Origin of the sequence: Pedobacter sp. Leaf170 (genome assembly GCF_920984665.1) — a bacterium.
In the GTDB taxonomy this organism is placed as follows: Bacteria; Bacteroidota; Bacteroidia; order Sphingobacteriales; family Sphingobacteriaceae; genus Pedobacter.
The window spans coordinates 1-57,671 of the sequence record NZ_CAKLBP010000009.1 but is presented as its reverse complement, the minus strand read 5'-3'; the positions used below and the strand labels follow the sequence as shown (position 1 = coordinate 57,671).

54 protein-coding genes and 3 tRNA genes (1 of these 57 running past the window's edge) are annotated in these 57,671 nt (G+C 34.2%); 29 read left to right on the top strand and 28 right to left on the bottom strand.

All coding sequences use genetic code 11. The annotated features are described in order from the left end of the window. From LUA90_RS18130 to LUA90_RS18120, 3 genes are all read left to right on the top strand, one after another. Positions 1 to 15, top strand: the end of a protein-coding gene (locus LUA90_RS18130) for a MaoC family dehydratase (protein WP_231491991.1). Its footprint begins 444 nt before the window's first position; 15 of the gene's 459 nt are visible here — the last part of the coding sequence; the start codon falls outside the window, past its left edge; the stop codon is at positions 13 to 15. Between the two features lie 117 nt (positions 16 to 132). Beyond that, a complete protein-coding gene (lysS, locus tag LUA90_RS18125) occupies positions 133 to 1,842 on the top strand; it encodes a lysine--tRNA ligase (RefSeq protein ID WP_231491989.1) in 1,710 nt (569 codons plus the stop codon). Between the two features lie 107 nt (positions 1,843 to 1,949). Continuing rightward, positions 1,950 to 2,162: a hypothetical protein gene (locus LUA90_RS18120; protein WP_231491987.1), complete on the top strand. Its 213-nt coding sequence runs from the start codon at positions 1,950 to 1,952 to the stop codon at positions 2,160 to 2,162. Between the two features lie 56 nt (positions 2,163 to 2,218). Here the strand turns inward: LUA90_RS18120 and LUA90_RS18115 are convergent, their stop codons facing one another. Next, complete coding sequence (locus LUA90_RS18115) at positions 2,219 to 2,773, bottom strand: pyridoxamine 5'-phosphate oxidase family protein (RefSeq protein ID WP_231491986.1); 555 nt, start codon at positions 2,771 to 2,773, stop codon at positions 2,219 to 2,221. 287 nt (positions 2,774 to 3,060) lie between these two features. Next, complete coding sequence (locus LUA90_RS18110; RefSeq protein ID WP_231459871.1) at positions 3,061 to 3,600, bottom strand: DUF2892 domain-containing protein; 540 nt, start codon at positions 3,598 to 3,600, stop codon at positions 3,061 to 3,063. A gap of 112 nt (positions 3,601 to 3,712) precedes the next feature. Between LUA90_RS18110 and LUA90_RS18105 the strand changes: the two genes are divergently transcribed. Genes LUA90_RS18105 through LUA90_RS18095 form a run of 3 tightly spaced genes read left to right on the top strand, consistent with a single transcriptional unit; the run spans position 3,713 to position 5,583 of the window. Continuing rightward, positions 3,713 to 4,231: a thioredoxin family protein gene (locus tag LUA90_RS18105; RefSeq protein WP_231491985.1), complete on the top strand. Its 519-nt coding sequence runs from the start codon at positions 3,713 to 3,715 to the stop codon at positions 4,229 to 4,231. A gap of 21 nt (positions 4,232 to 4,252) precedes the next feature. Next, a complete protein-coding gene (ung, locus tag LUA90_RS18100) occupies positions 4,253 to 4,933 on the top strand; it encodes a uracil-DNA glycosylase (RefSeq protein WP_231491984.1) in 681 nt (226 codons plus the stop codon). Further along, positions 4,915 to 5,583: an alpha/beta fold hydrolase gene (locus tag LUA90_RS18095; RefSeq protein WP_231491983.1), complete on the top strand. Its 669-nt coding sequence runs from the start codon at positions 4,915 to 4,917 to the stop codon at positions 5,581 to 5,583. Before ung ends, LUA90_RS18095 begins: the two co-directional genes overlap by 19 nt. Positions 5,584 to 5,649: 66 nt before the next feature. On the opposite strand, the gene LUA90_RS18090 is transcribed toward LUA90_RS18095, so the two are convergent. Further along, positions 5,650 to 6,120, bottom strand: coding sequence for an Lrp/AsnC family transcriptional regulator (locus LUA90_RS18090; RefSeq protein WP_231459874.1), 471 nt, complete (start codon positions 6,118 to 6,120; stop codon positions 5,650 to 5,652). 125 nt (positions 6,121 to 6,245) lie between these two features. Between LUA90_RS18090 and LUA90_RS18085 the strand changes: the two genes are divergently transcribed. Both LUA90_RS18085 and LUA90_RS18080 read left to right on the top strand, forming a co-directional pair. Continuing rightward, the gene (locus LUA90_RS18085; RefSeq protein WP_231491982.1) at positions 6,246 to 6,908 is read left to right on the top strand and encodes a metal-dependent transcriptional regulator; all 663 of its coding nucleotides are present in this window, start codon (positions 6,246 to 6,248) and stop codon (positions 6,906 to 6,908) included. After that, the gene (locus LUA90_RS18080; RefSeq protein WP_231491981.1) at positions 6,895 to 8,757 is read left to right on the top strand and encodes an Nramp family divalent metal transporter; all 1,863 of its coding nucleotides are present in this window, start codon (positions 6,895 to 6,897) and stop codon (positions 8,755 to 8,757) included. The genes LUA90_RS18085 and LUA90_RS18080 overlap by 14 nt, the downstream gene beginning before the upstream one ends. On the opposite strand, the gene LUA90_RS18075 is transcribed toward LUA90_RS18080, so the two are convergent. Next, positions 8,747 to 9,223, bottom strand: coding sequence for a redoxin domain-containing protein (locus tag LUA90_RS18075; protein WP_231491980.1), 477 nt, complete (start codon positions 9,221 to 9,223; stop codon positions 8,747 to 8,749). The two genes, LUA90_RS18080 and LUA90_RS18075, sit on opposite strands and share 11 nt — an antisense overlap. Before the next feature lie 179 nt (positions 9,224 to 9,402). Here LUA90_RS18075 and smpB point away from each other — a divergent pair, with 179 nt between their 5' ends. Next, positions 9,403 to 9,852 (top strand): SsrA-binding protein SmpB, encoded by a 450-nt coding sequence (gene smpB, locus LUA90_RS18070; protein ID WP_231459878.1) that lies wholly within the window; start codon positions 9,403 to 9,405, stop codon positions 9,850 to 9,852. Positions 9,853 to 9,981: 129 nt separating this feature from the next. Here the strand turns inward: smpB and LUA90_RS18065 are convergent, their stop codons facing one another. Then, entirely contained in the window at positions 9,982 to 10,638 is a 657-nt protein-coding gene (locus LUA90_RS18065; protein WP_231491978.1) for a protein-L-isoaspartate(D-aspartate) O-methyltransferase, read from the bottom strand. A gap of 213 nt (positions 10,639 to 10,851) precedes the next feature. Between LUA90_RS18065 and LUA90_RS18060 the strand changes: the two genes are divergently transcribed. Continuing rightward, a complete protein-coding gene (locus LUA90_RS18060; RefSeq protein WP_231459880.1) occupies positions 10,852 to 11,532 on the top strand; it encodes a hypothetical protein in 681 nt (226 codons plus the stop codon). Here LUA90_RS18060 and priA read toward each other — a convergent pair. Both priA and LUA90_RS18050 read right to left on the bottom strand, forming a co-directional pair. Further along, the gene (gene priA, locus LUA90_RS18055) at positions 11,529 to 14,009 is read right to left on the bottom strand and encodes a primosomal protein N' (protein WP_231491976.1); all 2,481 of its coding nucleotides are present in this window, start codon (positions 14,007 to 14,009) and stop codon (positions 11,529 to 11,531) included. The two genes, LUA90_RS18060 and priA, sit on opposite strands and share 4 nt — an antisense overlap. Continuing rightward, complete coding sequence (locus tag LUA90_RS18050; RefSeq protein ID WP_231459882.1) at positions 14,009 to 14,395, bottom strand: DUF423 domain-containing protein; 387 nt, start codon at positions 14,393 to 14,395, stop codon at positions 14,009 to 14,011. The genes priA and LUA90_RS18050 overlap by 1 nt, the downstream gene beginning before the upstream one ends. Before the next feature lie 91 nt (positions 14,396 to 14,486). Between LUA90_RS18050 and LUA90_RS18045 the strand changes: the two genes are divergently transcribed. Together LUA90_RS18045 and LUA90_RS18040 are read left to right on the top strand one after the other, a co-directional pair. Then, positions 14,487 to 16,055 carry a hypothetical protein gene (locus LUA90_RS18045; protein WP_231491974.1) on the top strand — a complete coding sequence of 523 codons (1,569 nt, stop codon included), beginning with the start codon at positions 14,487 to 14,489 and terminating at the stop codon, positions 16,053 to 16,055. 26 nt (positions 16,056 to 16,081) lie between these two features. Then, positions 16,082 to 17,488, top strand: coding sequence for a DUF5723 family protein (locus LUA90_RS18040; RefSeq protein ID WP_231491972.1), 1,407 nt, complete (start codon positions 16,082 to 16,084; stop codon positions 17,486 to 17,488). 1 nt (position 17,489) lies between these two features. Here LUA90_RS18040 and tsaB read toward each other — a convergent pair whose 3' ends face one another. The 7 genes from tsaB to LUA90_RS18005 all read right to left on the bottom strand — a co-directional run bounded on the left by tsaB (position 17,490) and on the right by LUA90_RS18005 (position 21,915). Further along, entirely contained in the window at positions 17,490 to 18,176 is a 687-nt protein-coding gene (gene tsaB / locus LUA90_RS18035; RefSeq protein WP_231491971.1) for a tRNA (adenosine(37)-N6)-threonylcarbamoyltransferase complex dimerization subunit type 1 TsaB, read from the bottom strand. Between the two features lie 60 nt (positions 18,177 to 18,236). Then, positions 18,237 to 18,467, bottom strand: a complete 231-nt coding sequence (gene yidD / locus LUA90_RS18030; RefSeq protein WP_231459886.1) for a membrane protein insertion efficiency factor YidD — start codon at positions 18,465 to 18,467, stop codon at positions 18,237 to 18,239. Further along, positions 18,451 to 18,849: a ribonuclease P protein component gene (locus tag LUA90_RS18025; RefSeq protein ID WP_231491970.1), complete on the bottom strand. Its 399-nt coding sequence runs from the start codon at positions 18,847 to 18,849 to the stop codon at positions 18,451 to 18,453. The genes yidD and LUA90_RS18025 overlap by 17 nt, the downstream gene beginning before the upstream one ends. A 66-nt stretch (positions 18,850 to 18,915) precedes the next feature. Beyond that, positions 18,916 to 19,074: a 50S ribosomal protein L34 gene (rpmH, locus tag LUA90_RS18020; protein ID WP_010601723.1), complete on the bottom strand. Its 159-nt coding sequence runs from the start codon at positions 19,072 to 19,074 to the stop codon at positions 18,916 to 18,918. 229 nt (positions 19,075 to 19,303) lie between these two features. Beyond that, positions 19,304 to 20,038 carry a LytTR family DNA-binding domain-containing protein gene (locus LUA90_RS18015; protein WP_231491969.1) on the bottom strand — a complete coding sequence of 245 codons (735 nt, stop codon included), beginning with the start codon at positions 20,036 to 20,038 and terminating at the stop codon, positions 19,304 to 19,306. Next, positions 20,016 to 21,077 (bottom strand): sensor histidine kinase, encoded by a 1,062-nt coding sequence (locus LUA90_RS18010; protein WP_231459889.1) that lies wholly within the window; start codon positions 21,075 to 21,077, stop codon positions 20,016 to 20,018. Before LUA90_RS18010 ends, LUA90_RS18015 begins: the two co-directional genes overlap by 23 nt. A gap of 85 nt (positions 21,078 to 21,162) precedes the next feature. Further along, complete coding sequence (locus tag LUA90_RS18005; protein ID WP_231459890.1) at positions 21,163 to 21,915, bottom strand: LiaF domain-containing protein; 753 nt, start codon at positions 21,913 to 21,915, stop codon at positions 21,163 to 21,165. Positions 21,916 to 22,045: 130 nt separating this feature from the next. On the opposite strand from LUA90_RS18005, the gene LUA90_RS18000 reads away from it, so the two are divergent. Further along, positions 22,046 to 22,918 carry a ChaN family lipoprotein gene (locus tag LUA90_RS18000; RefSeq protein ID WP_231459891.1) on the top strand — a complete coding sequence of 291 codons (873 nt, stop codon included), beginning with the start codon at positions 22,046 to 22,048 and terminating at the stop codon, positions 22,916 to 22,918. Between the two features lie 40 nt (positions 22,919 to 22,958). Here the strand turns inward: LUA90_RS18000 and mscL are convergent, their stop codons facing one another. Then, a complete protein-coding gene (gene mscL, locus LUA90_RS17995; RefSeq protein ID WP_231459892.1) occupies positions 22,959 to 23,348 on the bottom strand; it encodes a large-conductance mechanosensitive channel protein MscL in 390 nt (129 codons plus the stop codon). A gap of 170 nt (positions 23,349 to 23,518) precedes the next feature. Between mscL and rpoN the strand changes: the two genes are divergently transcribed. Then, entirely contained in the window at positions 23,519 to 24,991 is a 1,473-nt protein-coding gene (gene rpoN / locus LUA90_RS17990; protein ID WP_231459893.1) for an RNA polymerase factor sigma-54, read from the top strand. A gap of 70 nt (positions 24,992 to 25,061) precedes the next feature. Here the strand turns inward: rpoN and LUA90_RS17985 are convergent, their stop codons facing one another. Continuing rightward, the gene (locus LUA90_RS17985; RefSeq protein ID WP_231491968.1) at positions 25,062 to 26,075 is read right to left on the bottom strand and encodes a type IX secretion system membrane protein PorP/SprF; all 1,014 of its coding nucleotides are present in this window, start codon (positions 26,073 to 26,075) and stop codon (positions 25,062 to 25,064) included. Positions 26,076 to 26,077: 2 nt separating this feature from the next. Then, on the bottom strand, positions 26,078 to 29,590 hold the full coding sequence (locus LUA90_RS17980; protein WP_231491967.1) for a PKD domain-containing protein: 3,513 nt from the start codon (positions 29,588 to 29,590) through the stop codon (positions 26,078 to 26,080). Positions 29,591 to 29,882: 292 nt separating this feature from the next. On the opposite strand from LUA90_RS17980, the gene LUA90_RS17975 reads away from it, so the two are divergent. After that, positions 29,883 to 30,299 carry a hypothetical protein gene (locus tag LUA90_RS17975; protein ID WP_231491966.1) on the top strand — a complete coding sequence of 139 codons (417 nt, stop codon included), beginning with the start codon at positions 29,883 to 29,885 and terminating at the stop codon, positions 30,297 to 30,299. A gap of 6 nt (positions 30,300 to 30,305) precedes the next feature. Here LUA90_RS17975 and LUA90_RS17970 read toward each other — a convergent pair whose 3' ends face one another. Genes LUA90_RS17970 through LUA90_RS17960 form a run of 3 tightly spaced genes read right to left on the bottom strand, consistent with a single transcriptional unit; the run spans position 30,306 to position 31,580 of the window. Next, complete coding sequence (locus tag LUA90_RS17970) at positions 30,306 to 30,488, bottom strand: hypothetical protein (RefSeq protein ID WP_231491964.1); 183 nt, start codon at positions 30,486 to 30,488, stop codon at positions 30,306 to 30,308. A gap of 45 nt (positions 30,489 to 30,533) precedes the next feature. Next, positions 30,534 to 30,674, bottom strand: coding sequence for a twin-arginine translocase TatA/TatE family subunit (gene tatA, locus LUA90_RS17965; RefSeq protein ID WP_231459898.1), 141 nt, complete (start codon positions 30,672 to 30,674; stop codon positions 30,534 to 30,536). Positions 30,675 to 30,725: 51 nt separating this feature from the next. Further along, positions 30,726 to 31,580: an HD domain-containing protein gene (locus tag LUA90_RS17960; RefSeq protein WP_231491963.1), complete on the bottom strand. Its 855-nt coding sequence runs from the start codon at positions 31,578 to 31,580 to the stop codon at positions 30,726 to 30,728. A gap of 204 nt (positions 31,581 to 31,784) precedes the next feature. On the opposite strand from LUA90_RS17960, the gene LUA90_RS17955 reads away from it, so the two are divergent. Then, on the top strand, positions 31,785 to 32,438 hold the full coding sequence (locus LUA90_RS17955) for a TetR family transcriptional regulator C-terminal domain-containing protein (protein ID WP_231459900.1): 654 nt from the start codon (positions 31,785 to 31,787) through the stop codon (positions 32,436 to 32,438). 6 nt (positions 32,439 to 32,444) lie between these two features. Next, complete coding sequence (locus LUA90_RS17950) at positions 32,445 to 33,743, top strand: AarF/ABC1/UbiB kinase family protein (RefSeq protein WP_231459901.1); 1,299 nt, start codon at positions 32,445 to 32,447, stop codon at positions 33,741 to 33,743. Here LUA90_RS17950 and LUA90_RS17945 read toward each other — a convergent pair whose 3' ends face one another. Then, positions 33,744 to 34,100 (bottom strand): two-component system response regulator, encoded by a 357-nt coding sequence (locus LUA90_RS17945; RefSeq protein WP_231491961.1) that lies wholly within the window; start codon positions 34,098 to 34,100, stop codon positions 33,744 to 33,746. A 250-nt stretch (positions 34,101 to 34,350) separates the two neighbouring features. Here LUA90_RS17945 and LUA90_RS17940 point away from each other — a divergent pair, with 250 nt between their 5' ends. Beyond that, positions 34,351 to 34,959: a GIN domain-containing protein gene (locus tag LUA90_RS17940; protein ID WP_231491959.1), complete on the top strand. Its 609-nt coding sequence runs from the start codon at positions 34,351 to 34,353 to the stop codon at positions 34,957 to 34,959. A 55-nt stretch (positions 34,960 to 35,014) separates the two neighbouring features. Here the strand turns inward: LUA90_RS17940 and LUA90_RS17935 are convergent, their stop codons facing one another. From LUA90_RS17935 to LUA90_RS17915, 5 genes are all read right to left on the bottom strand, one after another. Next, positions 35,015 to 37,411, bottom strand: a complete 2,397-nt coding sequence (locus LUA90_RS17935; protein ID WP_231491958.1) for a GAF domain-containing protein — start codon at positions 37,409 to 37,411, stop codon at positions 35,015 to 35,017. Between the two features lie 303 nt (positions 37,412 to 37,714). Continuing rightward, entirely contained in the window at positions 37,715 to 41,320 is a 3,606-nt protein-coding gene (locus tag LUA90_RS17930) for a BamA/TamA family outer membrane protein (protein WP_231491956.1), read from the bottom strand. Between the two features lie 69 nt (positions 41,321 to 41,389). Further along, positions 41,390 to 42,289, bottom strand: coding sequence for an SdiA-regulated domain-containing protein (locus tag LUA90_RS17925; RefSeq protein WP_231491954.1), 900 nt, complete (start codon positions 42,287 to 42,289; stop codon positions 41,390 to 41,392). 10 nt (positions 42,290 to 42,299) lie between these two features. Then, positions 42,300 to 44,342 (bottom strand): polyphosphate kinase 1, encoded by a 2,043-nt coding sequence (gene ppk1 / locus LUA90_RS17920; protein ID WP_231491953.1) that lies wholly within the window; start codon positions 44,340 to 44,342, stop codon positions 42,300 to 42,302. Next, positions 44,342 to 45,565, bottom strand: a complete 1,224-nt coding sequence (locus LUA90_RS17915) for a Pycsar system effector family protein (RefSeq protein ID WP_231459908.1) — start codon at positions 45,563 to 45,565, stop codon at positions 44,342 to 44,344. Before LUA90_RS17915 ends, ppk1 begins: the two co-directional genes overlap by 1 nt. Before the next feature lie 306 nt (positions 45,566 to 45,871). Between LUA90_RS17915 and LUA90_RS17910 the strand changes: the two genes are divergently transcribed. Further along, positions 45,872 to 45,945, top strand: a tRNA-Ile gene (locus LUA90_RS17910). Between the two features lie 381 nt (positions 45,946 to 46,326). Here the strand turns inward: LUA90_RS17910 and LUA90_RS17905 are convergent. Next, positions 46,327 to 46,899, bottom strand: coding sequence for a UPF0758 domain-containing protein (locus LUA90_RS17905; RefSeq protein WP_231491951.1), 573 nt, complete (start codon positions 46,897 to 46,899; stop codon positions 46,327 to 46,329). A 118-nt stretch (positions 46,900 to 47,017) separates the two neighbouring features. Between LUA90_RS17905 and LUA90_RS17900 the strand changes: the two genes are divergently transcribed. Continuing rightward, entirely contained in the window at positions 47,018 to 47,419 is a 402-nt protein-coding gene (locus LUA90_RS17900) for a hypothetical protein (RefSeq protein ID WP_231459910.1), read from the top strand. 370 nt (positions 47,420 to 47,789) lie between these two features. Next, positions 47,790 to 48,197: a response regulator gene (locus LUA90_RS17895; RefSeq protein WP_231459911.1), complete on the top strand. Its 408-nt coding sequence runs from the start codon at positions 47,790 to 47,792 to the stop codon at positions 48,195 to 48,197. Positions 48,198 to 48,921: 724 nt separating this feature from the next. Here LUA90_RS17895 and LUA90_RS17890 read toward each other — a convergent pair. Then, positions 48,922 to 49,266: a hypothetical protein gene (locus LUA90_RS17890; protein WP_231491949.1), complete on the bottom strand. Its 345-nt coding sequence runs from the start codon at positions 49,264 to 49,266 to the stop codon at positions 48,922 to 48,924. Positions 49,267 to 49,625: 359 nt separating this feature from the next. Between LUA90_RS17890 and LUA90_RS17885 the strand changes: the two genes are divergently transcribed. The 8 genes from LUA90_RS17885 to LUA90_RS17850 all read left to right on the top strand — a co-directional run bounded on the left by LUA90_RS17885 (position 49,626) and on the right by LUA90_RS17850 (position 57,383). Then, positions 49,626 to 50,531 (top strand): site-specific integrase, encoded by a 906-nt coding sequence (locus tag LUA90_RS17885; protein WP_231491947.1) that lies wholly within the window; start codon positions 49,626 to 49,628, stop codon positions 50,529 to 50,531. A gap of 245 nt (positions 50,532 to 50,776) precedes the next feature. Then, positions 50,777 to 50,849: transfer RNA gene (locus tag LUA90_RS17880), tRNA-Met, on the top strand. Between the two features lie 33 nt (positions 50,850 to 50,882). Continuing rightward, positions 50,883 to 50,954: transfer RNA gene (locus tag LUA90_RS17875), tRNA-Glu, on the top strand. A gap of 154 nt (positions 50,955 to 51,108) precedes the next feature. Continuing rightward, positions 51,109 to 51,354, top strand: a complete 246-nt coding sequence (locus tag LUA90_RS17870) for a DUF6364 family protein (RefSeq protein WP_231459914.1) — start codon at positions 51,109 to 51,111, stop codon at positions 51,352 to 51,354. Positions 51,355 to 51,356: 2 nt separating this feature from the next. Beyond that, positions 51,357 to 51,779 (top strand): PIN domain-containing protein, encoded by a 423-nt coding sequence (locus LUA90_RS17865; RefSeq protein WP_231459915.1) that lies wholly within the window; start codon positions 51,357 to 51,359, stop codon positions 51,777 to 51,779. Between the two features lie 962 nt (positions 51,780 to 52,741). Then, positions 52,742 to 53,296: a hypothetical protein gene (locus LUA90_RS17860; RefSeq protein ID WP_231459916.1), complete on the top strand. Its 555-nt coding sequence runs from the start codon at positions 52,742 to 52,744 to the stop codon at positions 53,294 to 53,296. Between the two features lie 369 nt (positions 53,297 to 53,665). Next, on the top strand, positions 53,666 to 55,888 hold the full coding sequence (locus LUA90_RS17855) for a S41 family peptidase (RefSeq protein WP_231491945.1): 2,223 nt from the start codon (positions 53,666 to 53,668) through the stop codon (positions 55,886 to 55,888). A gap of 142 nt (positions 55,889 to 56,030) precedes the next feature. Continuing rightward, positions 56,031 to 57,383: an alpha/beta fold hydrolase gene (locus LUA90_RS17850; RefSeq protein WP_231459918.1), complete on the top strand. Its 1,353-nt coding sequence runs from the start codon at positions 56,031 to 56,033 to the stop codon at positions 57,381 to 57,383. The last annotated feature ends 288 nt before the right edge of the window (positions 57,384 to 57,671 follow it).

The following is a 57,671-nucleotide window of genomic DNA, read 5'->3' as shown; positions in this document are numbered from 1 at the left end:
TATCATTTTAATTAATCAAAAATTATTAGTAGAACTCGTTTAAGGCTTAGCTAAATCATAATAATCTCCCAAGAGGATAATACAATTATTAAACATCTTGCAAAATTGTTACTTTTGCAAAAAATACCCGAAATGAGTATAGGATTATCAGAACAAGAAATATTACGACGCGAGTCGCTAAAACAATTACGCGAACTAGGTATTGAGCCTTATCCTGCAGAATCTTATGATATTAATGTAACTGCTGCAGATATTTTAAAGAATTACGAACTAGATAAAACTGCATACAAAACGGTAAGTTTAGCGGGCAGGATAATGGGCAGAAACATTATGGGCGCTGCTTCTTTCGCTGAAATTCAAGATTCAACAGGTCGTATCCAGGTTTATCTAAAAAGAGATGAACTATGCCCCGGAGAAGACAAAACTTTATACAATACAGTTTTTAAAAAACTTTTAGATATTGGCGATTTCATCGGTGTAAAAGGTTATGTTTTTACAACACAAACCGGAGAAATTTCAATCCACGTTACGGAGTTTAAGGTTCTATCAAAATCTTTGCGTCCTTTACCAATAGTTAAACGTGATGATGAAGGAAATGTATATGATGGATTTACCAATCCGGAGTTGCGCTACCGTATGCGTTATGTAGATTTAACAGTTAATCCAGATTACAAGCAAATTTTTATCAAACGCAGTAAAGTAATTAACAGTATGCGGAATTACTTTGACAACCAGGGTTGGATGGAAGTTGAAACTCCAATTCTTCAACCCATTCACGGCGGTGCTGCTGCTCGTCCTTTTGCTACGCATCACAATACTTTAGATATGCCACTTTATTTGCGTATTGCAAATGAGCTTTATTTAAAACGTTTAATTGTAGCAGGCTTTGATGGTGTATATGAATTCGGTAAAATGTTCCGTAATGAAGGAATGGATCGAACCCATAACCCGGAATATACATCGATGGAGATTTATGTAGCCTACAAAGATTATATCTGGATGATGGCGATGGTTGAAGAGTGTTTAGAAAAAGTAGCTATCGCGACAAATGGTTCTGCAAAAGTTAAAGTTGGCGATAACGAAATCAACTTCGAAGGCCCATACGAAAAATTAACCATGTACGAATCAATCCATAAGTTTACAGGCATTGATGTTTCGGCAATGAATGAAGAACAATTACTTCAAACCTGTAAAGATTTAGGTATTGAAACTGATTCTACAATGGGAAGAGGTAAATTAGTTGATGAAATTTTTAGTGATAAAGTTGAAGCAAACTTAATTCAACCAACATTTATTACCGATTACCCAATTGAAATGACGCCGCTTGCTAAAAAACACCGTTCTGCAGAGGGTTTGGTTGAGCGTTTCGAGATATTTGTTAATGGTAAAGAAATTGGTAATGCGTATTCAGAGCTTAACGATCCGATTGACCAAAAAGAGCGTTTTGAAGATCAATTAACGCTAGCTGATCGTGGTGATGCTGAAGCTATGGCAATGGATGATGATTTTGTTCGGGCGCTCGAATATGGAATGCCACCAACATCGGGTTTGGGCTTCGGTATTGATCGTATTGTTATGTTAATGACAAACCAAAGCACTATTCAGGAAGTTTTATTTTTCCCGCAAATGCGACCTGAAAAAAAGAAAATAGAATTAAGTGCTGAAGAAACTGAATTATTTTCATTAGTAAAAGAGGGTGAAAATGCTCTTTTAACTGATGTAAAATCAAAACTTACAGATTGGAGCAACAAAAAATGGGATACAACTTTAAAATCACTTACGGCTAAAAATATCCTTAAAGTAACCAAAACTGATGATGGCTTGTTTTTATCTCATAGGTAATCAAACATTAAGGTTAACATAAAAATAACATAAACTTAAAAGGCTTGCTAACAATTGTTTAGCAAGCCTTTTCTATATTTACAGCAATCGAAAAAAAATATTGCCGTATGAATACCTCAAGTTTAGAAATTACAGAAAGAGAATATTGTATTAAATTGAGCAAAGAAGCTTTTGATTTATCTCTTGTTCATCAACTTATAAAAAGAATTCAGGCTGAAGCATTTTTCTTCAAAAGAGCAGAAGCCGAAGAAGATGATATTTTAAGTAAAAGAAATCAAAGAGAAGAGTTAGAAGGATTTGATTATTTAGGTGATAAATAATCAAACTCTAAACTTTTCACTTTGAACTTTTCACTTTAGACTTTACACTCTAAACTTTAATCAATATCCAAGGTTCCTTCAACCGAATCGTCCATCGTTTTACCAATAACTACAGATGCTGCCATTTTCAAAAATGCCACAGCAGATCCATGTTTGGTATCCCAATAATATCCCTCAGATGGAATTACTTTAATCAATGTAATATTCGGGTCTTCTTTTCCACCTTGAAACCAGGCTTTAATAAAAGGACTCCATAATTCATCAATTTTTGCCTGGTCTCTGCTAATTTCAGAAATCCCGTAAATGTTTACAAAGCCAGAATGTGCACCTGCCTGAAAAAGTAAATGCGTAAACGGATCAGCCGCAATTTCATCATTTTTGTGACTATCTTTCATGCTCATGAACCAAATATTACCTTCATCATCAACTTGTTGAATTGCCATTGGCCTAACAGATAATGGAACGCCGGTTTTAATATTAGTACAAAAAAAACAGCTCTCCGCCTTTTCAGCTAAATCGCGTAGTTTTTCAACCGCTTCCTTGCCGCCCAAATCCTGGATATTATTTTCTTCCTGAGTATTATTAGTACTTCCTTCTTGTGATGTTGCCATAGTTTTTATTTTTACTACATTAAAAAACGGCATTTAGTTTTATTTTTTTCTGAAAAGCAAAATCAGGGCTACGATTAATTTCAGTCCCGCTATCGCTACTATCTTATAAAACTTCTTTACTGCTATGTCCATACACACTACTGCATTTCTTAAAATACAGCTATCTTAATAATTTACTGCAATTTTTAAAAGTATAGCCGCTCTATCGGGTTTACAATTTTCGGTTAGTGCACCAAAAAAACAGAGCGAAAAAAAAGCCGCTTCATTTAAGAAACGGCTTCAGTAGTTTATCTGTATCTAACTTGTTGTTGCTTATCCATCATCCCCATCTGGTCTTTCATCTGCTTTATCTGGTCGGCAAGTAATTTATTTTTATCAGCTTTTTTAGCATCAGCTAAATACATTGTGGCTTCGCGTTTATTACGTTTTGCCATTGCAATTCCGGCTAAACTTAACTTAGCTAAAGCAACGTTATGGTCCATCTGCATGCCTAAACTTAGCGCTGCTTTAAAATACTTTTCCGATTTCATTGGAGCTGTTCTGCTTTCTATCAAACCAACAAGTAAATTATAATAACCGTGTTGAACTTTAATCAACTGACTTTCGTAATCGGTAATGCGATTTAAAAACTGTTGTGCTTTTGGCATATTATCTTTACGTAAAAACCATTGTGCTAAAAGCATATTTTCATTAAAGAAATAGGTTACTAAAACAATTATACCAAGCAATATTGCAATTATTCCCCAAGGCCAGTGGCCGAAAATAAATAAAGCAACTGCACCGCCTAGTAATGCAAACCCAACTATCAATCTAATAAAATTTGGCATAAAAGTTTATTCTTAATATTTTTCTGCAAATATCGTGTTTAAATAGCAGAATTTAGATTTTAAAATAATAATTTCAGTAAAAATTTACAAATACCTAAAACTATAATTATAAATGAAAATTTTCTTATCAATAACCCTTATTATCATCGCCATGAATGTTGCTGCACAAGAAGTAAATAAAAAAGTACACGATAAAATTCACAATAAAGATATTCTGTTAAATGCATGTAGCCGGCAAGGCTTAATTACTTTTCCTGAATTTAAAGAAATGTACGATCCTTTGTATGAAGCTTACATTCCTGATGCTGCTACAATGATTGAGTTAAAAAAACTTATCAAAAAAGAACATATAAAAATAATATTAGGAACTTGGTGCGGAGATAGTAAAGTTAACGTTCCAAACTTTTTTAAAGTGTTAGATGCGCTACAATTTAAAGAAAAGAACACCGAAATAATTGCTGTAGATGGCAGTAAGAAAGCTGAGAACGGTATTATTGATGGCTTGAACATAATTAATGTACCAACATTTATTGTTTTTGATAAGAAGGGAAATGAGTTGGGCAGAATAGTTGAACATCCTAAAACAACTTTAGAAGCGGATTTGTTAGCTATTTTTAAGAAGAAGAAATAATTAAACCCTCAACTTATATATATGTCTGCTGCTTTAGAACCTGGTTGGTTAGCTGTTTTAAATGATGAATTCGAAAAAGATTACATGATAAACCTGAAGGCTTTTTTACTAGAGGAAAAGCAAAATGGAAACAATGTATATCCTAAAGGATCAGATATTTTTAACGCCTTAAATACAACTCCTTTTGATAAAGTGAAGGTTGTAATCCTTGGTCAAGATCCATATCATGGAGTCGGACAAGCACATGGATTATCATTTTCTGTTCAGAAAGGTGTGGCCATTCCTCCTTCTTTAAAAAATATTTATAAGGAGCTCGAGACAGATATAGAAGGATTTAAAACGCCAATTCATGGCCATTTAACCAATTGGGCAGAGCAAGGGGTATTATTATTAAACGCTACACTTACCGTTAGAGCTTCTGAAGCAGGCTCTCACCAAAACCGGGGATGGGAAATTTTCACTGATGAAATTATAAAATCCTTATCCGACAGAAAAGAGCATATTGTATTTTTGCTGTGGGGAAAATATGCGCAACAAAAAGCAGCATTAATCGATCAAAAAAAGCATTATGTTTTAACAGCCGCTCACCCCTCGCCTTTCTCGGCTTACAATGGTTTTTTCGGCTCGAAACATTTCTCAAAAACAAATCAATTATTAGTACAGAATAATTTAACCCCAATAGATTGGAAGTTGCAAGCTTAATAAATGCATATTTTATCAGTGGATTAGGTGCAGATAGAAGAATATTTGATAAAATTAAGCTAGATAAAAGCATTAATATTATTCATTTAAACTGGATTGAGCCATTAAGTAAAGAATCCTTAACTGATTATGCAAAACGCTTAAGTAAGGTTATTGATCAAACGTCACCGTTTGTATTGATTGGCGTTTCTTTTGGAGGAATGCTTTCGACTGAAATAGCTAAAATATTTTCACCAAAAGCAACAATAGTTATATCTACAACAATATTAAGTAATCAATTACCAAGATTATATCGCTTCGTAGGTAAATTGAATGTTCTAAAATTTATTCCGGCGGGTATATTAAAATCTTCAAATAAACTAACGCAAAATTATTTCTTTGGAGTAAGCAATAAAGAAGAAAAATTACTTTTAACTAAAATTGTTAATGATACTGAATCTAAATTTTTAAAATGGGCTATTGGTAGTATCATTACTTGGAAAAATAATATAAAACCAAAAAACCTCTACCATATCCATGGCACTAATGATAGAATTTTATATTCAAAAAATGCTAAACCCGATTTCTTAATTAATGCCGGAACTCACTTTATGGTTTATCAGAAAGCCGATGAAATTTCAGCGATAATAAATCAAATTATTTTGAAGTAACTGACATGTTGGTATTCATCCCAAAAACATCTGGTTAAATTTAACTCAGGCATAAAATGTTAAAAATTAATATTCCAAGGGCACAATTGGTTCTTTTTTGGTTGTAGACATAATCATCATCGTTTGGAAAGTTTTTACAACCGAAATTTTACTGATCTTATCCATAATTAAGCGTTCATAAGCCTTAATATCTTTTACATATACCTTTAGTAAAAAATCTGCTTGCCCGGTAACGTGATGACATTCAGTGATTTCTTTAATTTGATTTACCTCATCCAAAAATATTTGAATGGTGTTATTTTTATGAAAATCTAACTGAATTTGAATGAAAGTTTTAATCCCTAAACCAAGCTTTTCTTCATCAACCAAAGCATGATAGCTTTTGATGAAGCCAGCCATTTCCAATTTACGTACCCTTTCTAATGTTGGTGCAGGAGAAAGTCCAATTTCTTGAGATAACAATAGATTTGTGATTCTACCATTCTCTTGTAAAATCTTTAGAATCCTAAAATCAATTTTGTCTAATTCTGATGCCATAAATGTTTAAGGTAATAACATCACAAACATAACCAAATTATATTCTAAATTTTAACATAATTAATCATATATATTTTAAATATTTTTTTTTAGATTTACCTAAAAATATAATTAGACAAACATAAATGCAAAGTTTTACTGAAGAAAATTACTTAAAAGTAATATATCATTTAGCTCAAAAAACAACAAATGTTCAAACGAATGCAATTGCAGAGCAAATTCAAACTAAACCAGCTTCGGTTACAGATATGCTCAAAAAGCTTGCAGAAAAAGAACTTGTAGATTATGTAAAATATCAAGGTGTAACTTTAACCGAAAAAGGCAAACAAGCTGCTGTAAATATTGTTAGGAAACACAGATTATGGGAAGTGTTTTTAGTAGATAAATTAAATTTCAAGTGGGACGAAGTTCATGATGTTGCCGAGGAACTGGAGCATATAAAATCTGTAGATTTAATTGAGCGCTTAGATGAATTTTTAGGTTTTCCAAAATCAGACCCACATGGCGATCCAATCCCCGATAAAAACGGAACTTTTGCTAAAACTCAATTTATAAAATTGATAGAGCTAAAAATTGGCGAATCTGGAACCATAACCGGTGTTAGTCAACATAGCTCTCCGTTTTTAAAATATTTAGAGAAATTGGGACTAACACTAGGGAAGCAAATACAAATTACTGATATAACAGATTTTGATGGTTCTGTCGAGATTTCGGTAAACGATAAACAAATTAATATTAGTAGAGAAGTAGCAAAACATATTCTAATTAGCAACAATGGCAAAATCTGAATCGCTTAGCGAGGTACATCAAAGTGTAGATACCAGTAAACGAAAGGGTTGGCGTCGGATATTGTCTTTTATCGGCCCGGCTTATTTAATTAGTGTAGGTTACATGGACCCCGGAAACTGGGCTACCGATTTAGCAGGTGGAAGTAAGTTCGGCTATCAGTTAATTTGGGTTTTATTAATGTCCAATTTAATTGCGCTATTACTCCAATCGCTTAGCGCAAGGTTAGGAATTGTTAGAGGTTTGGATTTAGCCCAGGCATCAAAACATGCTTATCCACGTTGGGCAAATATTCCACTTTTTATGCTTGCGCAAACGGCAATAGTTGCTTGTGATTTGGCAGAAATTATCGGAATGGCAATAGGTTTACAGCTACTTTTTGATTTGCCCTTAATTTGGGGAATTTCTATCACTATATTCGATACATTGTTATTACTTTTTTTGCTTAATAAGGGCATGCGAGCAATGGAAGGCTTTATCGTTTCGATGGTATTTATAGTTGGTATTTCTTTTTTAGTAGAAATGTTTATTGTTGAACCATCACTAAAAGAAGTTGCCAGAGGTTTTGAGCCGTCAGTTTTAGGAGGTGATGCACTTTACATCGCTATCGGAATAATTGGCGCTACAGTTATGCCACACAATCTTTATCTCCATTCATCACTTGTTCAAACCAGAAAAATTGAACGCACCAATAAAGGGATAAAAGAAGCGTTAAAATTTAATTTTATTGATACAACCGTTGCACTAAACCTTGCATTTTTTGTTAACGCGGCCATATTAATTCTAGCTGCAGCTGCATTTTATAAAAATGGTTTGCATGAAGTTGCCGAAATTCAGGACGCCCATAAATTATTATCCAACATTTTTGGCAATATAGCACCAACCTTATTTGCAATTGCTTTAATAGCTGCCGGCCAAAGTTCTACAGTAACCGGTACCTTAGCTGGGCAAATTGTAATGGAAGGGCACATAAATTTACGTATTCAGCCATGGTTAAGGAGATTGATAACAAGACTTTTAGCAATTGCACCAGCCTTTTTCACCATATTACATTACGGGGATGATGCTTTAGGAGGATTATTAGTATTGAGTCAGGTTGTGTTAAGCTTGCAATTGGGTTTTGCCATTATTCCTTTAATCCATTTTACATCAGATAAGAAGCTGATGAAAGATTTTGCCATTAAAACCTGGGTAAAAATTTTAGCATGGACCAGTGCTGCAGTAATTATAGCGTTAAACGTTAAGCTTGTTATCGAAGAAATAAGTGGATGGACAAAGGTTAATAACGAATGGTGGGTTTATGCAATAATTATACCTGCTGTAACCTTAACAGTTTTGCTGTTGTTGTATGTTTTCTTCCACCCTTTACTTGATAAGAAAAATCATGAAAAACAGATGGTTCCCCATGGCGAAGCCTTAGATATTGGTAAAATTGACAAAATAAGTTATCAAAGAATTGGTATTGCTGTAGATTTCTCTGCAAATGATAGAAACACGATTCGCCATGCATTAATTCAAGGCGGCAAAGATGCACAATACTACTTAATTCATGTTGTAGAAACTGCTGCAGCACGTTACCATGGAGATAAAGTAATGGATCATGAAACTAAAAGCGATGCAGAAAACCTGGAAAAGTATAAAATTAACCTTACAGATTTAGGCTACGATTCTACCACGTTTATAGGTTTTGGAGGCACAGCTAAGGCAATTGCTGATATCAGTAATAAAAATGATATTGATTTATTGGTTATGGGTGCTCACGGACATAAAGGCTTAAAAGATTTAATCTTTGGAACCACCGTAGATGCCGTAAGACACCGTGTAAATATACCGGTTTTGATTATCCGATAGATTTCATAATCTTTTTGATGCCACCATCACCGTCGCCAAAAACTAATAACTTGCCATTTGGTGCGTAGAGATACATTGCAGGGTATTTTGTAGGTAAAAATGTTGGTATAAAAATTCGATTTTTATCTTGTAATACCACAACGTTGGGCTTTAAATTTAAGCCTGGTGCATAGGTACCAAAAAATTTCTGAATAGAAATCGATTCATCTAAAGTTACCATGTAAATGTTAACATCTTTAAATTTATTATAGGCTTTGTTCAATTCAGTAGCTTCACGTTGGCAATGCTCGCAAGTACAATCAAACAGAATAAATAAAGATTTTTTCTTTTGATTTACATTTACGTTTGAGAAAGGTTTACCATCCAGCTTAAAAAATTTAAACTGTGGTAAATATGCTGGCTGCTGTGCATTTGCTCCAAATCCAAGCAAAATAAGTGCTACAAAAAGAATGTTTTTAAACTTCATACCTAATAAATATACTCAAACTTAATTTTTTATTTGCGAACAAAGCAATTATATTTTGAGTTTTACATTTGCAGAACATTACAATAATATAAAAGAAAATAATAGCACAAATTTTAAGATATTTGCATCCCGAGCATTATTCAGCTTATGCTTAATGATGATTTTAATAAAATACAATTTTGAAAAACGATATAAACATAAAAAATAAAAGAGCATATTTTGATTACAACATTATTGATAAATATGTTGCCGGCATTGCCCTTTTAGGTACAGAAATAAAAGCGATAAGACAAGGTAAAGCTAATATGACAGATGCTTTCTGCATGTTTATTGGCGGCAATTTATATGTTCGAAATTTGCATGTTTCGGAGTATAGCCACAGTTCATTTTATCATCATGATATAAAGAGAGATAGAGCCCTACTTCTGCAGAAAAAAGAAATAAGAAAATTAAAAGCCAAGGGCGAAGAAAAAGGTTACACCATTGTTCCTTTAAGGATTTTTGTAAATGAGAGGGGTTTTGCTAAAATCGAGATCGCTTTAGCTCAGGGTAAAAAAGAATTCGACAAAAGAGATAGTATTAAAGACCGCGATTCAAAGAGGGAAATGGACAGAGCAATGAAGGTATAGTTAGTTCACGTGTTCATTCATAATAGTTTAAGCTCAATATTTCAAAGAATTTAACCTTTATTTCTAAAACTTATGTCACCATTAAACTATTGAACCAATTACTAATGAACCAATGACTAATGAACTAATTTACCAAGCCTGGTCGCAAACCAACGGAACAAATCTAAAAGTATCGAGTACAATTTTTTCATAATCCGTTTCGCTCATTCTTAAAACTGTAACCATTTTTTGGCTATGCTCATCTCCTACTGGGATAACCAATATACCGCCAACTTTTAATTGCTTAAGCAGAATTTCTGGCACCAAAGGCGCTCCTGCTGTCACAATTATCTTATCATAAGGTGCTTCTTCGGCAATTCCTTTAGACCCATCGCCACAATAAAATTTCGGGCGATAGCCCATTCCTGGTAAAATTTGAATGGTTCGGTTGTAAATATTTTCCTGGCGTTCTATGGTAACCAAATTTGCACCAAGCTCTAATAAAATACAAGATTGATAACCAGAACCCGTACCAATTTCAAGCACTTTATCACCCTTTTTTATATGAAGTAATTCACTTTGGTAAGCTACGGTATAAGGTTGCGAAATGGTTTGTCCGTCGCCAATTGGGAAGGCGATATCTTTATATGCCTGATTCCAGAATGTTTCATCGAAGAAAAAATGACGTGGGACTTTACCAATTGCTTTAAGTACGTTTTCATCTTCAATTCCACGAGATTTTAGTAACTCAACTAACTTCTTTCTCGCACCCCTTTCTCGGTAATTATCAACAAATTTATAGGCCATGAAGTTTCAAAAGTAGCGTTTTTATGTTGGGATACGTTTTAATATTTCTAAACATTTTATAACTAACAGTAAATCAAAAGTTAATTTTTTAATGCGCTTAAATTATGTTAAATTACAATATAAAAGGGGTTAAATAATATTATTAGCGTGTTAATTGATAATTATTTTTACTTTTGAACTTACAATACGTACTAAGGAATCTATCTCTCTTCGATGAAAAAAAGACTATTAAGCATATTAATTTTATGCGCATCTTTTACTACTTACGCACAGACAAGTGCCGATTTTAATTATTCTCTTGCTGTAAGGGGCTATAGCTTAATGCAGTTACCTAAAATATTAAACCAAACCAATGCTCAGGATTATACAAAAATGGTTGGCAACGGTTTAATGTTAAAATTTAATGATAATCAAATCAGCTACAGAATTAGCGCTAATTATTTTAGAGATAAAGACGTAAGTTTTCAAAATACTTGTGAAACATGCGAAATCGCTAAAGGAAAAGTAACTGATTATTCATTTAAAATAGGTTTTGAAAAGAATTTCAATTACTCCAGAATTCAACCCTATTTTGCTTTTGATGTGGGGTACCGTTCAAATCGTTTTACAGGAATGTTAAGCCCGGCAAATTCAAATGTTGCTACGAGCAATCAATCAGCAGATGCAACGAAAAATGGACTAGTGATGAGCCCATCGCTGGGTATAAAAATTAACATTATACCTAACCTTGCCATTTTTGCAGAAAGCAGCTTGGATTTTAATTATTCTTACGAAAAGCAGGATATTACTCAAGCGAACCTAGCTGGCAGAACTATCAATACCTACAATAAATGGGAATTTCTATTAAATCCTGTTTCAGCTGGTATTCAATTTAACTTCAACAGCAAAAACTAATAAGGGTCTACATCTATTTGAGTGATTACACTCTTATAGTCTTTTGTAGCATTAAACTGGGTAAGAGTTTCTCTTAAAACCGCTTTGACTTTATTTATTGCAGTATTACGATCTGCTTTGATAATGATTTGCTTAATGTAGAGATTTCTTACCCGGCTTACCAAAGGTTGCTCCGGACCTAAAACACGTGGGCCGAATTTAGCTTTCAGCGTTTGTGCAAGCACAAAAGAAGCTTTATCTAAAACCATAGAATCTTTGTGCTTCACATAAAGGAAAATCATTCTTGAAAAAGGAGGATATAAGAATTTTTCACGTTCTACAATCTCATCATTATACATGCCTAAATAATCGTTTTCAACAACTTGCTTAATGATTCTGTTTTCCGCATCATAAGTTTGAATGCATACATTGCCCTGCTCTGCCCTTCTACCTGCTCTGCCGGCTACTTGTGCTAACAATTGAAAACTTCTTTCATAAGCCCTAAAATCAGGATAGCCAAGTAATGTATCAGCATTGATAACGCCTATTAAACTCAGATTATCAAAATCCAATCCTTTGGCAACCATTTGAGTACCAATTAAAATATCAGTTTTTTTATCCTGAAAATCGCTCAAAATTTGCTGCAAACCATTTTTGGTACGCGTTGTGTCCATATCCAGGCGGGCAATTGTAACTTCAGGATAGAGCAACTTTAATTCTTCTTCAATACGTTCTGTACCAAAACCTTTTTGCTCTACATGCACTGAACCGCATGCCGGACAAATATTAACGCTACTTTGCTGATAACCACAATAATGGCAATGCAACTTCCCACTACTTTTATGATAAGTTAAACTTACATCACAGTTAATACACTTTGGTGTGTAACCACAAGTTGCACAAATTAATATAGTTGCATAACCTCGTCTGTTTTGAAAAAGCACTATTTGTTCTTTCTTACTCAGTGCTAAGTCCATATCTTTTATAAGTACGCTGGAAAAATATGAAACCATTGTTTTTCTCTTCGTTTCCTCAGAAATGCTAACAACCTGTTGATTTGGAAGTTTTACACCACCAAAACGTTCATGCATTTCTACCAAACCATATTTTCCATTTAGCGCATTATAATAACTCTCTAAAGATGGTGTAGCAGAACCTAAAACCACTTTAGCACCGTGTAGATGGGCCAGATAAATTGCCGAATCTCGTGCCTGGTAACGTGGAGCTGGGTCGTATTGTTTGTAAGATGGTTCATGTTCTTCATCAACCACAATAAGTTTTAGACTTTGAAAAGGTAAAAACACGGCCGAACGAGCACCTAAAACAACTTTATATGCCCCATGCTTTACTTTATTCCAAATTTCTACTCTTTCATTATTATTAAATTTTGAGTGATAAACCCCAATTGAATTACCAAAATATTGTTTAATTCTTTCTACAATTTGTGTGGTAAGCGCAATTTCGGGCAAAAGAAATAAAACCTGATCGTTACTATTGTTAATGATATTCTCTATCAACTTTATGTAAACCTGGGTTTTACCTGATGCAGTAACGCCATGTAACAACACTACATCTTTTTCTTCAAAAGACTCAGTAATATTATTAAGAGCGGCTTGTTGACTTGCGTTTAAGTTAAAATTGATGCTAAAATCATCATCGTTGGAATTTAATCTGCTTACCGGTCTTTTTAAAACTGTAAAAATTTCTTTATCCGTAAGGGCTTTTAATGCTGCAGCACCACAATTGCTCTCCTCTATTAATTGTTCTTTAGCTATGGGTAAACCTGCTTTATTTAATTTTAGGTAGCCCAATAACGCGTCCAATTGCTTTGGCGCTCTTTCGAGCAATGCAAAAAGTTGTTTAAGGTTTTCCTCATCATTGTAAAAATCATTGAGGATAATGAATGATTTTAATAAAGGCTTGTATTTTTGAATTACCTCTTCGGCAACAAATATGAGTTCTTTTGCCAGCAGTTGATTGATTATGGGATAAACACTTTTTTGACCAAGCAATTTAGAAACATCATTAACCGTTAGTCTTTGTTGTTTTTTTAATGTTGAAATAATTATTGCTTCTTTTTCGTTTACAGATGTAGATTCATCATAATCATCCCTTAAAATTAAAATGGTTTCACTTGCCAACTTTAAACTCGCCGGCAAGGCAGCAGCCATTACATCACCTTCGTTACACATATAGTAATCTGTCATCCATTGCCAGAACTTCAATTGTAAAGGTGTTACAACCGGCTCAGCATCTACTACATCGATTATATATTTTGCTTCGTAAACTGCTGGAGGTGTATTGGTGATTTGGCTAATTAAAGCAGTGTAAATTTTATGCTTACCAAATTGAACAACCACTCTTTTACCAATTTCAATTTGTGCATTTAAATCGAATGGAATACGATAAGTATAATTTTTAGCTAAAGATAAAGGCAAAATCACTTCAACAAAAAGTGTTTCTCTTTCTGCAAAAATATCTGGTTCAAACACAGTCATTATTTATCTTTTATAGCGGCAAAGAATAACATTATCCAGCCTAATGCAAATAATAAACCCCCTATTGGTGTTATCGGACCAATAACATCAACAAAGGAGATATGCAGAATGCTTCTGGTTGCTAATAAATATAAAGATCCGGAGAAAAGGATAATACCAAAAGTAAAACAAAAATATGCAATGTTGATTAACTTGTTTCTATATCTTGCAAAAGTTGATAAATACAAAAGTGCAAAAGTGTGATAAAACTGATATTCAACACCTTTCTGCCAAATTTCTAACGAATATGCATCAACTACAGCCTTTAATCCATGGGCACCAAAAGCACCAAATAAAACAGCAATTAAGCCAAAAAAAGATGCAGTAAGAATGATACGTTTATTCATATAAATTAGCTTAAAAGGATTGCTAAATTAATAAAATGAGTAATAACTTAGTACAATTGGATGTAATAATTTAAATTTGTTGCACAAACACATGAAAAAAATCTTAGTTATTTTAATTATATTAGTTACAGGGGTTTCTTTTATGGCTTACCTGTATTTCTCTAAGTTAAATACAGAAAATAACGAAAAAGACCTTGCTCTACAATCTGCTACAAATAATGCAGCTTTAATATTCGCCTTTCAGAATGATAAAAGTTTTTATCAAATCATCGAAGGACAAAGCCTGATTCAGCAGGTGCTTGGAAATCAAAAAAGTAATTTACTTAAAGCGTTAAAATTATATTTTATTCAAGATGCCGCACTGAACAATTCAATTGCAAACCAAGAAATTTATTTAAGTATACTGCCTGATGAAGAAAAGGAACTCAATTTTTTGATAACTGTTCAATTGCAACCTGATAAAAAGGTGCAAAATATTTATACTATTTTAAAATCAAAATATTTAATTGATGACCAGGGTAATGATGTTTTTAAAATTAAACTAAACGATAGCCTTTCTATATTTTTTGGAACAAAGAATCAGGTTATTACTGCATCAACATCAAAAAAACTGGTTATTGATGCAGCAGTTCGATTAGCGGAAAACCCATTTACAGAATACATAAAGCAGAATAACACTTACAATAAAAATGTACTGGGGCAAATCTACATCAACTTTAATAAAACGCCATTGTTGCTTCAAAACATAATTGCCGGAAAATTAAATGGAGAGATTTCTATTTTTGACAAGCAGAATAGCTATGCTTCATTAAATTATAATTTTAGTAAAGAGAAAATCTTATTTAACGGTACAACCGAATTAAAATCAACGGATAACTATTTAAAATTATTCGAGAAAGTACCTAATCAAACCATTTACATCACTAACATACTTCCATCAAACACTGCTAATTACAATTTGTACGCCTTTGATAATTATGAGAATTGGAGAAAAAAGTTAATTACCTGGCAAACAAATTTTGATGATGAAAAAAAAGTTTCAAAAACGATTGACGAAGTTAAAAGTGACTACAGAGTAGATTTAAATTCAATCTTTAATACTTACACAAAAAACCAATTTATTTGCTTTCAGTTAAGCACAGCTGAAAAATTAGGCGCAATTTCTTTATCAAACGGAGAAAAAGTGAAGCAACTTTTATTGGATGTTAGCGCAGATTACAACGAAGAGATTAAAATATTTAAGCAATCTGATGTTTTATATGCTTTCTTCGGAACACCATTAAAAAAATTTGCCCGACCTTATTACACAATTATCGATAACAACCTTGTCTTTGCAAACAATGCAAGTACTGTACAAGCATTTTTAAACAGCTACAAAAACAATAAATTGTTAATTAATGAGGCTTCGTATTTAGATGCAATGAATTTAGTTTCCACCACCTCAAATCTGAGCTTTTTCATCAATACAAATAACTCAAAAGATATATTTAAAGAGAATGTTTTATCACCCTATTATAAGCACTTACGTGCAGATAGTGGTTTAAAAAGTTTTGATACATTTTACTACCAAATGAGTGCCGATGGAAACAAGTTTATAACTAACTTGTTATTAAACAAATATTTACAATCTGAAATACCAGACACATTACGCAACCGTTAATAAAGCATAGCCAAGCATACATTTACATGAAGAAACTTTTACTTGCAATAGCCTTAATTACATTTTACCAAACATCTTTCAGTCAGCAATATGGGCTTTTTGGCACCAAAACTATGTTTGATGCATTTGAAAATCCTTCTCAAAAATCCTTTGTTTTGGATTCATCAAGAAAGTTTTCTTCTAACTTTTTCTTACCCTATTTTGGCATAAATAGTGCAAATGTTGGCACCTCTGAAACCGTAGTGAGGAGATTAATAAATGAACGTATTAATGATACCAGAGATTTACCCTTAGGTACCGGAGAGATAAATCATTTTTATGAAAACAGCAACATGTATGTGCTTACTTTGCGTATATTTCAATCTTATAAATATCAAAAAGAAATGGGCTTTGCCTGGCAAATCCGCTCTGATGCACATATAAACTATACAAACGAAACTTTAGCCGTTTTTGATTCTTACCGCCGTTTTCCTCAAAACCAAACATTAAAAGGTATTTTTGATACGGATGGTTACCAGCAATCTTATCATCAATTTAGTTTCACCTATCGCGAAAACTATAATAAACGATTAGCTTTTGGTATTAAGGCAAGTGTATTAAGTGGTATTGTTTACAATGATTTAGATATTTCAGATTCGTACCTTAGAATAGATGCAGACAATAACCTTTTAGATATTGGCTTAGCGGGAGCATATTCTGCAAACTTTAACGACCAAAACAAAATCAATAAGAAAACTTTTATACCAACATTTAAAAACCCTGGCGTTTCATTGGGTTTTAGCACAAATTACACAACAAAGAAGGGCTTATTTTTAATGGCAAATGTTAAAGATTTAGGTTTCATTTGGTGGCGAAGTAATACACATAGAACTGTGGTTAATGCAGTAGAAACTATCGATCTTAGCCAAGGTCAGAGTTACACAAATAAAAAGATTAGAGATATTTTTGAATTATCAGAGCAGCCAGACAAATTTACAGCTTTAACAAATGCTAAAGCAGATGTTTATCTATCAAAAACCTACAGTTTTTACAAACCGGCAATTGCAGTTTCTAAAAATTTATTTTACCGTGGTGGTGATGTGGCTTTTATAAATACATTTAATTATAATAACTTATCAGGTAGCGTTATTCCCTTATATAATTTAAACAATATTTTCATGGTTGGCCTGCAAGGGAAGTATCAAACGCCAAATTTTGAATTATTTATGGGTACAGATAACCTAATTTCTACCGCAATTACAGCTAAGGGATTAATAAAACGCGATGCGACCATTGGAACTGGCGCTAACGGGGCTTCTTTTTATATGGGCCTGGGTATTAAATTCGGGAACACCGTAAATCATCCACAATTTAGTGATGTTATGCCTGGAATAAATGATAATGAAGGCGGAAGTTTCTTCAGAAATTTATTTTCAATCTTTAGAAAGAAATAATCTAAACCTTCTTTTTTGGTTGAGTTAGAACAAAATCTTTCAAATAAAAAGGCTCGAAATAAGCAACATCCTCAAAGCTTTTAGATTTAAATTGGTTATAGGCTAATTGAGACATATTTGCAGCAGAATTAAAGTTATGATTTACAAACTTTGCATTGCTGGCCGTTAATGTTGCTGAACATTTAGAAGAACCATCACCTATAAATGTTATAATTTGATTTGATAAGTAGGTTTCAAAGCTGTTTTCATCGATAATTTTTGCTGAAGTTTCTTCTACAATATTTAACTTAATGTCGAAAACAGATGTGTAAACCTCCATCCTTCTGGCGTCTATCATCGGGCAAACTAAGCCTCTGTATTCAGGGCTTTGAGTTATAAATCCTGCGGCCATCATCTTTAAGGTTTCAATAGCAATAAGTGGTTTACCTAAAGCGTAGCATAAACCTTTTGCGGTTGAAACACCTATCCTTAAACCTGTATAAGAGCCTGGCCCTTTACTAATCGCTATTGCATCTAAATCAGCATAGCTCAAGCCGGCGGTTTTCATTACCTCATCAATAAATAAGGTAAGTTTACTAGCATGCAAATTCTGTCCAATTTCTTCTTTAATAAATTTTGTTTCACCATTGATAGAAATTGCAACAGAACAAACAGAAGTAGCCGTTTCAATTTGAAGTATTTTAGCCATTGCGCAAAGATATTAAAGAAATGGAAAATTTGAGATGGAAAATGGATACGTAGAATATATTTAAGGAACTGGATCATGACCATGAGCGCCCCATGGATGACAGCGACTGATACGCTTTAAAGCCATCCAACCGCCCTTAAATGGACCATGTTTTTTTATCGCTTCTATTCCATATTGCGAACATGTTGGCGTGAACCTGCAATTAGCACCCAACATTGGCGATATTGCATATTGATAAATTTTTATCAACCCTAAAAAAAACCAGCCAAATACCTTATTTATTAGCTTCATTAGGATTAATTAAGGTGTGAAATCTCTTAAAGGTAGAAATTAATTTTTTCTCTATAAAAGAAAATTCATATTTATCCTTACCAACAAATTGGAGTGAAAATAAAAGCAAACCTCTATCCTCTGGTAAAAAAGCATAAAACTTTTCTAATTTGTTTAATCGATAAGCTTCGCGGATGCGGCGTTTTAAAAGATTGCGGTCTACAGCTCTTTTGTACCGTTTCTTGGGTACATTAATAACCACCTGTACAGGAATTTCTGATTTTTCTTCTATAAAAATATAGGAAACCCGAAAAGGATATAATAAAAAAGAAGAACCGTTTTTAAACAGCAGTTCTAAATGTTTCCTGCTGCATAACCGTTCTTCTTTTCTGAATGTATACATATTTTTTTGATTGATGATTGCAGATTTGATCTGCCTTTTCTGATGCTACAGAAAAGCAATCAAAAATTATGCTTTATGCTTACGTTCGTCTGAAACTGTTAATCTTTTTCTTCCTTTAGCACGACGTGATGCTAATACTCGTCTGCCGTTAGCTGTTGCCATTCTTTCGCGGAAGCCGTGTTTGTTTCTTCTCTTTCTTTGCGAAGGTTGGTATGTTCTTTTCATGACTGTATATTATCTTATTAATTTAAAATTAAGAGGTGCAAATATAAAAGTATTCATTTATAAATGCAAGTCTGTTTAAGTATTATTTTTCTCTTTTAAAAGCAAATGTAGTAATTCTATCTAAAATCTGGTCCCGCCTACGCTTCAAGCCCGAGAAAATCGGGGCTTTCTCGCTAAAGTCGGGTTTATATTAAAACTGTTTGTGCTTCTATTTAAGGCTACAAAATGCCTACAAACCCAAAGCTGCCTTCAGTTTTACATAGCCAGTTTTACTCACCGGCAACCAGATATCCGATTTTAATAAAACAACATAACTATCCTTTTCTTTTAGCTCAATTTTAGTAACCTGAGCCAGATTTATGATATAGGAGCGATGAATACGAATAAAAACTTCTGCATCTAAAGTTTTCTCAAAGTATGCCATTGTTTTGTTTTTATAAAAAGAACCTTCTGATGTACTAATCTTAACGTAATCATCATCGGCCTCAAGGTAGTTAATTTCGGAAACCGGAATAATTTTAATTACACCGTCTTTTTTAACCACTACCCTATTATTTTGACTCGGACTTAGTGCGGCAGCATCTAAAACACCTTCAGTATTTTCAGGCTGATTTAATCTTGAAGGCACCTTTTTAATTGCAGCATCAAACCTTGCTTTGTCAATTGGCTTAAGCAAATAATCAACAGCATTTACTTCGAAAGCTTTAATGGCATATTCATCAAATGCCGTTGTAAAAATAACTGCAGGTTTATCTTCAACAAGCTCTAACATCTCAAAGCCGCTGATTTTTGGCATCTGAATATCTAAGAAAATTAAATCAGGCTTATGTAGTGTAATTGCCTTTAAGCCTTCAAAACCATCACAACATTCTGCAACTATCTCTATATCTTGATGTTCTGATAGGTAGAATTTTACAATGTCTCTGGCTAAAGGTTCATCATCAATTAGTATAGTCCTGATCATTTTTTTGAGGAATTTTTAAGGTCGTAATATATAAATTATTTGCCTCAATTTCGGTTCTTAAAAGCTCAGGATTTGCGAAAAGCAGATATAATCTTCGTTTAATAGCCGTTAAGCCAAAACCTGTTCCGCCGGTTGCCTTCATTTCCGGGTCGAAAGGATTTTGCACACGCAGTTGTAAAATATTATCATACATTGTTACATCAACCTTTATGGTAATTGCGGTTGATGTGTTATACAATCCGAACTTGATAGCATTCTCTACAATAGGCTGCAAAAGCGTTCCAGGCAAACATAATTTATGTGTATTTTCATCAACATTAACCTCAATATTTAACCGATGACTAAACCTAACTTTCTCAATATCAAGGTAAAGTTGAATATATTCCATCTCCTCTTCAACAGAAACCCACAATTCATCATCTCGCTTAAGTGTACCACGCAAAAAAGAAGCAAGTTTTGTAATCATTACGCCCGCTTCTTTCGGATTTACCATAGTTAATGCAAAAACAGAATTTAAGCTATTAAAGAGAAAGTGCGGTTGTAATTGATGTCTTAATTTATTCAATTCGGCTTCTTTAGCCAAATTTTGCGCAGCTAATAATCTAGATTGAGTTTCTGATTGTTCTTCCAATCTATACCACAATATATTAGCTAAAGCACACCATCCTAAACACATGAAGGAAATTAATCCTCTAAAGGCAAAAGAAAAATTGTAGAAATCTTTATAATCTTTAAAATCGGTATAAATGTAAAAAAGAGCATACTTTGCCAGGTAAACAATTACAAAGGTTAAGGCAAGCGTTATTATCAGCACATACAAAATTCTTTCGTTTTTGGGTTGATAATAACCTAGCATATTGCTAATGCCTATGCAGGCCGCTGCTAACAGGAAATTGTTTATCGCACTATCTGTAATGGCAATTATCCACGAAAAATTTACAACGTAATGTATACCAAAGGCACACAAAATAGTCCAGCACAAGGCAATACCTAATGATATTTTCTGTATTTGTGGGACTGAAAGCGGTCTTGTTGTCAAAATTTATAGGTTTAGTGTAGGTTGAATTAATGATGTTGTTTAAATAAATATGCGATGATATTTTTCATCGCATATTTATCGGAGCTTAAAAACTTTTAATCTCTATCCCGCCGAACATTGCTGTACCATCTAAAATTATAGTTTTCTGGATATCAGTTTGAGGCATTAAACTCCCTCTCTTATCCTCTACACTACCAAAAACTGCCGTAACATTTGATTTTACTGCCCAATTTTGAGGAACGATAAGCTTAATACCACCAAAAATTGCGGTAACATCGAGCTTTACAGTTTCACTAAAATCTGCCTGCGTAAAGTTGATATCTGCACCGCCAAAAACTGCCGTAACATCTCCGCCCTTAAAGTTTTTTGAAAATACTGTTTGATGACTTCCACCAAAAACTGCAACAGCTTCAACAAAATCATTATCTAATTTTTTATCATAAGATGGATTTTCTGCAGTATTTAAATTATTATTACTATTTCGATTCCAGAAACCAAAATTTGCAGCTCCATTTTTTGGCTTGAATACCAGATAAGCGCCAACGATAACAAAACCTACGCCCAAAGCATATTTTGAAATATTGAAACCTAGGTGCATGTTATCGATAGTATTGTATGCACCAAGTAAAACCAAAACCAACCAGCCAATTCCTTTAAAATTGTTTCTAAGGCCTACAAATAATCCTATTAGAATTAAAAGATTTGAACCGCTAAATATCCATCTAGGAATATCTAAATCCATGGTTCGAACTAAAAAGCCTAAACCAACCAGAATGATTATCAACCCACTAAGCATTCTGCCGGAATAGTTATTATTTATGTTATTTGAATTTTCCATTTGTGTAATTATTAATAACCAAATGTATTTATAAGATTTCAGGCCAGCTAATCGTATTCCGTAGAAAACAATTAAACAGCGGTAAATAACCTTATTTTATCGGTGAAAAATATTTTAGTATTTTGTTGCCATGAAATTTTTACTATTTACGCTTGCCATACTAAGCTCCATTTTTGGCTACGGTCAACAAATCGAGTCGAATTATAAAATTTATGATGTTAAAAATCAGAAAATAATTACTGTTGATGATATTATAAAGGATATGGAAAATGCTGATGTTTTATTCTTTGGCGAAGATCATAATGATTCGATTGGTCATTACCTTGAAGCATCAATTTTTAAAAAATTAAGTGAAAAATATCCAAAAAGGTCCGCTTTAAGTCTTGAAATGTTTCATACTGATGTACAGCCTGTAGTTGATGAGTATTTGGCAGGTGTAATTACGGAGAAAAACTTTACCAGAGAAGCAAGAGCTTGGAACAATTACAAAGATTACAAGCCATTGATTGAGTATGCAAAAGCAAATAATATCGATGTTATAGCAGGTAATGCAGCTGCAAGATACAGTAATGCGGTAACGAAAAGCGGACTGGACATCCTGAAAAATTTTCCAAAATCTTCACTAGCATTTTTACCACCATTACCGATAGATACTGCAACAGGAAGATACAACGATAAATTTACAGAAACACTTGGTGGGCACAGTATGGGTTCAATGAAGATTTATCAAACTCAGAATTTTTGGGATGCGACAATGGCCTGGTCTATTTCCAGGTACGCAAAAACACATAAAGGAATTAAAATCCTACAGCTAAACGGGCGTTTTCATAGCGATGAAAAACTTGGAACGCTAGCCAAACTATTAACTTATTCGCCAAAACTTAAAATACTGAACATTTCAGCATTCTCTGATGAAAGCTTTGAAAACCCAGTTTGGGAAAAATTTAAAAATCTTGGAGATTACATCATCATAACCAATCCAAAAGTGAAAAGAAGTTTCTAAATAAAATAGGTTCGCAAAATTTGCGAACCTATTTTATTTATTATGCTTTTGCTTTCAAAACATCTCTAATTTCAGTAAGAAGAATTTCCTCTTTAGTGGGTGCAGCAGGCGCTGCAGGAGCTGCAACTTCTTTCTTTTTAAGATTGTTAGCACCTTTAATAATCAAGAATAAAACAAAAGCAACAATTACGAATGCAATAACTTGTGATAAGAAATTACCGTATTTTATGGCTGTTCCGGGAATTACTAATTTGCTTAAATCTTCTAATCCTGCGGCTTTTAAAGCTGGCCCCAATACCGCAGGTGTAATAATATCTTCTACTAAAGAGCTTACAATTTTACCAAAAGCAGCTCCAATAATTACACCGACAGCTAAATCAAGAACATTTCCTTTAACTGCAAAATCTTTAAATTCTTTAACAATTCCCATAATTTTAGTTTTAGTTTGTTTTTATAACGAAAGTAACAATTATATCATAAAGTTAAAAACTAAGTAACCATTCTATAAAGGCTCAATAAATCAAAATCATCATTAAATAGATTTATACTAAAGATTATCTGCTAACAATTCCTTATTTTTGCCCGACATACACGAATACCATGCTAAAGCAACACCTACAACAAAAGCTACTTCAAAAGTTATCCCCTCAGCAAATTCAATTTATCAAGTTGTTGCAGGTGCCTACTGTTGCTTTAGATACAAGGGTGAAAGAAGAACTGGAAGAAAATCCGGCTTTAGAAGACCCAAGTTTAATGACAGCAGATGAGCCAAAAGGTGAATATGATGATTTAAATGATGGCCCTGAAGATTATGAAAGTTCATCAGAAGATAATAGCATGGATGAATTTAACGTGGATGATTATCTTCAAGATGATTCTGCAAACGATTACAGCACAAATTACAACAATGGCGATGATGATGAGGAGAAAAAAGAAACACCAATCGCCATTGAAAGTACATTTTTTGAGAGTTTACAGGAACAATTAGATCTGATTCCTTTATCTGACCAGGATTTTATTATTGGAAAACAAATTATTGGAAGTTTAGATGATGATGGTTATTTACGTCGTCCGCTAAGCTCTATGATTGATGATTTGGCTTTTTCTCAAAATGTAATGGTTGAGGAAGAAGATGTTTTGGAAATGCTGCGTTTAATACAGAGCTTCGATCCTCCGGGCATTGGCGCAAGAGATTTGAAAGAATGCTTGTTAATTCAATTAAAAAGAAAAGACGTTAACAACCCAATCATTGTTAAGGCAATGAACGTAGTTGAAAATTATCTTGATGAATTTACAAGAAAACACTACGATAAACTGGAAAAAAGTTTAAATCTGGATAGCGAAGAACTTAAGGAAGTTGTAAACGAAATTCTTCGTCTGAACCCGAAACCTGGCGATGCAAATCAGGTTACTACAAAGCAAATGCAGATTATTCCCGATTTTCACATCAGCAATAACGATGGCGTTTTAATTTTGACGCTAAACTCTAAAAATGCTCCTGAGCTTAAGGTAAGTCGTTCTTACCAGGAAATGTTTGAACATTATGATAAAGCTTCTTCAAAGGATAAAAAATTAAAAGAAGCTGTACAATTTGTTAAGCAAAAGTTGGATTCTGCAAAATGGTTTATCGATGCCATTAAACAAAGACAACAAACTTTGTTAAAAACCATGAATGCAATTATGCATTATCAATACGAATATTTTTTAACAGCAGATGAGCGTAAAATGCGCCCAATGATATTAAAAGATATTGCTGATAAAATCGATATGGATATTTCAACGGTTTCGAGGGTTGCCAACTCAAAATATGTGCAAACCGAATTCGGCACGTTTTTATTAAAATCTTTTTTCTCAGAAGCAATTCAAACTGAAAATGGTGAAGAAGTTTCGAATAAAGAAGTTAAAAAAATTCTGGAAGATTGCATTGGAAACGAAGATAAACGCAAGCCTTTAGCCGATGAAAAACTTACCGATATTTTAAAGGAACGCGGCTATAATATTGCCCGTAGAACCGTAGCAAAATATCGCGAACAAATGAATATTCCGGTGGCAAGACTTAGAAAAGAGCTTTAATAGTTTTTTAATAATAAGTCCTTATTATTCGTTATTATAATTACTTCAAAACAAACAAATAGATATTAATTTACCACATTTTTATGTATGATGGTACTTTATAAATATTGTTTAACATTAAGCCAAGTACAATTTCATGGCTACCGTTACTTACCGTGTTTAGGTTAGATGTAGTAAAATCGTAAGAATATGTTAAATTAACCATTTTGCCTATATTAAATCCTGCCATTGCAGAAAAAGAATCATCCTTTCTGTAACTTCCACCTAGCCAAATCTTATCTTTAAAAGCTATCTTCATATTCAAATCTACAGATACTGGTGCCGGCTGAACGTATTTAACCATAACGGATGGAATTGCAGCGATTTGGTCATCAAGGAAAAACTTATATCCGGCGGTAGCGAAAAAATGAGGCACTTCTTTGCCGGTATTGTAATTTTCTGAGTTTGTGAAACTTAATTTTTGCGATAAAACCTGCTGTGCAGAAACTCCAGCAAACATTCTGGCACCATAAAGCCATACACCAAGACTTAAATCTGGCCTCAGCTGACTAACAATAGTATTTAAAAGCGCAGGGTCGCTTTGGCTATCTGGAAAGGTAAGAGAGTTTATATCTAATCTAATATTTGATACGCCTGCTGCTGCACCAACCGATAGATTAAATGTATTGCTCAATTGTAAATGATAGGCATAAGTAACATTTGCATCAAGACGAGAAAGCGGACCAGCCTTATCTTGTACAACGGTTACGCCCATGCCGTGATGCGCCGGCGAGGAGGTATAATTTTGCATATAATTCCTATCCATCGGATTTCCGGTTTGCTCTGGAAAAGATGTTAACGCGTTACTCCAAAGCTGATTATCGCCCAAAGCCCAATGTGCAGAAACAAAAGATGTTTGCGGTGCATCGTTAATTCCTGCCCATTGTTTTCGATAACCTGCTTTAAAATCTACATAATTTTCTATTCCGGATAATGCCGGATTTAAAAGATATTGATTAAAAATATATTGCGTGTATTGTGGCTTCTGTTGAGAAAACCCCTTTAAACTAATTAAAACAGCAAGTAGTAGTATATATTTTTTCAATTTTATCTGATTATTGTAAGCGGTCCGGTAATGGTTTTTCTACCGTTTCTTGGGTTGATAAGATAGTAATAAACTCCAACAGGTAAAGGCTCATTTTGATAATTTCCATCAAATGGTGTTTTATAACCTACGCTTGAAAATACTTTGCCTCCGTTTCGGTTAAAAACATCAATTGTTGCATTAGGGTAAGTATCTAAATATTTAATAGCCCAAACATCATTTACCCCATCGCCATTAGGTGTAAATGAATTAGGTGGCACCAAAGCCTGAAGAACTTTAACTAAAACAGTTTTAACAACCTTACAACCCTCACTCGATGTTGTTTCTAATTTATATTCGGTATCCTTATCCGGAGTTGCAACCGGATTTAACACATCATCTTGTTTCAAACCTAATGATGGACTCCACTTATAGGTTAGATTTTTGCCTTCAGCTACAGCCGGAATTGTAATTTCTCCACCAGCTAGTATATAAAGTGTTGAACTTCCAATATCTGCCGTTGGCGATTCGTACACAAAAACATCCTTAGTAATTGCACTTATACAGCCGTTTGATGCTGTAAAGGTATAAGTAATTGTGTGTTTACCCGCCTGAACCCTTTTCGGATTAAAATTTCCTTCTGAATCTATTCCATCACCAGAATAAATTCCATTGCCAATAATACCCGTGGTTTCTTTTGCCTGATTGATAATTACCAAACCATCATTTTGGCATACAAAAGGAATATCTGCAAATTCTAAAATTGGTGCTGGTTTTAGTGTGATAGTTTTTTCTGTTTCCAAAAAGCAAGATTCACCAGAATATGCAATCAATTTTATCTTAAAATCTTTATTACTGTTACCACCAAATGCCGCATAAACTAAATTTATGTCTTCATTAGTTGGATATGCGTATGTCTCAAAATCGTTCGGAGCATCCTCCAAATCCTTAAAAATATCTATTTTTGTTATCTTTCCGAAAAAAGCTTTTGATAAATTATTAATTATTACTGCACTATTGCTGCAAAGATTGTCGGCATTTTGAATTGAGAAATCAGCCTTTTCTACGGCACCATTAACTGTAAAATCTTTTGATTCGGTACTTACACATCCATTTACATTAGTTATTTTTAGACTAACCTTGTACACACCAAATGAACTGTATTTATGTTTTCCATCTTTATCTGTTGATGTATTTGGATTCATAGCAGTTGAAGCTGCATCGCCAAAATTCCACTCATATTTTAATGGTCCACTGACACCTTCCGCATCAATTGTTTTATTTACGAAAAGGGCAAAAGCATCATTTAAACAAACATCTGGCACGGTAAAATCTGCAGTTGGCAAATCGGTTACTTTAACATCTTTAACAAATGCTTCGCTTACACAGCCATTTGCCGATGTAGTAATAAGCGATATTTTATAAGTACCGACAGCAGAATATTGATGTATTACAGGTCTATTATCACTGTTTTCCTCAAAATTATTATCGCCAAAATCCCAACGCCATTTAACTATTTTATTTGTCGTTTGTGTTGGACTAATTGATGAAGCATCTGTAAGTACATAATCAGTATTTATACAGGTATTATCTGAAGATGTAAATTTTGAAACCGGTAAAGGATTTATTGTGATATTTTTAGTAAAAACATCAGAGTAACAACCCGAGCCGGCTTTTACAATAAGTTTCACATCATAAGTACCCTCTTTTAAATATTGATGTTTTGGGTTTTTTTCATCTAAAACGGTTCCATCACCAAAATCCCATAGCCAATTAGTAACCTGAAAATCGGCAGAATTAGATATACTTTTATCTGTAAAAATTACATCAGTTTTAGCACAGGCAGAAATAGCTGCATCAAAATTTGAAGTTGGCAAATCGTAAATAGAAAATATATAGTTAGTTACTAAATTTCCTTCTTGGCAATTTACGGGATCGTTAGGGACATGCGCAACCACATTAAGCTTATGTTCGCCTGCAACTGTATAATTTTTAGCGTTTGGATAGCTATAAATGTAAAATGTTTGTCCATTAATTACTTTTACTTCTGGCTCATTTGTAGTTGTTATTTGCTGTTCATTATCCAATGTCCAGGTAATTTTATCTGGTTTGTAGGGTAAATTAATTTTAAAGTTTATTTCTGTATTTATACATCCATTTTGATATTCTTCTTTTTTAACACTATTAACAACTGTTAAATAATTGTTAGAAGCCAAATTTGTTCCTGCAGAGTATGCATAAGATTCTGTTGTACCATAACCATAGGCTATTACATTAAATCCTTCATCAGCTGTAAGTGTTAAGCTTTTTTCGGTAACAGGTATTTGGGCATAAGATAAATTATTAGAAAGAACAGACCATGTTACGTTTGGCACAACGCCATTTATTTTAAAACTTCCTGTTTTGTTTGTTTTAATCAGAACATTTAAATATCGTTGTCTAATATCCTGGTCGGTAGCAGAAAAGACAGTGATGTTATTTACATTAAATTCTACCGGGTTTAATAATACCATATCCGGATCGCCAAAACCAGCATTAGATCCACTTGGAGTTGCACATCCAACAGAATACATGTATTGACTTAAGATAAAGTTTTTATCACCGGTAACATAATTCGGATTTGATAACCTTGAAGAGCTATAAAACCCACCCTTATTCAAGGTGGTAACAAGCGACCCATTCTCGTAAATTTTAGTATTATCCTCAACAGCAACAGCCCGATATATATAAGATTGATTAAAGAATGGAATAATTCCATAGGTTTTACCTAAACTAGATACCGGATAAATTTGCTGATATAGCGGATCTGCACTTGAACAATTACCTATTGTGATGTTTGATGTACCAGAAAAAGCTGCAAAACGTTTGCAAGATGAATTGCTTGGATCGGTTTCAACAGATATGCCGGTTAAATCTTCTAAACCAGAAGTATATTCATAAACATCACCAGATTTGGGTAAAGTAATGGTTCTGCTGATATTATTCCGTTCTCTGATAATTACAACGGTATTATCTTCAACTGCTACAAGTGCCAAGTAATTATAACCTTGCTGCGAGGTATTATTATTATTGGTCGAGTTTATATTTTGGGTATAATTAACAGAAAAATATTTTTGCCCGAGGGTTTCAAAAGGTAAAATTAAAGATGCCGCAGAACGATTACCTGCAAACATATGCGCATAGGCAGCCACTTTTGGCTTTCCCGGCGTAACAACGATATGAATACCACGATTAGATAGCACTTGGTTTGCATCTGATAATGGGATATATGAATCATTTCTATTAACCTGAATACCTACCGAAGTATTGGCTGGAATAATAGTTGGACCCGAAGAATAAGCGCCACAAGTTACTGTAACTTCAGAATCAAATTTTGAGGTTACAAAAACCATTAAACTGGCTAAAGAATTCCCGTTAGGTACGTGCGTAGGAAAAACAGTCCAAAAATCAGTTCCCTCATTGGAAATATTTTGACTGAATAAATTGTTACAAAAAAAACTGGCTATAATAAAAACTAATAATAATGCTCTTTTCATCGTTATTAGCCTGGTTAGAAGTTGGTTTGCATTGATTTGATTATAGATGCAATATACTATTCTAAAATATAGATGTAAAAGATTTCAAACAGAAAAATCTATATTTTTTCTATTTCATGTAAAATAACAAGGGATTCGTGTAAAAAAACATCATCAATAAATTATAAATGCATAAGATTAATTAATAATTCTGTTCGCCACAACGCTCAAATTTCAGAAATCAAATCCCGGATTTCGGTGACCGAATTGCATCCCAAAAATTTATTTCACGATAAAAACCTTAAACGAGTTTATGAACGCGTATTTAAAATTGATTGAGCAGATTTACCCAGCAAGAAATTGCGAAACACCAGACATTTTAATTTATAATGCAATGGAAGTTGCTTATGCTAAAATGCAGTTAGAAAGAAATATTAGTGAAACCGTGCTTTATAATTACAGGATAGCATTTTATTTCTTAAAAGAACATATCAAAAATGCAGTTAACGATGGGATGCGAAAAATATCTTATGAACTAAACGAGCTCGACAGACAATGTTTAATATATTTTTTAAATAAACTAGATTCTTCAATATATGATAAAATAGAAATTGATGTTATAGTTGACAACATCAACACTTTATTATCTTGTTACGATTTAAGTAAAAATTATGCCTTTATTAAAGCTGAAAATGAGGAACAAATTATAAAACTCAAAGTTTCAGCTTAAAAATAATTAGTCATCTTCTTTCGGCTTTTTATCTTCAAACTGTTCTGAATATTCTTTTGCTTTCTCATCGGCAAGTACATCATTATGATTTGAAGGTTCTAGATTTTCATCAATGCGTTTATTCCAATCATTTAAACCATTATTATCGTCAGCCTTATTTTTATCGGGAGTATTTACAGAATTTATCATCTTAATAATTTTATTAAAAACATATTAAAGAAGAATTAGTTCAAATTATTTTACGGGTGGTTCATCTTTTGCGTTTTTAAATTCTTTAACGCTTTTTCCAATACCACGCATTAATTCCGGGATTTTTTTACCACCAAAAATTAATATAACTATAACTACGATTAATATAATTTCAATTGCCGACATATAAAATTTTTATTAAATATACACTATATATACTCGCAATTGATTAAAAACTTAAACAAGTAAAGCATTCAATGTTCTTGCTTTTATTTTAGGTACAGCACCATGCCTCATAAATTCAGAAAAACCTTTTAATTGTTTTATTGATTTTACAGCCTCATATCCGGTGTAATTACTTCTAATTTTATTAAGCAACAAAGTGTCCGTTTTAAATAAATCTTGTTCATTTAATATCCCTTTTTTAAGGAAGCTTTTAATTAACTCGGCCATTTTACCATTTGCATATATGTGAAGCGGCAAATTAAATACATCGCTATTAAGCCTGCTAAAAATCTCATTTATCCATAAAGCTTCTTTTTCAGAATTGACTGCCATTTTACCATCTTTTAAAGTAATAGATTTTAAAAATTCAATTGCTCTTTGCCTTGATATTAACCCGGCATGAAAGCCATCTCTCAAAGTATAATCTAATCTATCCGCACAGAGTGATGGAAGCGGTTGTTCCAAAATATCAAAATTCCCATATATGATTTGATTTGCATTATAACCGTATCTAAGCAATACATCAGGAATTTCTGAATTGTACAACACCTCTGCAAAAATTTTTTCGTGATAATCTTCATCCGTATTATTAAAAACGTAATCACCAACATGAGAAAACGCAGTATGAGAAATATCATGCAATAAACCTGCAATCTGTTCTAATTCAGAACCGCCCAGGTTTTTAATCAACATTAAAACACCAATTGCATGCTCCAGTCTTGAGTGGCAAATTTCTGGATTGACCAGATAAATAGCACCACTCTGATGTATACCTGCCAAACGTTTTAATGCTTCAGTATTTAATAATTCTTCAAATACATCTGGAAATTCAATCTTTCCATATAAAATATCGTTTAGCTGTACCATGGTTAAAGCAATAAAATGAATTACAATTATACTATAATTTTTAGCTAAAAAAGCAATAAATTTTCAACAAAATACTAAACATATTAGCTAATAATAAACTTTCAAAAAAAATGAAAACATTTATTACAAAAACATGATTTTTTAATACTTGTACTCTAGAACACGATTGCATTTTAAACGTTATATTTAAAAAAAAACAGACATATGGCAACTGCTGAGCAAATTCGAAAAGCATATTTAGATTATGTTTTAAGCAATAATGAAAAACCAAAATCGGTTTATGTTTTTGCAAAAAAGCTAAAAATTACTGAAGCTGATTTTTATCAATTTTTTTCTTCTTTTGAAAGCATTGAAAAAAATATTTGGTTCGATGTAACTTACGAAACTATAAATACAATTAAAGAACAGGAGGTTTGGTCTCAGTATTCTTCAAGAGAAAAAATGCTTTCTTTCTTTTACAGTTATATGGAAAATCTTAAAAACCAAAGAAGCTTTATTATTTATAGTTTAAGAAACTTTAACGGTAAAATAGGTACCCCAACTATCCTTGCTGGTGTAAAACCAATATTTGAAAATTTTGCCGAAGATATAATAAATGATGGTTTAGAAAATGGAGAACTTGCCGAGCGTAAATTTTTTAGTAAAAGATACAAAGATGCCCTTTGGGTTCAATTTGCCTTTATACTAAATTTTTGGATAAATGATGATAGCGAAGGTTTCGAAAAAACTGATGAAGCTATTGAAAAAGGTATTAACGTAACATTCGATTTATTTCAACACTCTCCTATTGATAACCTGTTTGAATACGGAAAATTTTTGAGCAGAAATGGAAAGTTTAAAGAGAAAATGGGATTTTAAAAGATAATGAAGCAACAAAAAAGTATTCCGGTAACTAAAGTAGAACGTTCGGCAAAGTTTGTTAAAACTGGTTTTCAAATTGGTGGCAATTACATTAAGCATTATTCAAAAAAGCTTTTTAACCCAGAATTAGACAGAGAACAGCTTAATGAAGATAATGCAACAGATATTTACAAATCCTTAAGTGAATTAAAAGGAAGTGCATTAAAGATTGCTCAAATGTTAAGTATGGATAAAAACATACTTCCAAAATCTTATGTTGATAAATTTACACAGTCTCAATACAATGCTCCTCCACTTTCGGGTCCGCTAATTGTTAGAACTTTCACTAAAAACTTTGGCAAAACACCTGAAAAAATTTATGATAGCTTCAATATAAATTCAACAAATGCTGCATCAATTGGTCAGGTTCATCAGGCTCAGTTAAATGGTCAGAAACTTGCAGTTAAGATTCAATATCCTGGAGTTGGCGATAGTATATCATCAGACCTAAAATTGGTTAAACCTTTTGCATTCAGACTTCTTGGCATGTCTGAAAAAGAATTAAACATTTACATTAAGGAAGTTGAAGAACGTTTATTAGAGGAAACGGATTACGAACTGGAAGTTAAACGTTCAATTGAATTTTCTGAAGCTTGTAAAAATCTGGACAATGTAGTTTTCCCGAAATATTATCCAGAATTATCTGGCAAGCGCATCATTTCTATGGATTGGATTGAAGGCATGCACTTGAAAGAATTTCTGAAAACCAATCCATCTCAAGCCTTAAAAAATAAGATTGGACAGGCTTTATGGGATTTTTACAATTTTCAGCAACATGAATTAAAAGCCGTTCATGCAGATCCGCATCCAGGTAATTTTTTAATAACTCCGGATGAAAAACTTGGAGTGATAGATTTTGGTTGCATTAAAGAAATGCCACTCGATTTTTATATTCCGTTTTTCTCACTTATATCAACCGATGTAATTAGTGATAAAGCCAAAACTATTGATGCTTTCAGGAAACTAGATATGATACATAAAGAAGATACAGCTTCGCAAGTTGAATTTTACTATAAATCTTATAAAGAAATGATAGAGCTTTTTGCCAAACCATACATAAACCCTGTATTTGATTTTAGCCAGACTGAATTTTTCGAGAAATTATATAATTATGGAGAGAAAATTTCAAAAATGCCAGAGTTTAAGCAAGCCCGGGGCGTGAAGCACTTCATTTATGTTAACAGAACAAATTTCGGTTTGTATACAATACTGCACGAGTTAAAAGCAACTGTAAATACCAATACCTACAAACCAAAATTATAATCAGACATTCTTTTTTACAACTTCAACCATTTCATCAATTTCAAATGGCTTTAAAATGTAATCATCAGCTTTGCTTGCTTTAGCTATCTCAGGTAATTTCTCAGAAGTTGAAGTAAGCACAGCTGATATGTCCTCAGTCTCAGGATCAGATTTAAGTTCTTTTATTATTTTAGAACCTTTTTTTGTTCCTTTAATGTGATCGTCAATTATAACTACATCCGGATCAATTTTTTCAATATTTTCAATCGGCTCGGTTGTTAATGAAGCAGTTACATCAAAACCCTCCTCATCCAAAACCTGATCCATAATGTCCAGAATATCTTTATTATCCTGTACTAGAACAACCTTTTTCTTCATAAATAATTGGCAATAATTTTTCTATAAATATAATAAAAAGAATAAATACTACATATACTTCAATTATTTAGAATTAACTAAAAGCTGTTAATAGTTGGTCTGTTTTTTTTGCCCGTTGGTCGATTAGTTGCCTATACTCGTATAAATATGCAATATAGGCTGCAACGTTTTCCGGGTACTGGCGTCTTATCTACAAAACCACTAAAAAATATAAATCATTAAATTATAATCAATTATAAATAACAGCATTATGAAAACCTCAATCAAAACACTAATCGCAACCTCGTTAACAGTTATCACTTTAACAACTTCTGTTTTTTCTAGCAGCGTAATGGCTAATGAGAAAAAACCTATAGCAACTGTTTCTGCACCAAGTAATTTCAAAAGAATTTCTGTTAAAGGAAATGTAGAAATTAAAATCGTTCAGAGACAAAATCAATCTGTAGCTTATGATGAAGATAATGTTGGTAAAGCAAAAATCACACAAGAAGGCGACTTATTAAGAATTACATCGCTTGATAAAGATGTTAGCAAAATTACGTTATACGTTTCGGATATATACAGAATTGAAGCTGCCGATAATGCAGTTGTAAAAACAGATGGTAAAGTAAAAGTTAAGTTTTTACAAGTTTTTTTAAAAGGAAATGCGCATGCAGAAATTAACTCTAGTACAGAAGGATTATATACTGTAATACAAGATAATGCAGATTTAAAACTTAGCGGAGCAACCGATAACCATACCGTAATTATGGGCGACACTCAAAAATTAACCATGGATAGATTTGCGGCACTAAAAACAAATATTCGCTCTAATGAAGACATGGGTGCAATTACAGAAACTGTTGCAGTTATTAAGTAAGAATTTACAATCATAAAAAAAGCGAAGAGGAAATCCTCTTCGCTTTTTTTATGATTTAATTTAAGTTTAAACTTAAATCTTTTGATTTTGCTTCTGCTGCAGTATCTTTTCGTTTCGTTTTGCTTACATACTTAACGCCTACGCGTAAAGCTTTTAAGCCAGAAACACCTTGCAATTCTTCTAAATCAAGTTTTTCCAAATCATCATTTAAATAGCCTTGATCTTGCAAATACTTGATGTACTCAACATATTCTTTAGCTTCATCGGCATTAAAATAAACCATTGCAATTTTATTAGGTTGCGTTAAACGTTCTGAAGTTCCTTTTATTAAAACCTTATCGATACGTTTTTTAACAACCTCGTATCTAATATTATAAGCACCTTCTACGTCAAATCTACGCTCATCGTTTCTAAAACTAATATCAATTGCATTTGAGTGAATAAATAACAATTGGGTAGTTTCTAACGGACGAGGCATTTCGCCAATTAATCCTTTAGATAAGCGGGCAATCTCTACCATAGAGGTTAATTGCCATAAGCGAATATTCTTTAAATAAAGTAAATCGAACGGTTTATTTGGTGCAATTTCCTGTCCGATATAAATATCATATTCTACACCATCTGTACGAAATTTGGCAAAATAACAAGGATAAGATGATTGCAAATTCTGCTGTGCAGTTTCTAAGTACTGACTAACTTCCATGTTAATCATTTGCATAGAAACCTCTAATTTACGACGATTTTCATAGGCCAATCCAGTTTCCGGTAGTATTTCTGCAAAATAATCATCAACAATTTCGCCAGCTTCGGGATGGTTAAGCTTAATTACAGAGAAGAATGGATAAACTTCTGCAGCTAAAAATTCGTTCAACAACATTTCTTCGTTGCTCGATGCAACATTACTAATGCGAACAATCCAATCGTTACAGTTAAAAATTAGTTTATCAATCAATTCTAAGAAAACAAACTTGCGCAGGCTTTTTAAAGTTTTTATAATGTTCAATAAATGAACATGCATATCTTCTTTTAAAGCTTCGTTACGCTCGTTAGTAGAGTTTCTAATATCAACGGCACCAAACAATGGATACATTCCTTTGAAAGTAACGGTTTCCATTTGCTTAAGCTTTTTACTTTCTTTGCCTTGTTTTAAGAAATCCCAAACGGCCTCGTTAAATTTCCATTGAACGGACGGTTGCAAAGCCGTAAATTTATCCATTAGCACGGCATCCATTTTGGCATTAAATTCTTCAATACTGTATTGAAAAAGCTGTCCAATTAATGGCATTGCCGGACGTAATCTCGATAATAATTTATCATCAAACTGAACTTCCTTACTAGAATATACTTCTAAAACCCCTGCTAACTGCGAATTATAGTAAACCGGTAGAACGGAATAAGAGCAAACACCTGCTTGTTTCAACACACGTAAAAAAGGATCTTTACTCATTTGGTCTTCTTTAATCGAAGGCACAAATATCGGACGAGGATCTTCTTTGTATTTATCCACTAATGAATAAAAAACTTCCTCTTCCATTTTTGATTCTTTTGCCGAATTTATAAGCATGCTTTGCGAAAATTCCTTATCATCAAAAACCAACTTATTGTTAACGGTTAAAAATGGCATTAATCCAAATTCAATATCACCATTTCCACTTAAAGTTTTTAAAGCCTGTATAACGTGATTGTAGGCATCACTTTGGTAATTGTGATCTACCAAAGCATTTCTAATGCCTTCAATAGCATGTTGAAGCGTAACATCAGTAATCGAGATTACACTAAAACCTTCAAAAGTAAATTTATTTAAAGAAAGCTGTTCACTTAGATATTCTATCTCTGTACCTTCCTGAAAATGTTTGGCAAGCTCTTCGAAATTCAATTCTGGTAATTCTCCTTTATGCTGAATATCAATAAACTGTGTATCGTTTTGGATATTGTAATAAGAAGTTAAATTACTATCAGCGTTAACATGCGCATAAATAATTTCATTTTTTAAAACAGATGTAAAATTGTAAAATCTGGTTAAAATTAAATTATAAATGAATTTTAAGTGTTTTTTTTCAGATGATTCAGTATCCTTGGATACCTTTTTAGCCGGATCATGATCTTTAAAAAATTGATAAAAAGCATTTGTGCTAAAGAAAATCTCATCAGGCACGGGCGTACTCAATGCCCAGAACATTTCATTTTCGTTCGCCATTAAAGGCGTTAAAATGGTAAATATTAATTCGAGCGTTTCTGTATGTTTTGATAATTCCTGAGCGCTAATATTGCCCAACAAAGCATCCTCTTTCTCAATTTTTTCGAGCAAAAACCTATAAAATTCCGACTTAACGGTTTTTTCTGTTTTAAGTCTGTTTTTTAAATAGGTTACCAATGGCCTAAACGACAGGTTAGATTTAACCTGGCAATTAATGCACTCGTTTTTATGTATCTTAATTACATTGGTATTCATGGGTACAAGTTTTTTATAGACGTAAAATTTAAAGGTTTAAAAATAGTTTTACTACAATACAAATATACAGTTAGCAAGAGTTACAAATAGTCTGCCAAACGTAATACTATTTTTACATCAATAATTTAATATACGAATAAAATGATGACTTAGTTTAGTAGAATTTAAATTGAAGTGCAATTGCGGCATACATCTCTAACCGCTGCCCACCATTAATTCTTACCCACAACAGGCAGAAAAGAATGGTGGAACTAACTTAATTACAGCAAAAATTAGCTTATCAAAAAATTTTAAAATTATAAATTAATACCTGAAATTAATCGAAACATAGGGATACCAACCGTCAACAGAATGCCCCATTATAAAGCGCACAACCGTTAAAGATGCAGGCGCAAAATATGCACCGCCGCCAACTCCATGATGCCAGGTTTGAGACGCTTCGTTTCTTTTCCAAACTCTACCCACATCATAAAAACCAATTAAGCCAACCTGACCTGGTAAAATATAGCTCACCAAATCACCTATTTTGGCTCTTAATTCTAAATTATTGTAGAAGCTGTGTTCTCCGGCAAATCTAAACTGTCGGTAACCTAGCAAGTTTCCTTGTCCGCCTAAAAACTGAGCCTGATAAAAAGCAGGCTTACCAATTGTAACACCTCCTCCAAATCTATCTGCAAGAATAAAATTCTTTCTACCATCTAAATTTTTATATAAAGCAACACTTGCTGTAAATTGGCCAAATGAGTTTGAATATTTATTTAACCCTTTGTAACCGGATAGTCTAAAATCTACAAAACTACCCAATGTTGGCAATAAATCGTTATCGCGTGTATTATTGGTAAAATTTACAATTGCACCAGCAAACATCTTTTCATTTCTAATCGTTAAACTATCAGATGAATGCAACTGTGCCGTATTTTGTATAAATCGACCAATGTTATCATCATAATCCAATTTATAGTATTGAAAAGATGGTCCGACACTAAAAGTAGATTTTGGCCTACGCCATCTTATGGATGGGTCTACCTGGTACAAATTAAATCTGGTGCGGTAGTATCTAATATCATCTCCATGTTCATCAAAACGAGTATCATTACCTAAGCCAAAAAAGTTTTGAGTATTATTCGGCGCAAATGCATCTGCTTTTAAAATAAAATCGCCCTTTCCAAAAGCTTTTAACCATTCTCCTCTATAATTAAACCTAAAGGCTTTAGAAGAAAATGAATGTAAAAAAGAAACAGTTTGCGAATTTCCGTAAGGTTGTTTTCTAAAACCCGGATTGGTTTGTTTATAAATAAGTCCGAGCAAAATACCATCATCATTATTATAACCGGCATTTAAACTAATTGAACTTCTACGATACATATCTTTTGGTACATAACTAAAATTAGCAGTATCGTTTGAGATAACTTTACTGATTTTGTTTGCATCTTCGCCAGCATAAGTTGCTTTAGTTGTACGCCCGTATAATTTAACCTTTCCATTGCTGTTAGCAAAATCGTAATATTTATCGCCTTTACCACCAATAATTCTGATTTTGATATTTGATGATTTATTGTCTAAAATAAGGCTATCATTCCCATTATGCATATAAACCCGAAGCTCTTTGGTAACTTTCGGATCGAATTTTCTATCGTAAAGTTCACCTTTTACATCGCCATCTTTAGATATTTTATTGATTTTAACTCTTAAGCCTTTTTCACCATTATCGGTAATTTTAATCAATTCATTTTTATTGGATACTTCGATATCAACAATGCGGTTAAAGAAGTGATAATAATCATTCATCAATTTTGGTAAAGCTTTAACCCTTGCCCTAAGCTGGTTTAAAAATGCATCATGATGTAAAGAGTAACTTGGTTCCGGAAGTCTTTTTAACGCCTTTTCAAAAACCTCATCGTTATAATTTGCGCAAAAATCTACAACAATTTTATCCCATTCTTTTTCATCGATGTTGGCTGTCCACCTGCTGCTAATCTCTCTGCCTTCCCATAAAAACCATTTTATGTCTTTTATTTCACGTTCATAACCCTGCATCATTGGTAGCAGAGAAGAACTCTGCGTAAATCTTTGAATCTTACCGTCAGACATGAAGAAAACCTGATCTCTGTCTCTAGGCACAGGTGTATAATAAGAATCGCCGTCTTTTTTACTTTCTTTCCAACGCCATTGGTCTTCGTGTCGGTCCCAATCACCTAAAAGGATATCGAGCGACCTTGCTTTTACCCAAGCCGGGCCATTCAATTTATTGTCGTTATCTTCAGTAAGTTTTTTATCCATTTTTGGAGAACTATCCGATTCTCCGGCTGGTTCTCTTTCTTCTAACAAACAAAGTGTGTTTGCAAAAACGGATTCATATTCGCCTAAATTATCATCAGGAGAAACCCATCCAATAATTGGGTTTGAATGATAAATGCCACCCGCTTTTGCTAACTCTGGCACAACCAAAGCAGAAAATGGATGCTGAGCAGACATATTATCCTTAATGATATCTTTAGCAAAAGTTTCTCTTAAACCTGCAGGAAGCAAAACTTCAGGATACTTTTCTACACTTCGAAGCACATATTCCTTACCGTTTTTATCTTCTAACCTTAAAGATCTACTTTGATTACCGCCACCTCTTTGCGTTGCTTTTAAGCCACCTGCAATTTTTGAAATCCGCAGAACAGGAACCTTAGTTTTAGCAGCATACTCTTTACGGAAATTTTCACCAAAAAGCCAGCGATGAAAACGACCAACACTATCATATTCGGGTTTAACCTGCACAATAATACTATCTGCAGTAATTGGCTTAAGTATATTTCTTTCTTTAGCAGTTAGCACCTCGAATTTTTTAGTGTAGCTGTAAACGCGTTTAACACCTGTATCTGCATACACGTAATACTCATAACGCATATCATTATTCATCAACTGGTCTGCAACAACATAACCTTGCTGCATTTCGTTAAAAAGAGAATTTTTGCCTTGCCTGTTTGGCGATACCTTAGAACCCGAACCACTAACAATTTGCAACTGTTTACTTTTAATTAATTGCAAACCATGCTCATGACCAGCAACATAGGTTACATTTTTATAATCTCCAAAAACACCATTCACCGATTTTATCATTTCCTTGTAAGCAGGATGATTCAAATCTTCGGGACTTAATAAAGTAGAACGCAAAAACGGATAAACAGAACCTAAAACCGGTAAGGGGATAAAAAGATTTTTGTTTATTGATGTTAAAGGAAAAAGGTGATTTCTTATGTTGAAATAGCCTCCGTGTGGTCCATAACTTTGAAATGGATGATGGGAAGCAAGAATAATCACTTTATCTTTGTTTCGTTCTAAAAGCTCTTCCATTTTTACAATAACTTCGTCTTTTGTTCGGCATTCACATTCGCCGTTTGCATTTGATTTATTGTAAGGAAAAAGCCACCATTCACTATCGTAGGCGATAATTGTTAATTTATCCGTTAGGTTTATTGCAACCGGATCGGGGCAGCCATTTTGAGGTATTAGTTTTAAAAGCGGGTCGTTTTGGGCTTTTAAAAAATCATCTTGCGCTTTAATTTTTGCTAAACCTTTTGGTCCTGATTTATCCCAATCGTGGTTGCCTGGCAGAAAATAAACCGCAGCGCCTTTTTCACGCATCGGACTAAACTGCGACTGAAGAATCTTTTTCGTATCCTCCTCTTCTAAACTTCCTGGCAAACCCATACCTGATGGGTAAATATTATCGCCCAGGTAAATAACAGTAGTTTTTTTTGGGATTATCTGCTTAGCCGCATTTTTTAAATCCTGCGTTTGTGCCGGGTTCATTTCTCCGGCATCGCCGAATAATATAATACGGTATTTAACATCACTTTGTGCAAATGAAATTAATCCGGCAAATATTAATATAGTGGTTAGCGTAAAATTTTTAATCATAAATTAGTTTGTTACAGCAAAAACATAGTAAAAGTAAGCTGCCTTTTAGTTAGAAAGGCAGCCGTACAACTATTTCTTTAATTTAAATTCAAGAATATTTCCGGCAGATAATGTACCACCCTCATTGGAAATATATAGCGTATTATCCTTATCAAATGCAATTCCTTCTGGCTGATTAAAATCATCACCCTTTAAAGGCACAACACTTTTTATTTTAAAATTGGCATCAGTAACTAAAATCATTTTATTTACAGATGATAAAATGTACCATTCATTTGTGTTTTTGTTTTGAGAAAGGGCCGATGGTTTAAAGTTTAATTTTTTACTTCCTGATGTTTTTGCAATTTCATGATATGGAAGGCTAAATTCTCCATCTGCTTTTAAAGTGCCATCATTAGCCATCGAGAAAGCATAAATACGGGTTGCTTTTTCTTTATCATCAGCTTTGCTTGCTTTTGTTAAAGCGTAAATTTTACCTATTGCTTCGTCGGCTGCCAAGCCTTCATATTCGCCTTTTGGTAATAAATCTTTAACCTTTTGCACATTGGCTGCTTCAGGTTTGTTGATTTCAGAAAGCGGAAAAATATGAAACTCTCCATTGCTTTTTAAAACAATAACCTGGTTTTTTAATATTGCCAAATCTTCATAATCGCCTTTGCCTCCAAATTTTGTAAATTTAGCTTCTTTATCCTCTAAACCAAGATAAAATAAATCGCCATCTTCATCTTGAATGGCATAAACTTGTTTCGGGTCGCCGTTGTTAAAAACAATGCCCGATATTTCGAACAAGCTTTGCGGCATATTATGCTTTACAGGTTTACTTAAATCGTAAGGAAAATCAGATTTTGTTTGTGCTGTTTCTGATGCGGTAGTAGATTCTTCGTGTTTTTCGTTAACACATGAAATGCAAAAAAAAGCAATAGATAAAGCGCCTACTGCAGTTAGCATGGCATATTTATAATTTTTCATCAGCTAAAATTTAATGTTGATTTTGTAAAAATTTATAGATTTCTGATTGAGACGCAATAAGTGTTCCATCCTTTTTTACTGGTTGATTATTCATTTCATCATCAATTGAAACGCCTTGTAAATTATCTTTTTTCTGTATGTCTATTATGTGAAGAATTTCGGCTTTAATGGCTTCATCGTAAACCGGAAAACAAACTTCAATGCGCCTGTAAATATTTCTATTCATCCAGTCGGCCGAACCCAGAAACACATCCTTTTTGCCCAGATTGTTGAAAATAAATATCCGCCCGTGCTCAAGGTATCTATCAACAATACGAGTAACAGTAATATTTTCACTCATTCCATCCACACCTGCAACTAACCTACAAATACTTCTAACAAACATGTTAATCTTTACCCCTGCCTGCGAGGCTTCGTAAAGTTTATTAATTAAGATTTTTTCTTCCAGATTATTGAGCTTAATGGTTATAGATGCATCTTTACCGGCCTTTGCAAATTCGATTTCCCTATCAATAAGCGCTAAAAATTTCTCTTGCAAATTAAACTGGGCGACCAAAATGTGCTCAAAATTTACGGGCACAGTTTTTTCAGGCTTTACCCTTTTAGCCAAAAACATAAAAAGAAGTTCAATTTCCCTTAAAATATCTTTGTTGGCGGTCATTAAGATGTGATCGGTATAAAAAGCAGCAGTACTCTCATTAAAATTTCCGGTGGCAAGTAAGCCTGTGTAATGCATACGGTTTCCTTGCTGTTTTTTAACCAATGCAATTTTAGCATGAACTTTTAAGGCTGTAACGCTGTATACAATTTCAACGCCTTGTTCCTTCATTTTCTTAGCCCATTTTATGTTATTGGCTTCATCGAAACGTGCTTTTAATTCAACTAAAACGAAAACTTTTTTACCATTTTTTGCTGCGCTGATTAATGCATTTATAATTTTAGAATCGGTAGCAACACGGTAAATAGTTAGGTAAATCTCTTTAACATCTTTATCAATAGCTGCCTCATTAAAAAATCTTAAAATGGTATCGTAGCTTTGATAAGGCGTATGTATGATAATATCCTTTTTGCTTATTTCATCTAGTAATGAATTTTGGACCAAATCGCAGTGACATATTTTAGTCCAATCTTTATTTGATAAGGCAGCGTTTTTAACCGGAAAAGACATTAAATCTTTTAAGTTATGATATTGACCGCCTTCAACCAGGTTAGCCTTTTTAAGATTGAAAAGCTTACGAAGGAGCTTGATTACATTTTTAGGGATGCCAGGCTGATGTAAAAAACGGGTGGCCAAGCCATTGTCTCTTTTAGAAAGCTGAATTTCAAGTTGCTCTGATAAGCTACCAGAATATTCGTCCTTTAAATCAATTTCAGCATCGCGGGTGATTTTGAAGCTAAAACAACCTGTTATTTCTGCATCACTAAAAACCACTTCTAAATTGAAGCGGATAATATCGTCTAAAAATACAATATAGGTTTTGTCTTCTTTATCAATTTTATAGAAACGAGGAAGTTCATTTGAAGGTATATTTAAAATAAAAGCCTTTTTTTCATCACCTCTGGTAACCGTTACCAAAAAATATAACTGATTATTTGAAGGGAAGAAAATTGTATTCTTTTTTACTGATACTGGTTGCAAAAAGGCTAAAACCTGACTTAAAAAATATCTTCTGGTTTCTTTCTGGATTTCTTTAGGAAATTTACGACCGTAAACAACCTCAATATTTTGGTCTTTTAATTTTGGGATAATATCTTTTTGAAGCGCCTTACCATACCTTTCCTGCTGCCCGGATATCATCGTATTTGCTGTTTCTACCAAATCTGCATTGATGTGCAAATCGTTATCCTCTTTACTGCTTATTTTCTCTAAAGCAAGTAAAACAGGCATCCTTACGCGATAAAACTCATCCAGATTGGAAGAAAAAATAGATAAAAACTTGATGCGTTCTAAAAGCGGAACGCTATCTCGTTCAGCTTCCATTAAAATACGCTCGTTAAATTTAAGCCAGCTTAAATCACGATTAAATAGTTTGCTTTGAACTGCTGTTTTCATTAAAGTTTACCGTAAGCAGCGTAAGCAACAACAAATGCAAGTACGGCTGCAATTAAGCCAAACATGAAAACGTTATAAGCCAAACGAATTAATTTATATTTTCTTCCTAATACCACCCCTTGCGAGTAAACATCAGTTATCAGGGTGCCATACAAGAAATCTTTATCGTTCATTACTTTAACCATACCATCGGTATAATCTGGTAAAGACATTTTATAAAAGTTACCGAAGAATAATAAGTTTACTTTTTTCTGCTCCATTTCTTCTGGTGTAAAAATTCCCGGCGGAATTGATGGGCGGGTTGATAGAATAGAAACCACCACGCATGTTAAGCTTACTACAAGCAATATGAATGTTGGAATAATTAAATTACTATGATTATCTAATTTATTTAATAATAAACTCACAATTAAAGAAAGCATAATGGAGTTTACAGTTATTAATATGTGTGCTTTATTATCGGCCATATCACTTAACCTTTGATTATTTGCAGAGGTTATTCTAAACATAGTTTCAATACCTTTATCAGGCTTGTCTTTTTTATCCTTTTTCTTGTCTTTAGGATTATCTATTTCTTCTGACATATGGGTATGTAAATCTGGCTCTACAATATTTACTTGTGCAGACTTAGCTGATAGTTTATTTTTTATCTTATCAACGTTCTTTTGCTTTTGATCGTTTAAGAGCAGTTTTGCATAATCGGTATGGTATTGGTGTGCTTCAAGAAACCTTATATCATCTATGCGCCAGTTTTTTTTGCTGATATCTTTATTGTAAATTAATTCAACTTCCTTGTGCATCAGTTTTCCTTTCTGTCTGAAATCTGCTGAGCCTAAATGGAATAAATCTGCATCGCACAAAATATTTTCAATTAAGTTTGAAGGTTTTTGAGGAATCTTTGTGCTTAAGATAGCGTTCGATATTTTTTCCCGAACCGCTTTATTTACCTCTTTAGATTCGAGATAACTGTTGGCTAACTCTGCTCCTTTTGCTTCATGATAAAGATTATCTTCAAAATAGCCGGTATCATGAAACCATGCGGCTACAGTTACAATAAAAAAGTCTTCATCATTTAACTGATAATGATTGGCTATCTGCTGTGCTGCTTTTACAACACTTTGTGTGTGTTCAAGATTGTGATATACCAATCTATCATCCTGATGGGTATTAAAATAATCGTTGATATGCTCTTCTACATCAATCTGTAGTTGCTTGTAATCCATGAATATAAAGCTAAAATATTTTGTTAATCTGGTATTTTGGTCATTTGTTAAAATGCCAAGTTTGCTTGTATAAATTTACGGTAATTTTAACAATAATTTAATTTGCTATTGTTAGTACAAAAAAGATAATTTATTTTTCAATACAACAATCTATAATCAAATTAACTTAATAATTGTTTTTTAAAACAAGCAAATCATTGAAAATGAATGGTAAAAAATTTTTGGAAGAAAATTAGTTAAAAACTTTTTCGCAAATTGAATGCAAATTTGTAACATTGCACTCGCAAAAAACAATATGTTTTTTCGGGGCCTATAGCTCAGTTGGTTAGAGTAGAAGACTCATAATCTTTTGGTCGCTGGTTCGAGCCCAGCTGGGCCCACAAAAAAAAATCACCCCTTGAGACACTCTTAAGGGGTTTTTTTATGCCCTTTAAGACTCAATAAGGAACCACTGCATCAGCGGTCAATCTTCCTGTGATTTCCATAATTAAAAAATTTAAATGTTACATTTTTTATTTCTCCTCCCTTTTCCAAACGTCTTTTCAAAAGAAAAACTGAAAAAAGAAAGTCCGGAAAAACGGTTACCTAGCGACAAAGAGCTATAAGTCCCGAAGGGGGCTCGCTAGCGGCGCGCGAGCATTATGCGCTCGCAGTAAGCGGAGTGACCGAAATTCACGGCCTTTTATCCGTTTTATTGAAAAGAATCGCTTTATTTTATCCCAGCTAATTGACTCATTTATAAACAGAAGAAACTTCCGATCTCATCCAGTTACGCACATCCTCCTGCCCAGTTCCAGGGCCGCTAATATGGCGCAGGATTTAGCCACACCAATACCCTTGAACGTAGATAAGCTTTCAAAATCTTGCGCGTATATGCGGTCAAGTCGTCCTCCGGCTGCTTTTAAAATTTCTTCTGAAGTGGCCACTGCATTTTGACTGGCGCTACCCGTACCAATCAGCATCGAGATAAGTTCAGCGTCGTTTACTCCTTGCGCTCCGTAGGACACAAATTTTTCCCTTGGCTGCATCTCTGCAGCTGAGGAGCTAATCCCTTTTCGGCCCTTTATGCTAGTTTTGGATAATTGCTGAATGCCTCCTATTCCCTGATAATCAAGATGGGCTGCAGACTGGAAAAGCGAAGAAAAAGCGGAAACAAGAAAGTGGAAATCTTCTTCAAAAACCACTACATTTGACCCTCTGTATCCACCACTCTGCAACTTATCACTCCGGGTAATGCAGATGTAATCACTATCGTTAATTGCGCGCTTAAAGTCGATAAAATAGTTTCTTTTTCCGGATGAAAAGTTTTCACTACTAAGGTTTTCAGTTCTCATGTCTATCATTTTTGGTACACACAAAATTTGGATTTGAATATTTGCTAATCGGTTGTATATTAGCCTATCCGGTCCAATCGGATAAAAAACGGATAGAGTAACCCTAAATTTATTCGGAATGCCGCCATTAAAAGAAACCTTACGACTATGCAGCTATCAATATTGCGGCAATTCATTCGAGGGAAGAAGCGATAAATTGTTTTGCAGTGATCAATGCCGAAACCGTGCAAGACGCGATCAACTCAAAAATGAGCGATGGAATGCCCCTTTATTTTACACCAAAATCAACGAGATTCTTCGACATAATCATAAGATACTCCAAAGCATTTATGAGCAAAAAGGTGATTCAACTGTAGTCACGGATTTTCTGCTTCGGGACAGCGGTTTTAATTTTGCATTCATCAGCCGAATACTCCAAACTTCAAAAGGTATTTATAACTTTTGTTTTGATTATGGATGGCTTGAACTGGAAAACAACAAGATTTTAATCGTAAAAAATGAAAAAATGGTCCAGTTCTGAACTTGTTTATCTTAAGCAAATAAAGGAGTAGCCCTGAGCTGAGCTAAAAAATTAAACCCAAACAACAAGCATCCGTCAGTAAAAACCAAGGTAAATTCACCGTCATAAAGAGATTCAATACGGCCATAATCACTCAAGGACTAATACGCCTAACACCCGGAAGGCTTCAGCACCGAAAACTTTATAAAAGCGCCATCGGCAAATAAAAATCGCCCAGACTATTTTCAAAATCGTCATAGCATATTAATGCGGCCTGCCAAAAGAGATCACTGTTTTGGATTACATCCGGATTTTTTCCTGGCAATATAAAAGAGAACTATCGATAAATTCAAGTCAGGTGCTTGTTGAAAGCCTACCTAACATTAAGTATTTGCTAATTATTAAAAACCAATTGATTGATGCACTTGTCTTAGATTCAGGTAAAAATAACATGAGCACAATACTTTTATTAGAAGATGATCAGGGAATCAGAGAAATGATACATATTGTTTTAGAATCTGAAAATTATAATGTAATCTCATTTTGCAACATTGCGGACTTTAGTAACAGAGATAAAAAAATTGAAGCCGACTTATTTTTACTTGATATCAGATTGCCCGACGGTTCAGGACTCGCTGTATGCCATGAAATTAATGCAGTTCAAAACACACCGGTTCTGGTGATGAGCGCACATGCCCGTCTGGAAGAGATTGAGAGCAAGTGTCAACCAGCAAATTTTATTCAAAAACCCTTTGATATCGATTATTTACTCAGTCAGGTTAAAAAATATATCAATTAGAAATAGCCGCTATAATCATTTTAATCAAAAAAAATATCGAAATCAAAACTTCCGCTAAACCACGATAAACGACTATTTTCAAATTTAAATGAGGCACACTTGAATATTTCAGCGAAAGTGTTCGGTCATTCCGCATTTTCACTTTCCAACCATTTCGCTCCAAAGTAACTTATTGTTTCGAGTCAAACTGTTCGATTTAACGCCTGCGTTAATTCCATTCCTACTCCTAAGCTAAAACATCAGCATCCTGCTCACCTGAATTTAAAGTCTCCAGTGCAGCGTTGATTAATTTAGCGACCCCCATGAAATCCTCCCGAATGTAGTTAAAACGAGCTCGTTTGGAGAATTGAGCAGTCAAATTTAAATTGGATGACCTTTTGGACAGGATCCAGATGAATAGTTAGGCAGAAGATTTTTCTGTTATGCCGGGATTGGAATGGGAAAGAAATTCTAACAGTCCTATTTATCTGTCGAAGGGGAAATAGACACTTTAGACAAAATCCGGCTGAAAATTTACCGAACAGTTTGGACCGAAATAGATGGGTCACTTTCGCGGCTCTTCGTCACTTTTGGTGAAAACCTATAAATGATACAATATCTTACTGCGTCCTACCTGCGCGCATAGCCTTTTCAGGCTGAAAATTATTCTTTTAGGATCGTACATGGATTCTTTCACCAAAAGTGACGAAGAACCACTTTCGCTGAAATATCCACTTAAGCGCCATCAAATATATTTGATACTTTGAGCAGTCAATTCAATTTGCTTAAAAGCCAGATATTCTTCGGTGGTTTGCAGCTCGTTCAGCTGATAATCATTTAATGAGGTATTGTATAACATCCATTGTGAGAGTTGCAAGTCCCCGTCATATAATGAAAGTTCCATTTCTTTACGAACCACTTTTGCAGAACCGGCTAACCATTTTAAAAAAGCATTACCAAATATTTTTCCTTCAGAAAAAACTAAATGCTGAGCAGCATTGTCAAAAGGTTGCAAACCAGCAACACTTTTAAATATTGCAACATCATTTGAGCCTTTAAACCTCAACTGTACATAAATCCCCTTATCCATACAATCTATAAATAAACAAATAAAATCCCAACTAGCCTACCTCTAATTCAGCAAACGCTTTGAATCACAGTCAAACCTGTTAGGTTTTCTGAAATCCAAAGGGCGGATTTTAGTAGGCAACTACAGCAGCTAAATTTATGAAAAAGCTAACAGACTTGCTTCGATTTATATTTGAAATCAAGTTGATAGCTTCCTTAACATGAATTAAATCCATTAGGCTATACTTAATCCATTGACAAACTTACTAAAATCATAAACCTGTCAGATTATCCACTCCCGCAGTCTTTTAAAATTTATGCTCCGGGACTGTATCCCCACAGGGCGAACTAAGGAGGCATAAAACTCAGCAGCATCTCGGCTTGTCAGAAGTCATTGCACAGGTTTCGACAGTACTTAAGCATACCAAACCCACCTTTTACTCATTTTGGCAGGAGCAGATCCAACTTTGGAAGCTGTCCAAGGCAGAAAATACCCTTAAAACCTATAGGTCCACGCTGAATATATTGAAAGAATTCAACCCGCGATTAAACTTTAGTGACCTAACTTATGATTGCATAGAAAAGTTTGAATTATATCTGAGGAGTATAAGAGGAAACGGTGTGGGTGGTGCATTTACAAAACAAAAGACCCTGAAATCCATGATTAATCAGGCCATCCTTAAAGGGCACATGAAGTGCAACCCATATCAAAACTTTAAGATAAAAGCTGCTGTCGGCAGAAGGGAGTTTTTGTCTATTCAAGAAGTTAAGACAATAAAAGATATGTGTATCGAGGAAAAAAATGGTTTCCTGAATAGAGTCCGGGATATCTTTTTATTTAGCTGCTTCACCAGTTTGAGATTTTCAGATACCATGAATTTAAAATACGGGCATATTCGACAAAACCCTGACCGTATCGAAATGGAAATAATGAAAACCAGCAAGCTCTTAACGATACCATTAAGTGCAAACGCAGGCAAGATTCTGGAAAAATACATGGTTTCGAGTCCCACTAACCCAAAACTATCCATTTTGCCAAAGATGGCCAATCAGGTAATCAACCGGGAATTGAAAGTATTGATTAAGAAAGCCAGTATCGCCAAACACATCAGTTTTCACTGTGCCCGCCACTCATTCGCCAGTAATTTAATAGAAAGTGGCACTTACATCAATCATGTAAAAGAACTACTTGGACACACAAGTATGCTTCAGACCCAGATTTATGCAAAAAGCCTCAAGGCGGATTTATATGCATCAGTCAGCAGGTTAAATGAATTTTATCAATAATAATCTTAAAAGGTCCAGATTTCTGCTACCCATCGATATTCTTACTGTTAGCATTCAAGAAAAGACAAGAACAGGAAAGTCATTAAATAAATATAAAAACTCAAGACACTTATAGTCAAATCATTAAATAATGATCAAGAAAAAAGTTGATTTTTTTTTAATAAAAATCAGCACCATAGTTTGTAATTATGAAAACTAATCTTACTTTTGCACTCCTTCAAACAAAGAAAATTTGAAGTCTGTGATGCGGGGTGGAGCAGTTGGTAGCTCGTCGGGCTCATAACCCGAAGGTCGCACGTTCGAGTCGTGTCCCCGCTACAAAATGAGTTGAAAGACACTCAGGTTAAAAATGGCCCGTTCGTCTAGGGGTGAGGACGCCAGATTTTCATTCTGGAAACAGGGGTTCGATTCCCCTACGGGCTACGAAATCCAATCATGGGAACAACATGGGAATTTACTCCATGAAAATTATTAAGAGAGTCTTCAAAACCTGAAGGCTTTTTTTGTTGATTTTTTTAGCGCATCTTTTTAAATGAAATTCTAAACACGTATATTTGATTTATTAATCACACGTGTTATGACTACTAAACTCACATTAACGATAGAGGATACAGTAATTGATTCGGCAAAAAAATATGCCCGCCAAAAAGGAAAAAGTTTGTCCGATATCGTAGAAAATTACCTGAAATCTATCAGTGTTTCAGAGGAATCTGTGCAGACATTATCGCCAAGGGTGGCCAAATTAATGGGGTCGGTAAAACTTCCTGAGGATTTTGATTACAAAAAGGAGTTAGGCAAGGTTTTGAAAGAGAAACACGGGTAAGCATGAAACAAGTTTTCATGGATACCAACATAGTTATTGATTTTCTGGCAAACCGGCAGCCTTTTGCAATGGATGCTGCAAAACTTTTTGATCTAGCAATAAATGGTAAAATAAGGATTTTTATAGCCGCTGTCTCCTACAATAACATATATTACATTCTTCGTCAGTCTATGCCTGGAAATGCTACTTTAAGATTGCTGGAGGAACTGGCTGATATGACGGAAATAACAGATGTAACAGCTGCTGTTATTCGTCAGTCGCTTAAAACGGATTTTAAAGATTATGAAGATGCCATTCAATACCATAGTGCCCTAAGTATCCCCGATTTGGATTTTATTGTAACTCGAAATACCAAAGATTTTAAAAAGAGCAAACTTGCCGTTCTCACACCGACTGAAGCATTGGCTAGCCTTAGTGGTACATAGCGAATTCGTCTCATAGGCTGGTCAATAGATCATCTCCCATGTTCGCCAAAAGTATCAAATCGTCCTGAAAGGTGTTCGATAAATGTAACGCTTGGCTACTTAAGGAAGCAACATATTTTTTTCGTTTCCTTTTTTTATGCCAATAAAGACCTGTGGCCCAAATCTTTACAACTTGACTAGATGGTGTTCGACAATCGTAAAAAAACTTACTAAACATTTATCCAAATTGATCTAAAAAGCTGTACCTCAAATACCTCTAAGTGGATTTTGGCTTGTTCGACCTCCTCTTAGGGGTTAAAGGCTTTTCTAGTTGTGCTTCCCTGAGATTATTCTTCACTATCAAATAAAGGAAATCCAATATAATATCAGCTTACTTTTCATTAACTTTTACATTATTCTTTACCAAAATTGAAATAGCTTTATTGACAGACATTTTTCATTCGATAAATTTCATATTATTAGTGATTTAGATTTGAACCTGTGTGTTTTTGAGAGCCCGTATGGCAACTTAATCGTGAGGTCGCCATTCGAATAATCGATTTTTTCTGGTGGAAAAAGCTTGACAAAGTGCTTCTTATCTGCAGGGTCCAATGTTTTATAAATATTGAAAATATCAATTACATCTCCATAATTAAGCTTCGTTTTGAATCCGCTGTCGAAAATCAAAAATATCAGCAGCAGGATGCTGAAGTTCCTCTTACTTCAGAAGGTTTTTCAAACAAGACCGAGAGAACTGGATTTATCCGTTTCGTCAGGATAGCTAAGTCGTAAATTCAAGATACTTCCAAATAATTATTTGTCCAATGACTCTGGCTTCCATTTTATTAACTCCAAAAAGGACTGACAACCGTAGAAACCATAGAATTTAGCATTTATTTACAAAGTTTACATTTTAATTTACAAAGAATATTACTCCAATCCATGTTATGACCGATAGATTTGCTTCATAAATCTCAATAGTCATGAAAAATAAAATGAAAATTATCAACGCGCTTATCCTGGCATTAGCTGTTATAAGCGGACTGGCACTTGCCAAAGGCAAATTTACAAATGAAGGACTAAAGGCAGAGCAGCGCTCGAAAAATCTAAAGCACCATCGTTCTGATGAAAGAAAAAAATGGGAAGCGTCACCAGATGGAGTAGCCTACAAAAATTGGACATTATCTGATGCAGGCATCAGCGTACGCGCAAGTCATGTAGAAATAGCAGACCATATAAAAAACTTTACCAGCATGGATGCCGTAGTCACCGCAGTTAATTACCAACGTGAGCATTCAAAATTAAAAGGACCAAAATGGCTTGTCCTTAAAATCGGTGAAAGCCAGTACATGATGCAGTTTAGCCCAAGTGAGTTTCTGCAGCTAAACCAGCTTCGCATTAATGACAAAATCAAAGTGAAAAGCCGCAGCGTTGGATATTCACCTAATCACTTGTACTTAATTTTATCAAGCGATTACATTGAGCATAACAATAACGTTATTTTCAAACGGGATACTAGTCAAAATAATGGCTGTTAGGGATTTTTTAAAGTCCAAAAGATAATGACACATAGCACCCCATCCTCCACCTTGTCTGAATTAGTAAAATTAGGAGCCCTTCCTTGGAATTTAAAGTCACTATCAGATGTTAATCTGAAGCAATTGATAAACTATAGCGAATACTTGAGTTTTTTAACCCCATCTGGAAACACCAAACTACTTCACCCCTCCTCGCCAAAACACCAACACAAAGACATTCAATAATTTACAATAAATTTATTTCTGGTGGACAGGGGTCAATCTGTTCTGGTTTATCCAGTTAAATATTAAAACATCACAATTTACATTTAATAGCAAAATGACTACCTTCAAAGGCAATCCAGATCAGCCCAGTCCGATCAATAAACTATGACCAAGCTTTACCTACCGTTTTTCCTAATTCTGCTCTTCATACTCAATAAAACACCGGATGATAATAGCGGATTTGAATCTGCAGATATACCCAGCGCTCTTCCCAGCGGATGGTGGATTCAGGCACCCAACTACAACAATATCCGGTTGGACTCAGCCACCAAATACGAAGGAAAATACAGCTTATCCATACAGAATTCGATAGATTATAATACCCCTCAGGAAGCAGGAAACTATTTCTTCATTAATCAAAATGAAACTTGGGGCAACTCGGAAGGTACAATTGAATTAAGAGGCTACATGAAACTTGGCGAGGTTCAAAGTGGTTACGCCGGTATATGGTTAAAAGCGGAAGGTGTTGATGGCCGGATAGAACTGCTTGACAAAAAATACGCCGGAACGCATGATTGGGCAGAATATCGACTGAGCATACCCTACTCAAAAAAAATAACCCAGATAGCTTACGGAGGAATTCTGGACGGCGTTGGCAAAGTCTGGTTCGATAATTTTAGACTTTACAAAGACGGCAAAACCCTGAATAACTTAACAAGAATTCCCCCAAAAAAAGCGCAGCAAGATACCGCCTACCTTCATGGCTCGGGAATAAAAGACATCAAAATAAATGCAAACAACATCGCCAATCTCGCCATCGCTGGTCAGCTGTGGGGATTTTTAAAGTATCACCACCCCTACGCGGCTAGCGGAGATGTGAACTGGGATGCAGAGCTATTTAAAATCATACCCCGTACACTAGAATGCAGAAACGCCAAAGAACTAAGTTATGCCCTGGAAGCTTACCTGAATACCCTTCCAAAGGTCAGTACATGTACAGCCTGTAAAACCCCATCTAAGGAAAAGGTAATACTCGCAGCAGATTACGGCGACCTTTTTACCAGTAAAAAAATAACCAAAAGCCTGACCAATAAACTCAGGCATATCCAGCAAAACAGCGCCATTAAACAAAACTACTGGGTTAAAAAAGATCCAGGACTCGGCTATCCCCAGTTTGTCAACGAAAAAAGCTATGATAAAATGACCTACCCAGATGCTGGGTATCGACTACTCGCCCTGTTTCGATATTGGTCAATGATAAATTACTATTCACCCTACAGAAACCTGACAGCATCCAACTGGAACCAGGTCTTGAAAGATTTCATCCCACAATTTCTGGCCGCGCAGCATGCGATGCAATACACGCTCAGCACGCTAAAGCTTATCGCAACAATTAAAGATACCCATGCAAACCTCTCTGATAATGTAACCCTAGAATCATACAAAGGAAAATATCGAGTACCCTTTCGTGCAGATTTTATCGAAAACAAGCTGATTGTCAGCGGATACCGGACAGACAGCCAAAGCATACAACAGCGGGTTAAATTAGGAGACCTTATCGAATCCATTAACGGACAAAGTGTAAAAAAACTCCTGAAAAAGTATCTCCACATCACCCCCGCATCCAATTATCAAACCCAGTTAAGAGATTTGCCCTGGAATTACCTGACGCGGAGTAATCAGGAAGAACTGCAGTTTGTGCTTCTAAGAAACGGAAAACGAATCAAGTTAACCCTAGCAACGCTTAAAGGCAAATCAAGCTACAGCACCTCAGATCAAAAAGAAAAAGAACCATATTATCTCATACGCGATCAGATTGGTTACGTTGATGCTGGCAAATATCAGAATGCAGAACTGCCAAAACTAATCAAGACCCTTGCGAAAACAAAGGGAATAATCGTAGACCTAAGAAGCTATCCATCTGATCTGATGGCTTACAGCTTTGTAAACTATTTCAAATCCGCCAAAACCCAGTTTGCAAAAATATCATTGGTAGACTATTCACATCCGGGCAATTTTTATTTCGCGGATTCTGTTTATAATGAACCTGCAAAAAACAGCGAACCCTATCAAGGCAAAGTAGTGGTGCTGGTCAATTCCGATACCCAAAGCCAGGGCGAGTTCACCGCTATGGCTTTACAAAGCTCCCCAAATGTCACTGTCATAGGAAGCCAGACTGCCGGCGCTGATGGCGAGGTAAGCGCTATTGTTCTTCCCGGGGGAATTTTCACCATGATATCCAGCAGAGGCATATTCTATCCCGACAACACCCCTACCCAAGGACCCGGCATAAAAATCGATATTGTGGTAAAGCCAACCATTAAAGGAATCAGGGATGGAAAAGACGAATTACTGGATAAAGCGATTAACCTGCTAAGCCACAATTAATTTTTAGCAGAATATTTAATTCCACAAAATCCAATCCTTCCTTAGTATTGACTGCTACCGAGCGGCAATTTGTTAAAAATAGTTAAGCATAGAGGAGACTTTAATGTCAACAGGTATCTTCGCTTAATGCTAAATGTCTGTCATGAAAAAAATTCTCCTTTTTATACTTATTGGCCATACTTCACTTTGCAGCTTTGCGCAGCAAGCTTCAATCAGATTGCAGGACAAGAAAGATGACTACAATTTGGATTTTGAAAGTGGCCCTCACACCTGGAAATCATCAGTGGATTGGCAGACTGGCCTAACCCAGAGCGGATACAAGGTTTCTATAGATTCAAATCAACAACATTCCGGCAAGTATGCTTTACTCATAGAAAACGTAAAAAAAGAGGTCAACAAAACCTCCGGTATGTCAAACCTCATCATCCCTTCAAAATTTGAAGGAAAGGAAATTGAAGTAAAATTTTATTTGAAATTAGCAGATGTAAGCGGCCATGCAGACTTTCCAATCAGAATTGAAGATGAGGACAATGATAAACTGGAATTTACAAACCTGCTGGCTAAAAGAATATACGGAACACAGGACTGGAAAGCCTATCGCCTCAAACTTCCCTTACCGAAAGAAGCAGTAAGGATTAACATGTTTCCGCTATTATACGGGCAAGGTAAAATGTGGGTAGATGATATTCAGATTTTAATTGATGGCGTAGACATCAAAGATGCCAAAATCAAGGCTGACTATAAAAATATTCCCTATAAACCAACGGATTACGGAAACAATAACCGTGCGTCTGGCAAAGTGAAAGTTAAGGATGCAGCGTTATATTACGAAACCTACGGAAAGGGAGCACCTTTATTATTGCTACACGGCAATAGCCAGTCCATCAGTGTTTTCAAAAAGCAAATCAAAGAATATTCTAAAACCTATAAAGTAATTGCTGTAGATACACGCGGACAGGGAAAGAGTACAGATTCAATACCCGGCCCACTTTCTTATGATTTGTATGCAGAGGATATGAAAACAGTACTTGACTCACTAAATATAACCAAAACAAATATCCTGGGTTGGAGCGATGGAGGAAATACCGGTTTAATCATGGCCTCAAAATACCCTGAATATGTGCAGAAACTGGCCATAACAGGCGCTTGTACAGATCCAAATAAAGCTGTTTCTATCCGTACATTAAAAGAAGTTTCCAGCGCCATCGAAGGTTTAAAATCTAAGAACGACAAGCAATCCGCTTATCAGATTAAGCTTTTTACAATGCTATTAACCGAGCCACACCTCTCAACCGAAGATTTAAAAAAGATTAAATCACCCGTTTTAGTCATGGCCGGAGAAAAGGATATCATTTTAGAAAAACACACAAAATACATTGCAGCCAATATTCCTGATGCTGCGCTTTTCGTTTTCAAGGGCGCGTCACACTATGTGCCTGTTGAAAAGGTTTCGGAATTTAACAAGAAGGTTTTAGAATTTTTTAACCAAAAATAATAACGACCGGTCAAAAAAACCGCTAAAATCTTTAATGTACTAAGATTTCTGTATTGAAATTTCGTCTCAAAAAACGAATGTTTAAACCATTTAATAATATTCCACACTTATGACTGATATAAGATAAACAAAATTTTTAAATAAATTTACTTTTTTAGTAATGTTGTAAGCTCCCCTGTTTTTCAGACCATTCAAAAGTATAATTTTGTCCTCAAATTTCCTGCAATAAATCTACAGGAGATTTGAAGTTTAATGCCTGGTGTGGTCGATGGTAATTGTAGTCCACCA

Bases quoted from the DNA above. Each gene is read 5' to 3' on its own strand.
- lysS (WP_231491989.1), top strand. From the start codon at position 133: ATGAGTATAGGATTATCAGAACAAGAAATATTACGACGCGAGTCGCTA.
- LUA90_RS18120 (WP_231491987.1), top strand. From the start codon at position 1,950: ATGAATACCTCAAGTTTAGAAATTACAGAAAGAGAATATTGTATTAAA.
- LUA90_RS18115 (WP_231491986.1), bottom strand. From the start codon at position 2,773: ATGGCAACATCACAAGAAGGAAGTACTAATAATACTCAGGAAGAAAAT.
- LUA90_RS18110 (WP_231459871.1), bottom strand. From the start codon at position 3,600: ATGCCAAATTTTATTAGATTGATAGTTGGGTTTGCATTACTAGGCGGT.
- LUA90_RS18105 (WP_231491985.1), top strand. From the start codon at position 3,713: ATGAAAATTTTCTTATCAATAACCCTTATTATCATCGCCATGAATGTT.
- ung (WP_231491984.1), top strand. From the start codon at position 4,253: ATGTCTGCTGCTTTAGAACCTGGTTGGTTAGCTGTTTTAAATGATGAA.
- LUA90_RS18090 (WP_231459874.1), bottom strand. From the start codon at position 6,120: ATGGCATCAGAATTAGACAAAATTGATTTTAGGATTCTAAAGATTTTA.
- LUA90_RS18085 (WP_231491982.1), top strand. From the start codon at position 6,246: ATGCAAAGTTTTACTGAAGAAAATTACTTAAAAGTAATATATCATTTA.
- LUA90_RS18080 (WP_231491981.1), top strand. From the start codon at position 6,895: ATGGCAAAATCTGAATCGCTTAGCGAGGTACATCAAAGTGTAGATACC.
- LUA90_RS18075 (WP_231491980.1), bottom strand. From the start codon at position 9,223: ATGAAGTTTAAAAACATTCTTTTTGTAGCACTTATTTTGCTTGGATTT.
- LUA90_RS18065 (WP_231491978.1), bottom strand. From the start codon at position 10,638: ATGGCCTATAAATTTGTTGATAATTACCGAGAAAGGGGTGCGAGAAAG.
- LUA90_RS18060 (WP_231459880.1), top strand. From the start codon at position 10,852: ATGAAAAAAAGACTATTAAGCATATTAATTTTATGCGCATCTTTTACT.
- priA (WP_231491976.1), bottom strand. From the start codon at position 14,009: ATGACTGTGTTTGAACCAGATATTTTTGCAGAAAGAGAAACACTTTTT.
- LUA90_RS18050 (WP_231459882.1), bottom strand. From the start codon at position 14,395: ATGAATAAACGTATCATTCTTACTGCATCTTTTTTTGGCTTAATTGCT.
- LUA90_RS18045 (WP_231491974.1), top strand. From the start codon at position 14,487: ATGAAAAAAATCTTAGTTATTTTAATTATATTAGTTACAGGGGTTTCT.
- LUA90_RS18040 (WP_231491972.1), top strand. From the start codon at position 16,082: ATGAAGAAACTTTTACTTGCAATAGCCTTAATTACATTTTACCAAACA.
- tsaB (WP_231491971.1), bottom strand. From the start codon at position 18,176: ATGGCTAAAATACTTCAAATTGAAACGGCTACTTCTGTTTGTTCTGTT.
- yidD (WP_231459886.1), bottom strand. From the start codon at position 18,467: ATGAAGCTAATAAATAAGGTATTTGGCTGGTTTTTTTTAGGGTTGATA.
- LUA90_RS18025 (WP_231491970.1), bottom strand. From the start codon at position 18,849: ATGTATACATTCAGAAAAGAAGAACGGTTATGCAGCAGGAAACATTTA.
- rpmH (WP_010601723.1), bottom strand. From the start codon at position 19,074: ATGAAAAGAACATACCAACCTTCGCAAAGAAAGAGAAGAAACAAACAC.
- LUA90_RS18015 (WP_231491969.1), bottom strand. From the start codon at position 20,038: ATGATCAGGACTATACTAATTGATGATGAACCTTTAGCCAGAGACATT.
- LUA90_RS18005 (WP_231459890.1), bottom strand. From the start codon at position 21,915: ATGGAAAATTCAAATAACATAAATAATAACTATTCCGGCAGAATGCTT.
- LUA90_RS18000 (WP_231459891.1), top strand. From the start codon at position 22,046: ATGAAATTTTTACTATTTACGCTTGCCATACTAAGCTCCATTTTTGGC.
- mscL (WP_231459892.1), bottom strand. From the start codon at position 23,348: ATGGGAATTGTTAAAGAATTTAAAGATTTTGCAGTTAAAGGAAATGTT.
- rpoN (WP_231459893.1), top strand. From the start codon at position 23,519: ATGCTAAAGCAACACCTACAACAAAAGCTACTTCAAAAGTTATCCCCT.
- LUA90_RS17980 (WP_231491967.1), bottom strand. From the start codon at position 29,590: ATGAAAAGAGCATTATTATTAGTTTTTATTATAGCCAGTTTTTTTTGT.
- LUA90_RS17975 (WP_231491966.1), top strand. From the start codon at position 29,883: ATGAACGCGTATTTAAAATTGATTGAGCAGATTTACCCAGCAAGAAAT.
- LUA90_RS17970 (WP_231491964.1), bottom strand. From the start codon at position 30,488: ATGATAAATTCTGTAAATACTCCCGATAAAAATAAGGCTGACGATAAT.
- tatA (WP_231459898.1), bottom strand. From the start codon at position 30,674: ATGTCGGCAATTGAAATTATATTAATCGTAGTTATAGTTATATTAATT.
- LUA90_RS17960 (WP_231491963.1), bottom strand. From the start codon at position 31,580: ATGGTACAGCTAAACGATATTTTATATGGAAAGATTGAATTTCCAGAT.
- LUA90_RS17955 (WP_231459900.1), top strand. From the start codon at position 31,785: ATGGCAACTGCTGAGCAAATTCGAAAAGCATATTTAGATTATGTTTTA.
- LUA90_RS17950 (WP_231459901.1), top strand. From the start codon at position 32,445: ATGAAGCAACAAAAAAGTATTCCGGTAACTAAAGTAGAACGTTCGGCA.
- LUA90_RS17945 (WP_231491961.1), bottom strand. From the start codon at position 34,100: ATGAAGAAAAAGGTTGTTCTAGTACAGGATAATAAAGATATTCTGGAC.
- LUA90_RS17940 (WP_231491959.1), top strand. From the start codon at position 34,351: ATGAAAACCTCAATCAAAACACTAATCGCAACCTCGTTAACAGTTATC.
- LUA90_RS17935 (WP_231491958.1), bottom strand. From the start codon at position 37,411: ATGAATACCAATGTAATTAAGATACATAAAAACGAGTGCATTAATTGC.
- LUA90_RS17930 (WP_231491956.1), bottom strand. From the start codon at position 41,320: ATGATTAAAAATTTTACGCTAACCACTATATTAATATTTGCCGGATTA.
- LUA90_RS17925 (WP_231491954.1), bottom strand. From the start codon at position 42,289: ATGAAAAATTATAAATATGCCATGCTAACTGCAGTAGGCGCTTTATCT.
- ppk1 (WP_231491953.1), bottom strand. From the start codon at position 44,342: ATGAAAACAGCAGTTCAAAGCAAACTATTTAATCGTGATTTAAGCTGG.
- LUA90_RS17915 (WP_231459908.1), bottom strand. From the start codon at position 45,565: ATGGATTACAAGCAACTACAGATTGATGTAGAAGAGCATATCAACGAT.
- LUA90_RS17905 (WP_231491951.1), bottom strand. From the start codon at position 46,899: ATGAGAACTGAAAACCTTAGTAGTGAAAACTTTTCATCCGGAAAAAGA.
- LUA90_RS17900 (WP_231459910.1), top strand. From the start codon at position 47,018: ATGCCGCCATTAAAAGAAACCTTACGACTATGCAGCTATCAATATTGC.
- LUA90_RS17890 (WP_231491949.1), bottom strand. From the start codon at position 49,266: ATGGATAAGGGGATTTATGTACAGTTGAGGTTTAAAGGCTCAAATGAT.
- LUA90_RS17870 (WP_231459914.1), top strand. From the start codon at position 51,109: ATGACTACTAAACTCACATTAACGATAGAGGATACAGTAATTGATTCG.
- LUA90_RS17865 (WP_231459915.1), top strand. From the start codon at position 51,357: ATGAAACAAGTTTTCATGGATACCAACATAGTTATTGATTTTCTGGCA.
- LUA90_RS17860 (WP_231459916.1), top strand. From the start codon at position 52,742: ATGAAAAATAAAATGAAAATTATCAACGCGCTTATCCTGGCATTAGCT.
- LUA90_RS17855 (WP_231491945.1), top strand. From the start codon at position 53,666: ATGACCAAGCTTTACCTACCGTTTTTCCTAATTCTGCTCTTCATACTC.
- LUA90_RS17850 (WP_231459918.1), top strand. From the start codon at position 56,031: ATGAAAAAAATTCTCCTTTTTATACTTATTGGCCATACTTCACTTTGC.